This is a genomic window from Roseibium polysiphoniae, assembly GCF_014842925.1.
In the GTDB taxonomy this organism is placed as follows: Bacteria; Pseudomonadota; Alphaproteobacteria; order Rhizobiales; family Stappiaceae; genus Roseibium; species Roseibium polysiphoniae.
This window is the reverse complement of record NZ_JACYXJ010000002.1, coordinates 627,835-685,505: the sequence shown is the minus strand read 5'-3', so window position 1 is coordinate 685,505 and position 57,671 is coordinate 627,835. Positions and strand designations below refer to the sequence as shown.

The 57,671-nt window shown below is 57.9% G+C and carries 55 protein-coding genes and 1 tRNA gene (1 of these 56 running past the window's edge); 39 read left to right on the top strand and 17 right to left on the bottom strand.

Going from position 1 to position 57,671, the window contains the following annotated elements; translation table 11 throughout:
• Positions 1–63: 63 nt before the first annotated feature.
• Entirely contained in the window at positions 64–1,338 is a 1,275-nt protein-coding gene (gene eno, locus IG617_RS06855) for a phosphopyruvate hydratase (protein WP_192108450.1), read from the top strand.
• A gap of 92 nt (positions 1,339–1,430) precedes the next feature.
• On the opposite strand, the gene IG617_RS06850 is transcribed toward eno, so the two are convergent.
• The 4 genes from IG617_RS06850 to IG617_RS06835 form a co-directional block, all read right to left on the bottom strand.
• On the bottom strand, positions 1,431–2,102 hold the full coding sequence (locus tag IG617_RS06850) for a DsbA family oxidoreductase (protein WP_192108449.1): 672 nt from the start codon (positions 2,100–2,102) through the stop codon (positions 1,431–1,433).
• Between the two features lie 72 nt (positions 2,103–2,174).
• Positions 2,175–3,359 (bottom strand): PleD family two-component system response regulator, encoded by a 1,185-nt coding sequence (locus IG617_RS06845; RefSeq protein ID WP_209008297.1) that lies wholly within the window; start codon positions 3,357–3,359, stop codon positions 2,175–2,177.
• Between the two features lie 30 nt (positions 3,360–3,389).
• The gene (locus tag IG617_RS06840) at positions 3,390–5,018 is read right to left on the bottom strand and encodes an AMP-binding protein (RefSeq protein ID WP_192108448.1); all 1,629 of its coding nucleotides are present in this window, start codon (positions 5,016–5,018) and stop codon (positions 3,390–3,392) included.
• A gap of 18 nt (positions 5,019–5,036) precedes the next feature.
• Positions 5,037–6,911, bottom strand: coding sequence for an extracellular solute-binding protein (locus tag IG617_RS06835; protein WP_254170455.1), 1,875 nt, complete (start codon positions 6,909–6,911; stop codon positions 5,037–5,039).
• Positions 6,912–7,172: 261 nt separating this feature from the next.
• Here IG617_RS06835 and IG617_RS06830 point away from each other — a divergent pair, with 261 nt between their 5' ends.
• Complete coding sequence (locus tag IG617_RS06830; RefSeq protein ID WP_192108447.1) at positions 7,173–7,784, top strand: invasion associated locus B family protein; 612 nt, start codon at positions 7,173–7,175, stop codon at positions 7,782–7,784.
• Between the two features lie 139 nt (positions 7,785–7,923).
• On the opposite strand, the gene hspQ is transcribed toward IG617_RS06830, so the two are convergent.
• The 3 genes from hspQ to IG617_RS06815 all read right to left on the bottom strand — a co-directional run bounded on the left by hspQ (position 7,924) and on the right by IG617_RS06815 (position 10,397).
• On the bottom strand, positions 7,924–8,247 hold the full coding sequence (gene hspQ, locus IG617_RS06825) for a heat shock protein HspQ (protein WP_192108446.1): 324 nt from the start codon (positions 8,245–8,247) through the stop codon (positions 7,924–7,926).
• A gap of 104 nt (positions 8,248–8,351) precedes the next feature.
• Complete coding sequence (locus tag IG617_RS06820; RefSeq protein WP_192108445.1) at positions 8,352–9,392, bottom strand: aldolase/citrate lyase family protein; 1,041 nt, start codon at positions 9,390–9,392, stop codon at positions 8,352–8,354.
• A gap of 117 nt (positions 9,393–9,509) precedes the next feature.
• On the bottom strand, positions 9,510–10,397 hold the full coding sequence (locus IG617_RS06815; RefSeq protein WP_192108444.1) for a lysophospholipid acyltransferase family protein: 888 nt from the start codon (positions 10,395–10,397) through the stop codon (positions 9,510–9,512).
• 205 nt (positions 10,398–10,602) lie between these two features.
• On the opposite strand from IG617_RS06815, the gene IG617_RS06810 reads away from it, so the two are divergent.
• A complete protein-coding gene (locus tag IG617_RS06810) occupies positions 10,603–11,559 on the top strand; it encodes an AEC family transporter (protein ID WP_192108443.1) in 957 nt (318 codons plus the stop codon).
• Positions 11,560–11,586: 27 nt separating this feature from the next.
• Here the strand turns inward: IG617_RS06810 and IG617_RS06805 are convergent, their stop codons facing one another.
• A complete protein-coding gene (locus IG617_RS06805; RefSeq protein ID WP_192108442.1) occupies positions 11,587–12,804 on the bottom strand; it encodes a UbiH/UbiF family hydroxylase in 1,218 nt (405 codons plus the stop codon).
• Between the two features lie 243 nt (positions 12,805–13,047).
• Between IG617_RS06805 and IG617_RS06800 the strand changes: the two genes are divergently transcribed.
• The 17 genes from IG617_RS06800 to IG617_RS06720 all read left to right on the top strand — a co-directional run bounded on the left by IG617_RS06800 (position 13,048) and on the right by IG617_RS06720 (position 32,059).
• Positions 13,048–13,956: a DUF2182 domain-containing protein gene (locus IG617_RS06800; protein WP_209008296.1), complete on the top strand. Its 909-nt coding sequence runs from the start codon at positions 13,048–13,050 to the stop codon at positions 13,954–13,956.
• A gap of 199 nt (positions 13,957–14,155) precedes the next feature.
• Complete coding sequence (locus IG617_RS06795; protein WP_192108441.1) at positions 14,156–14,872, top strand: CDP-alcohol phosphatidyltransferase family protein; 717 nt, start codon at positions 14,156–14,158, stop codon at positions 14,870–14,872.
• Positions 14,873–15,073: 201 nt separating this feature from the next.
• Positions 15,074–16,051 (top strand): quinone oxidoreductase family protein, encoded by a 978-nt coding sequence (locus IG617_RS06790; RefSeq protein ID WP_192108440.1) that lies wholly within the window; start codon positions 15,074–15,076, stop codon positions 16,049–16,051.
• A 12-nt stretch (positions 16,052–16,063) separates the two neighbouring features.
• Entirely contained in the window at positions 16,064–17,050 is a 987-nt protein-coding gene (locus IG617_RS06785) for a LysR family transcriptional regulator (RefSeq protein WP_192108439.1), read from the top strand.
• A 95-nt stretch (positions 17,051–17,145) separates the two neighbouring features.
• On the top strand, positions 17,146–17,496 hold the full coding sequence (uraH, locus tag IG617_RS06780; RefSeq protein ID WP_192108438.1) for a hydroxyisourate hydrolase: 351 nt from the start codon (positions 17,146–17,148) through the stop codon (positions 17,494–17,496).
• 3 nt (positions 17,497–17,499) lie between these two features.
• Positions 17,500–18,972 (top strand): xanthine dehydrogenase small subunit, encoded by a 1,473-nt coding sequence (gene xdhA, locus IG617_RS06775; protein WP_192108437.1) that lies wholly within the window; start codon positions 17,500–17,502, stop codon positions 18,970–18,972.
• On the top strand, positions 18,969–21,323 hold the full coding sequence (gene xdhB, locus IG617_RS06770) for a xanthine dehydrogenase molybdopterin binding subunit (protein ID WP_192108436.1): 2,355 nt from the start codon (positions 18,969–18,971) through the stop codon (positions 21,321–21,323). The genes xdhA and xdhB overlap by 4 nt, the downstream gene beginning before the upstream one ends.
• Complete coding sequence (gene xdhC / locus IG617_RS06765; RefSeq protein ID WP_192108435.1) at positions 21,320–22,309, top strand: xanthine dehydrogenase accessory protein XdhC; 990 nt, start codon at positions 21,320–21,322, stop codon at positions 22,307–22,309. The genes xdhB and xdhC overlap by 4 nt, the downstream gene beginning before the upstream one ends.
• Before the next feature lie 20 nt (positions 22,310–22,329).
• Complete coding sequence (locus IG617_RS06760; protein WP_192108434.1) at positions 22,330–23,931, top strand: ABC transporter ATP-binding protein; 1,602 nt, start codon at positions 22,330–22,332, stop codon at positions 23,929–23,931.
• A complete protein-coding gene (locus IG617_RS06755) occupies positions 23,931–25,013 on the top strand; it encodes an ABC transporter permease (RefSeq protein WP_192108433.1) in 1,083 nt (360 codons plus the stop codon). Before IG617_RS06760 ends, IG617_RS06755 begins: the two co-directional genes overlap by 1 nt.
• Positions 25,014–25,015: 2 nt before the next feature.
• The gene (locus tag IG617_RS06750) at positions 25,016–25,930 is read left to right on the top strand and encodes an ABC transporter permease (protein WP_192108432.1); all 915 of its coding nucleotides are present in this window, start codon (positions 25,016–25,018) and stop codon (positions 25,928–25,930) included.
• A 102-nt stretch (positions 25,931–26,032) separates the two neighbouring features.
• On the top strand, positions 26,033–27,097 hold the full coding sequence (locus IG617_RS06745) for a BMP family ABC transporter substrate-binding protein (protein ID WP_192108431.1): 1,065 nt from the start codon (positions 26,033–26,035) through the stop codon (positions 27,095–27,097).
• Positions 27,098–27,178: 81 nt separating this feature from the next.
• Positions 27,179–28,360: a urate hydroxylase PuuD gene (locus tag IG617_RS06740; protein WP_192108430.1), complete on the top strand. Its 1,182-nt coding sequence runs from the start codon at positions 27,179–27,181 to the stop codon at positions 28,358–28,360.
• Positions 28,361–28,365: 5 nt separating this feature from the next.
• Positions 28,366–28,881, top strand: coding sequence for a 2-oxo-4-hydroxy-4-carboxy-5-ureidoimidazoline decarboxylase (uraD, locus tag IG617_RS06735; RefSeq protein WP_254170454.1), 516 nt, complete (start codon positions 28,366–28,368; stop codon positions 28,879–28,881).
• A 367-nt stretch (positions 28,882–29,248) separates the two neighbouring features.
• Complete coding sequence (locus IG617_RS06730; RefSeq protein WP_192108429.1) at positions 29,249–30,250, top strand: ABC transporter substrate-binding protein; 1,002 nt, start codon at positions 29,249–29,251, stop codon at positions 30,248–30,250.
• A gap of 50 nt (positions 30,251–30,300) precedes the next feature.
• Positions 30,301–31,302, top strand: a complete 1,002-nt coding sequence (locus IG617_RS06725; RefSeq protein WP_192108530.1) for a FecCD family ABC transporter permease — start codon at positions 30,301–30,303, stop codon at positions 31,300–31,302.
• Complete coding sequence (locus IG617_RS06720; protein ID WP_192108428.1) at positions 31,286–32,059, top strand: ATP-binding cassette domain-containing protein; 774 nt, start codon at positions 31,286–31,288, stop codon at positions 32,057–32,059. Before IG617_RS06725 ends, IG617_RS06720 begins: the two co-directional genes overlap by 17 nt.
• Before the next feature lie 123 nt (positions 32,060–32,182).
• On the opposite strand, the gene IG617_RS06715 is transcribed toward IG617_RS06720, so the two are convergent.
• Positions 32,183–32,539, bottom strand: a complete 357-nt coding sequence (locus IG617_RS06715; RefSeq protein ID WP_192108427.1) for a cupin domain-containing protein — start codon at positions 32,537–32,539, stop codon at positions 32,183–32,185.
• A gap of 138 nt (positions 32,540–32,677) precedes the next feature.
• Here IG617_RS06715 and IG617_RS21880 point away from each other — a divergent pair, with 138 nt between their 5' ends.
• The gene (locus tag IG617_RS21880) at positions 32,678–33,472 is read left to right on the top strand and encodes an AraC family ligand binding domain-containing protein (protein ID WP_192108426.1); all 795 of its coding nucleotides are present in this window, start codon (positions 32,678–32,680) and stop codon (positions 33,470–33,472) included.
• A 126-nt stretch (positions 33,473–33,598) separates the two neighbouring features.
• Here IG617_RS21880 and IG617_RS06705 read toward each other — a convergent pair.
• Positions 33,599–33,688, bottom strand: a tRNA-Ser gene (locus IG617_RS06705).
• Positions 33,689–34,387: 699 nt separating this feature from the next.
• Here IG617_RS06705 and IG617_RS21785 point away from each other — a divergent pair.
• The 8 genes from IG617_RS21785 to IG617_RS06665 all read left to right on the top strand — a co-directional run bounded on the left by IG617_RS21785 (position 34,388) and on the right by IG617_RS06665 (position 42,479).
• Positions 34,388–35,437, top strand: coding sequence for a septal ring lytic transglycosylase RlpA family protein (locus IG617_RS21785; protein ID WP_338109944.1), 1,050 nt, complete (start codon positions 34,388–34,390; stop codon positions 35,435–35,437).
• Between the two features lie 79 nt (positions 35,438–35,516).
• The gene (locus IG617_RS06695; RefSeq protein WP_209008295.1) at positions 35,517–36,728 is read left to right on the top strand and encodes a D-alanyl-D-alanine carboxypeptidase family protein; all 1,212 of its coding nucleotides are present in this window, start codon (positions 35,517–35,519) and stop codon (positions 36,726–36,728) included.
• Positions 36,729–36,783: 55 nt separating this feature from the next.
• Positions 36,784–37,497, top strand: a complete 714-nt coding sequence (gene tmk / locus IG617_RS06690; protein ID WP_192108424.1) for a dTMP kinase — start codon at positions 36,784–36,786, stop codon at positions 37,495–37,497.
• The gene (locus IG617_RS06685) at positions 37,481–38,557 is read left to right on the top strand and encodes a DNA polymerase III subunit delta' (protein ID WP_192108423.1); all 1,077 of its coding nucleotides are present in this window, start codon (positions 37,481–37,483) and stop codon (positions 38,555–38,557) included. Before tmk ends, IG617_RS06685 begins: the two co-directional genes overlap by 17 nt.
• A 99-nt stretch (positions 38,558–38,656) precedes the next feature.
• Positions 38,657–40,213 carry a methionine--tRNA ligase gene (metG, locus tag IG617_RS06680; protein ID WP_192108422.1) on the top strand — a complete coding sequence of 519 codons (1,557 nt, stop codon included), beginning with the start codon at positions 38,657–38,659 and terminating at the stop codon, positions 40,211–40,213.
• A 60-nt stretch (positions 40,214–40,273) separates the two neighbouring features.
• Positions 40,274–41,077, top strand: a complete 804-nt coding sequence (locus IG617_RS06675) for a TatD family hydrolase (protein WP_192108421.1) — start codon at positions 40,274–40,276, stop codon at positions 41,075–41,077.
• Positions 41,074–41,880 (top strand): MBL fold metallo-hydrolase, encoded by an 807-nt coding sequence (locus IG617_RS06670; RefSeq protein WP_192108420.1) that lies wholly within the window; start codon positions 41,074–41,076, stop codon positions 41,878–41,880. Before IG617_RS06675 ends, IG617_RS06670 begins: the two co-directional genes overlap by 4 nt.
• 32 nt (positions 41,881–41,912) lie before the next feature.
• Positions 41,913–42,479, top strand: a complete 567-nt coding sequence (locus tag IG617_RS06665; RefSeq protein ID WP_192108419.1) for a regulatory protein RecX — start codon at positions 41,913–41,915, stop codon at positions 42,477–42,479.
• A 106-nt stretch (positions 42,480–42,585) separates the two neighbouring features.
• Here the strand turns inward: IG617_RS06665 and arfB are convergent, their stop codons facing one another.
• From arfB to IG617_RS06650, 3 genes are read right to left on the bottom strand one after another with little or no spacing between them, the layout of a single operon-like run.
• A complete protein-coding gene (arfB, locus tag IG617_RS06660) occupies positions 42,586–43,053 on the bottom strand; it encodes an alternative ribosome rescue aminoacyl-tRNA hydrolase ArfB (RefSeq protein WP_192108418.1) in 468 nt (155 codons plus the stop codon).
• Complete coding sequence (locus IG617_RS06655; RefSeq protein WP_192108417.1) at positions 43,050–43,721, bottom strand: TetR family transcriptional regulator C-terminal domain-containing protein; 672 nt, start codon at positions 43,719–43,721, stop codon at positions 43,050–43,052. The genes arfB and IG617_RS06655 overlap by 4 nt, the downstream gene beginning before the upstream one ends.
• Entirely contained in the window at positions 43,718–44,383 is a 666-nt protein-coding gene (locus tag IG617_RS06650) for a TetR family transcriptional regulator C-terminal domain-containing protein (RefSeq protein ID WP_338109943.1), read from the bottom strand. Before IG617_RS06650 ends, IG617_RS06655 begins: the two co-directional genes overlap by 4 nt.
• Positions 44,384–44,801: 418 nt before the next feature.
• Between IG617_RS06650 and aptA the strand changes: the two genes are divergently transcribed.
• From aptA to mazG, 10 genes are all read left to right on the top strand, one after another.
• Positions 44,802–46,130 (top strand): omega-aminotransferase AptA, encoded by a 1,329-nt coding sequence (gene aptA / locus IG617_RS06645; protein WP_192108415.1) that lies wholly within the window; start codon positions 44,802–44,804, stop codon positions 46,128–46,130.
• 118 nt (positions 46,131–46,248) lie between these two features.
• Positions 46,249–46,536: a cupin domain-containing protein gene (locus tag IG617_RS06640; RefSeq protein ID WP_153769157.1), complete on the top strand. Its 288-nt coding sequence runs from the start codon at positions 46,249–46,251 to the stop codon at positions 46,534–46,536.
• Positions 46,537–46,547: 11 nt separating this feature from the next.
• Positions 46,548–47,804 (top strand): Zn-dependent hydrolase, encoded by a 1,257-nt coding sequence (locus IG617_RS06635; RefSeq protein ID WP_192108414.1) that lies wholly within the window; start codon positions 46,548–46,550, stop codon positions 47,802–47,804.
• 149 nt (positions 47,805–47,953) lie between these two features.
• Positions 47,954–48,241, top strand: a complete 288-nt coding sequence (locus IG617_RS06630) for a GIY-YIG nuclease family protein (protein ID WP_192108413.1) — start codon at positions 47,954–47,956, stop codon at positions 48,239–48,241.
• A 115-nt stretch (positions 48,242–48,356) separates the two neighbouring features.
• Positions 48,357–49,814, top strand: a complete 1,458-nt coding sequence (gene hydA, locus IG617_RS06625) for a dihydropyrimidinase (protein ID WP_192108412.1) — start codon at positions 48,357–48,359, stop codon at positions 49,812–49,814.
• 147 nt (positions 49,815–49,961) lie between these two features.
• Positions 49,962–50,747 (top strand): hypothetical protein, encoded by a 786-nt coding sequence (locus tag IG617_RS06620; RefSeq protein WP_192108411.1) that lies wholly within the window; start codon positions 49,962–49,964, stop codon positions 50,745–50,747.
• A complete protein-coding gene (locus tag IG617_RS06615; protein WP_192108410.1) occupies positions 50,747–51,520 on the top strand; it encodes an ABC transporter ATP-binding protein in 774 nt (257 codons plus the stop codon). The genes IG617_RS06620 and IG617_RS06615 overlap by 1 nt, the downstream gene beginning before the upstream one ends.
• Entirely contained in the window at positions 51,513–52,436 is a 924-nt protein-coding gene (locus IG617_RS06610) for an ABC transporter permease (RefSeq protein ID WP_192108409.1), read from the top strand. Before IG617_RS06615 ends, IG617_RS06610 begins: the two co-directional genes overlap by 8 nt.
• The gene (locus tag IG617_RS06605; RefSeq protein WP_192108408.1) at positions 52,433–53,578 is read left to right on the top strand and encodes an ABC transporter permease; all 1,146 of its coding nucleotides are present in this window, start codon (positions 52,433–52,435) and stop codon (positions 53,576–53,578) included. The genes IG617_RS06610 and IG617_RS06605 overlap by 4 nt, the downstream gene beginning before the upstream one ends.
• An 88-nt stretch (positions 53,579–53,666) precedes the next feature.
• Entirely contained in the window at positions 53,667–54,503 is an 837-nt protein-coding gene (gene mazG / locus IG617_RS06600) for a nucleoside triphosphate pyrophosphohydrolase (RefSeq protein ID WP_192108407.1), read from the top strand.
• 19 nt (positions 54,504–54,522) lie between these two features.
• Here the strand turns inward: mazG and hflX are convergent, their stop codons facing one another.
• The 4 genes from hflX to trkA all read right to left on the bottom strand — a co-directional run.
• A complete protein-coding gene (gene hflX, locus IG617_RS06595; RefSeq protein WP_192108528.1) occupies positions 54,523–55,812 on the bottom strand; it encodes a GTPase HflX in 1,290 nt (429 codons plus the stop codon).
• Positions 55,813–55,902: 90 nt separating this feature from the next.
• Positions 55,903–56,163, bottom strand: coding sequence for an RNA chaperone Hfq (gene hfq / locus IG617_RS06590; RefSeq protein WP_202981223.1), 261 nt, complete (start codon positions 56,161–56,163; stop codon positions 55,903–55,905).
• 200 nt (positions 56,164–56,363) lie between these two features.
• Positions 56,364–57,227, bottom strand: a complete 864-nt coding sequence (locus IG617_RS06585; RefSeq protein ID WP_192108406.1) for a D-amino-acid transaminase — start codon at positions 57,225–57,227, stop codon at positions 56,364–56,366.
• Between the two features lie 134 nt (positions 57,228–57,361).
• Positions 57,362–57,671, bottom strand: partial view of a Trk system potassium transporter TrkA gene (gene trkA / locus IG617_RS06580; protein ID WP_153769147.1) — the end only. The gene runs 1,067 nt beyond the window's last position; only the last 310 of its 1,377 coding nucleotides appear in the window; the start codon falls outside the window, past its right edge; it ends in the stop codon at positions 57,362–57,364.

The following is a 57,671-nucleotide window of genomic DNA, read 5'->3' as shown; positions in this document are numbered from 1 at the left end:
CCAATCTGGCGCGATTTCTTCGAACTAATCTTGCCGTACCGCGGCAACCATCTGGAGTGAAGCATGACCGCAATTATCGACATCATAGGGCGTGAAATCCTCGACAGCCGTGGCAACCCGACGGTTGAGGTAGACGTGTTCCTTGAAGATGGATCTTTTGGTCGCGCCGCAGTTCCCTCGGGCGCCTCCACGGGTGCTCATGAAGCGGTCGAACTGCGCGATGGCGGTTCTCGTTTCCTCGGCAAGGGTGTCCTGCAGGCGGTCGACGCCGTCAATGGCGACATTTTCGATACCGTCGGTGGCCTTGACGCCGAAGATCAGCTGAAGATCGATGAAGCAATGATTGCGCTCGACGGCACCGAGAACAAGGCGCGCCTCGGCGCCAACGCAATCTTGGGCGTGTCTCTCGCCGTCGCCCGCGCCGCGGCCCAGTCTTCCGGTCTTCCGCTTTATCGCTATGTAGGCGGCACCTCTGCACGTACACTGCCGGTTCCGATGATGAACATCATCAACGGTGGTGCACATGCGGACAATCCGATCGACTTCCAGGAGTTCATGATCATGCCGGTCGGCGCGTCCTCGCTGAAGGAAGCGGTCCGGATGGGCGCTGAGGTCTTTCACACGCTGAAAAAGGCGCTGAACGACGCGGGCCATAACACCAATGTTGGCGATGAAGGCGGATTTGCTCCGAATCTTGAATCGACAGACGCCGCAATCGGTTTTGTGATGAAGGCCATCGAAAAGGCCGGCTACAAGCCGGGCGAAGACATGTTCCTCGCCCTGGATGCTGCTTCAACCGAATTCTTCAAGGACGGAAAATACGTTCTTGAAGGAGAGGGGCGTTCGCTCGATCCCGAAGAAATGGCAAAGTACCTCGGCGACCTGGTCGCGCGCTATCCGATCATCTCGGTCGAAGATGGCCTCGCGGAAGATGATTGGGCCGGTTGGAAAGCTGCGACCGATCTGTTCGGCGACAAGTGTCAGCTGGTTGGCGATGACCTTTTCGTCACCAATTCCGACCGTCTGCGCCAGGGTATTGACCAGGGCGTCGCCAACTCCATCCTGATCAAGGTCAATCAGATCGGGACGCTGTCCGAGACACTTGATGCCGTCGAAACGGCCCACAAGGCCGCATACACCGCCGTCATGTCGCACCGTTCGGGGGAAACCGAGGACAGCACCATTGCCGATCTGGCGGTCGCGACCAACTGCGGACAGATCAAGACCGGCTCGCTTGCGCGTTCGGACAGACTTGCAAAATACAACCAGCTCATCCGCATCGAGGAAGAGCTCGGCCCGCAAGCATTCTACGCAGGGTCTTCGATCCTCAAGAGCTAAGCGAACGCGCCAATTGAGTTGCTGACAAAATGAAAAGCCCCGCGAAGCGCACTTCGCGGGGCTTCTTTTAAAAATGCAGATTGTCTGATGTCTTAGCCTTCCGCAGCTTCCGGTTCGTTCGTGCGCGTTTCTTCTGCGTGACGAATTGCGGCGGCAAGTGTTTCGGACTTTTCGGCACCCGCAATCGCGAACCGTCCGTCGATGATGAAACAGGGCACGCCGGTTACGCCAAGCTCTTGCGCACGGGCGATCTGTTGTATGGTTTTTTCCAGATCACTGTCGGTTTCGAGCAGCTGCTCAACCAGGTCTGACTGCATGCCGGCGTCGTCGGCCACCTGTACCAGAGTTTCCGACTTGGTCAGATCGCCGCCTTCCAGAAAGAAGACCTCGAAAAGCCGCTCAACGACTTCATCTTGCAGATCATCGGCCCGGGACCAAAGAATCAGCCGATGACAGTCCAGTGTATTGGGAGAGAGCTTGATGTCGTCGAACGCAAATTGAATGCCTTCTTCCAGCCCCGCCTGGCGGATTGTCTCGTAGAAGGACTTTGCTCTTTCGACGCCGAACTTGTCGGTGAGATAAGCTTGGCGGTCCTTGCCTTCTTTAGGCAAGGTCGCGTCCAGCTGATAGGGGTGCCAGCGGACTGCAACGTTCACATCCGGAATCTGGGCGAGAGCACTCTCGAGCCTGCGCTTGCCGATGTAGCACCATGGGCACATGACATCGGACACCACGTCTACAGAGATCGGAGTCTCACTTGTCATATTGCTTTCCTTTTAACGCCGCGTTGCTTCAACACTAGTTATTTTGCTGGCGACATTCCAGTCTTGCGACGATCACAGACGTGTATGACCGAGAATTGCGTTAATGCGAGCCTGTAAACGGGCCTTTCCCCGCTCGCTCTTGAGAACGGCAATCGGGCCAACATCATGGACGAAACAAACCAGGTCCTCTTCACGGCTCGTGGCGTCCGCGATCGAAAGAACCGTTCCGTAGAGATCGGGCGCGAGAAGCGTTGCGTCATCTGGTGTGCTGAAATTCTCGGGAAGAAGCTTCATTTCCCAGATTTCCAGGCCGCGCTTGGCGAGCGCCGCACCGGCCCTTTCGCTGTAGCGGGCATAAAAGACCTGCGGGACGCCACCGGTGTTCAGTTGTTCCCTCAGCCACTTGTGGCTTTCAGCCAAGACCTTGTCTGCAAGCCGGCGCCGTTTGCCAAACCGTATGGCCGTCGATAGCCGTATCGAGAGGTTCGTTTCTTGCAGTGGCAAGCGGAGCACATCGCTTGCGCCCGCGCGGAACAGCGTCGGGATGTCCGACGCTTGCTCCGCGACAGCAAGAACAGGAAGTGCCGCAAACCGCGCATCCATGCGAATGCGCCGCAGATTCTCGAGATTCTCGTCAAAGGTGTCATCGAGGATCACTGCGTCAAAGGCGCGCTGCGCCAGATAGTCCTCGCCCATTTGCTGGTCGAAGGCACCCACGATCTCGACGTTACGCTGACTTGCCTGCTGCACCTGCAGGAGGCGGCCACCCATACCAACAATCAGGAGCCCACTGGTGCCCTTGTGATGAGGTGCTGAGCCGTAACCGGGGACACGCCCGAAACTCATGCGTCTGATCCGCGCTTCTTCTGAGCGCATCAACGAACGCTGGAGGTCGCAAGCTGTCGCAAACAAGGTATCGTCCGGAATTTCGCGATCAACGATGGCGGTTGGACGCACAAGGCCTGACAAATCGTCGCCAGCCTTGCAAAGCAGAAGGATCGGAACGTCAGTGCGAAGTTCTTCAATGGCGACTGCCAGCCACGCGGTGAAATCGGCGCGCTTGTCAAGCCGATCAAGCGCCTCGGTATCCAGAAGAATTACCGAGGGAAGCATGTCTGGCAGCAAAGCTTCAGTGCGCCATGTCGTGATCAGGTCGATGTCGGACGTCAGTCCGGGAATAGGTCCCGCAGATCCTGGAAGACGACGCCCTGCGAACCAGGTCGGCCCATGCCAAAGCAGGGAAGTTTCAGTGTCCATTACGCCAAAATACCAAACTGTCGATTGAGATCACGCAACTTGCGCCGCCAACCGCTGGGTGCGCAGGGTCAAGCGCCTCCTGTCAACCTCGCCGTTCTGGTCTCTTGGCAACGACTGAAGAATGAGAACACGGAATGGGATCTGCGCAAGGTCGACACCAGCGGCGTCTAGGAATGCAAAGAACGCCTTGGCGTCAGGCACATTTCCAGGCGAAGGAACCAGAGCCGCATAAAGCCGCGCACCGATAATGTCGTCTTCGACAAGAAAGGCGGCAGCTTCCTGGAGCCCGGGGTAGGTCATATAGAGGGCGTCAATCGCATCAAGTTGTCCGGCGCCTGGCGCGTATGCGCCCGGAATGCCGAAGCCTGCCAGACCACCATCAACCGGTTCCACCAGGATGCCGGTCTCAAGATATCCCTCTTTTGTCCAGGAAAGGCATTTGTTGTCGGCAAGGTTCCGCCACTCAGCACCCGGAACCGCCGGTCCCTTGACCAACAGCTTTGGCGTTTCGCCGTCTGCCGAAGTGTCGATGGCAATGTCCAGAAGGGCTGGCCCGCTCTCACGCCCGTTCGACCCGGTCTGCTTTCCCAACGGAACAGCCTCAACGCTGGTTGCGTGACTGCGCTTTCGCGCAACGAGTGCAAACTCATCGGCGATGTGCAGATCCACCATCGGGTGCATGGGCTCGAAGGCCGACGGCGGCGGTGCCGCAATGTTCCAGGCCGCAGCGATTGTCGCGCTCTTGTTGGCGACACCCTTGTCGAGCATTTGCGCCAATGGCCCCGGAGTCAGCACATAGTCGGCGTCCACCTCATTCGCGTGTTTGGCAAGGCGCACCAAAGAGGTCGGGTGATGCAGATGCAAACTGCCGCCACAAAGGAGCCAGGGCACCAGTCCGCCACCGAGCCCGGTTAGTCCACTGAGGGAATAAGGCACGAGCAGCTTGGCACCATCGCCGAGCTCGGTTTCGGCCAAAGCGAGCTTGGCTGCCGAAATCCAGTGATTGTGGCAACGGGTGACCGGAACTGTTTCTCCGCCACTGCGGCTCCAGGAGACAGTCGCCGTGTGATCGGCGGCCTCGCTTCTGTCGCTCTCTGTGAATGTCAGACCATCGCCCATTTCGGCGAGCATAGGGCCCAGCTCAATCAGACCGTCAGGAACATCCTTGCCAAGCCCGAAGACAAAGCGAAGGGAGAACAGGTCTGCCGCGACATCGCGCGCGTCGGCTCCGACCATGCGGGTTTCAACGCGGTCCGCGGCGATAAAGCCTTTCGCTCCGATAGAATTCAGAGCTTCAAGAACATTCTTCTGGCGCCAGTGAAGCGGCAGCGGAGAGACAATCAGGTCCGCGCGCAGGGCTGCCAAAAACGCGATCACCGTATCGACGGTGTTGGGTGACTGTATGCCAATGACATGATCGGCCGTCAGACCAACCGCGCCGTAGAACGCAGCCAGCCGGTCAATTTCCTTGTCCGCCTCGGCATAGCTGAGACTTCGCGGTTCACCGCCGGTCCAGTCTGCACGGTCAGGCGCATCGGCAATCGCGAGCCTGTCCGGATGGGCCGACGCCGTAGACTTGAACAGGCTGTCGAGAGTCGCATCGGACCAACTGCCATCTTTGTGGTGGTCCGCGGCCTGGGTTTCGGAAATTGCTCTCATGGTTCTTCGCTTTTCCGATCAGTTTCTATCGGCTTCAGCTGACCACCAGGTGTCAACTTCATCGCCATAGAGGGAATGCTCCTGCGGAGGAACGACCGTGTCCCAGTGAGCCATCCAGATGTCGGGGACGTGATACAGTGGTACGGCATAGGCGCCCGAGATCAGCACCCTGTCGAACGCGCGCACGGCGGCAACAAAATCCTCTTTGCTCCGGGCCCCGACCATTGCGTCAATCAATGCGTCAATCACGGGCTCGCGAGCGCCGACGATGTTGAACGAGCCTTCGGCTTCAGCTGCGGCTTGAGACCAGCGGCCGTATTGTTCGCCGCCGGGAGAAAGGGAGGCGTACCAGGTGTTGAAGACCATATCGAAATCGCGCTTGATCCGACGATCTTCGAACTGGGATGGGTCAACAGTGCGAACCGTCACATCAATGCCGAGGAGCGTCAGCGTCCGCGTGTAAGCGAGCGCCAGCTTTTCCTCATCCTCGTTTTTGGTGAGAATTTCAAATGCAAGCGCCTCACCGCCGCCTGTATCGACCAGCTTGCCGTCTTTGAGGTCAAAACCTGCTTTCTTGAACTCTCCGAGCGCCGCACGCAGAACCTTGCGGTCGCGTCCGGACCCGTCGGCTTCCGCCGGACGCCACGTCCCTTCCATCACCTCCGGAATGACAGCGTCAGGATAGTCGGCAAGCAACGCACGTTCGCGCTCGTCGGCCGGACGTCCGAGTGAGGACAGTATGGAGTTGTCCCAATAGCCGCCGGTCCTCTTGTAAAGACCGTAGTAGATGTTCCGGTTGACCCACTCAAAATCAAACAACATCGCGAGCGCCCGGCGCACACGAACGTCCGAAAACACGGCACGGCGGGTGTTGAAGGCAATTCCCTGCATGTTGGCCGGTGTTCCAAGCGTAATCTCTTCCTGAATCACGCGCCCGTCTTTGGCTGCGGGGAAATCAAACCCTGTCTTCCAGCGGACAGGATCGCGGAACTGAAGGACATCAATGAGACCCTTCTTGAAGGCCTCCTGCAACGTCGTTTCGTCGCGAAAGTACTCAATGCGGATCTCGTCGAAATTGTCGAACCCGGCTTTGACCGGGAGGTCCTTGGCCCAATAATCAGGATTTTTCTTGTAAACGACGCGCTTTCCCGGATCGATTTCGGAAAAGACGTAAGGCCCTGTGCCGATTGGCGCTTTGAGCGTAGACTTGTCGAAGTTTTCAGCGTCCGTATTTGCCTTTGACAGGATTGGCGCCAGCGCGATCAGCAGCGGCAACTCTCTGTTGTCGCCATTTTCAAAGACCAGTCGAATGGTTCGCTCGGCTGGAAATTCCTTCGCGACAATATTGGCGTACCAGTTGCGATAGGGCGGGCGGCCCTTGTCACGGATGATGTCGAAGGAAAACGCCACATCCTCGACGGTCACGGGCGATCCGTCGGAGAACTTCGCATTTGGGTTCAACGTAAACTCCATCCATTCCCGGCTGTCCGGCATGCGCACGCTTTCTGCAAGGTGCGCATAGAGCGTGAAGGGCTCCGCGTAGGAGCGCATCAGCAGGCTTTCAAAGATATTGCTGCCGAATTGGCGTTCTTTCATGCCGCGTGCGCTGGTCCAGCCGCCCTGAACAATAAAGGAATTCAGGCTGTCGAAGGTTCCCTGGACGCCCAGTGTCAGGGTTCCGCCTTGTGGGGCATCCGGGTTGGCGTAGGGCAGGGAGACGAAATCCGGCGGCAGAGCTGGTTCGCCGTGCATGGAGATGGCGTGGACCGATGGAACGGTCTCATCGCTCGCGTCAGCGCCTACCTGAAAGCACAGGAAAGCAAGACTGAATACCAGGCCCACCGCCGCAGATCGGCAAAGTCGCTGCATGCACAAATCGGTGGCTTTAATCATCTTTAAGGCTCTGAGCAGATTTTGATTCTCAACCGAATGCTACCACATGGTAAATAGACTGCGATGTATGCGCTGCTAAATAGCCCCAGATATTCCTGTTTCTCTTGATTTTGCCGGGCGTTGCATATCGGTCACCCTCTTGCCGTATTCGTCTCGCAAGGGTTCCCCGAACGCTAAACAGCGCGCGAGGCACTTGAAGTTGCCGCGCGAATGCCGCAGAACGGCGTAAGATTTGCGGACGTACGATTGAGGATAGTTCGAATGAAAAATGTTTTCAAAAGAGGATTGATCGGCTGCGCCTTTGCCGCGCTGGCAATGACCTCTTCTGTAGGTACGGTCTCCGCGCAGACTGCCGAGGAAGAATCCCCCTGGGTCAAGGTGTGTAACGTTGATCCCAAAGTGAACAAGGAAATCTGCCTGATCACGCAGGAATTACGGACAAACACAGGCCAGTTCCTGAGTTCTGTGGCTATCCGTGAAATCGATGGTGAAGCGCGCAAGACGCTGCTTATCGCGGTTCCGACCGGCATGCTGATCCAGCCGGGCCTTCGTGTCCAGATCGACAGCGGCAAGCAGACCCAGGCCAAATACGGCATCTGTTTCCCGAACGCCTGTTATTCCGAGCTCGTAATCGACGCGTCCTTCGTGAACTCGATGAAGCAAGGCGGCAAGCTCGTTCTCACCACCTTGAACCAGCAGGCCAAGGCGATACCGCTTGAGCTGACGCTCATCGGCTTCACCAAGGTTTACGACGGCGAGCCAATGGACGTTGCTGACCTGCAGAAGAAGCAAGAAGAGCTCCAGTCCGAGCTGCAGCGCCGCGCCGATGAAGCACGCCAAAAGCTGATCGACGCTCAGAACGACGCTCAGTAAGCTTCAGCCAGTTTTCGAGATTGCAAACGCCGCTCCCATTCGGGGCGGCGTTTTTATTTGAAATGAGGCACTGAAGCAGACACACCGGCACTGCGGCGCACCGCTACGCTGTCAGGAAAGTTGTTGAGCCGGGGGGCTTTTAGTGGATCTCGACAGTCAGCGGCACATAGGAGCCGTCGGACAGTTCTTCAAAGATCTCATGGACCTGAGGGTGCCGGACCGGCTCGCCAGTAATATCCGGGATTAGGTTTTGCTCGCTGACATAGGCGACGTATTCCGTCTCCTCGTTTTCAGCAAGCAGGTGGTAGAACGGCTGATCTCGGTTTGGCCGAACGTCTTCGGGAATGGAATCCCACCATTCCTCGGTATTGCTGAAGGTCGGATCGACATCAAATATCACCCCTCGGAAGGGGTAGATGCGGTGCCGCACGACCTGACCAATTCTGAATTTCGCCGTACGCATTTTGTCAACCTGATCAGACGGATTTTGCCGGGATAGCGCTTGCGCGATTGTGTGGCAAGCGCTTTCCCTGCCGCTAATCCGACAAATCATAGTACACGAAGTCTCTAAAGACCGTAAACTTCAGCGAGCTCCGGGTCCTTGCTCGCAACCAGCTTCGCCAGATCCACGATCACCTTGGCCTGTTTCCAGGTCGCGTCATCCTGCATCTTTCCATCGATCATGACGGCTCCCGTCCCATCCGGCATTGCCTCGAGAATCTTGATGGCAAAGGCAACTTCAGCAGGATCGGGACTGAAAACGCGCTTTGCCAGCTCGATCTGCTTCGGATGGAGCGACCAGGCACCGAGGCAGCCCATCAGGAACGCGTTGCGAAACTGGCTTTCACAGGCCTCCTGGTCGGAAAAGTCGCCGAACGGGCCGTAGAAGGGCTTCAGTCCGTAGGACAGGCAGGCATCAACCATCTTGGCGACCGTATAATGCCAAAGGTCCTGCTGAAATGCTGTGCGCGCCGCGCCGTTGCTGTCATCGGACAGAACGGCATAGTCTGGATGCCCGCCACCCACACGCGTTGTCTTCATGCCCCGCGAGGCCGCAAGATCGGCCGGGCCAAGGCTCATGCCGTGCATCCGTGGGCTGGCCGCTGCGATCGCTTCAACGTTATTGACGCCTTCTGCCGTTTCCAGGATCGCATGGATCATGATCGGTTTGGAAATTCCGGACTTTGCCTCCAGCTGAGCCAACAGCTGGTCCAGGTAGTGGATGTCCCAGGGCCCCTCGACCTTTGGCAGCATGATGACATCAAGCTTGTCGCCAACCTCGGGTACAATTTCCATGAGGTCATCCAGAAACCAGGGGCTGTTCAAGCAGTTGACGCGGGTCCACAGACCTGTCTGGCCGAAATCATTGTCCTTGGCCATCTGTATGAAGCCGCGCCGCGCCTCGACCTTCGCATCCGCTGGAATGGCGTCCTCAAGATTGCCAAGGACCACATCGACCTTGCTGATGAGATCCGGAACCTTGGCGCGCATCTTTTCGACATGCGGCGGCACAAAGTGGATCATGCGTTCGAGGGCGACCGGCAAGTCACGGAACGGGGCAGGCGCACCAATGGCCAGCGGCTGGTAAAAGGCTTTGGGTGTCTTCACGGCTCTGTCACTCCCTCATCTGCCGGCACGTTTGGCAAATGTATAACCGCCTTATTGCGCTGCACATATTCTCCGAAAGGCGCAGCCACCGGGCGGGGTTGACGCGACCTGGAAACGTCAGGCCTTGGCCCACTTGCGGTGGATCCACATCCACTGCTCAGGGTGCTCGCGGATCCATTCCTCAAAGACACGGTGGATCTCTTCAGTAACCGCTTGAATATCTGCCTTGCGATCGTCAGTTACGGGAACCTCGATCGCCCGGCCTTCAATGGCGAAATGCACACCCTTGGTTCGGATAACACGGCCAAGGATGATCGGCACGCCGCCGGAACGTGCAAGCGTCGCCGGCACCGGGTTGGCATAGGCCGGCCGGCCAAAAAACGGCACCTTGATGCCGCGGGTCTCGCGCAGGTCACCCATGATCGCCAGAACACCGCCTTCCCGGACGATCCTGACGAGCTTGCGGGCGGTCTCGTGGCTTTTTGAAAACAGGCCCAATCGATAGAGGTCCTTGCGCATGTCGCGCAGGGCCGCATCCGCAAAAGGATTCTTCAGCGCCTGGTAGACGCCTGCCAGATCAAGGCCCGCCCGCACTGCGGGCTGAACACACATTTCCCAGTTTCCGGAATGGAAGGAAACAAAAACAGCCTGCTGTTTTCCGGCGAGAACGCGCTTCGTGGTTTCATCGGCGATGGCCACGAAACGGTCGTCCTGCGGCAAGAGCTCGGCAATATGGAAGGTTTCGGCAGCAACCCGCCCAAGGTTCTCCCACATGCCGCGCACGATCTGTTCGCGCTCTTCAGCAGTTGTTTGAGGCAATGCCGCTTCAAGATGTTGAAGGGCACGCTGATGTCTCGAATTCAGGGGGGCAAAGAAGCGCCAAAGACGCCCCATCACCGCCGAAGCGATGTCCACAGGGATCAGGCGGAACAAAATGATCGCAACGCGTAAAGCGGCTGTTTCCAACCGGTACCAGAGATTTTTCAAGCTTTTCGCGAAGGGCATCGGGGCGGCAGTACCATTTGTAACAAACCGAGACTTGCAGGAGCCGGCAAGACCGTCTCTAACGTTTAAGCCTGATATGGAGCGTTGAAGAACAAACCTATCAGGGGTGATTATCCAAGGTGTCCATCTGATGCAAGCCATCAGGGACCGTTCGGCTGACGGCGCCTGCCGTCATGGCCCACCATTGATTGCGGTTAGCTCGAGAATGCAAGACGTCATCACACTGGCCTTTCCCTTTTTCGGCTTGATTTTCCTCGGCTTTGTATCCGGGAAAATCGGCAAACTGCCGGAAAGCGGGCTTGCCTGGATGAATTTCTTCATCATCTACATCGCCTTGCCGGCTTTGTTCTTCAGGCTCCTGTCTGAAACACCGATCGAACAGCTGACCGATCTTACCTTCGTTTCGGCGACCACCTTCACGACCTATACGGTGTTCGCCATCGCCTTTTGCATCGGTGTCTTGGCGACTCGCGGCAGCGTGCCTGAATCCACCATTTTGGGGATCGCAGGAGCCTATTCCAACATCGGCTACATGGGACCTGGCCTGACGCTGGCCGTTCTTGGGCCTGCGGCAACCGTTCCAACAGCGCTGATTCTTTGCTTCGACAACACGCTTCTTTTCATTCTCGCCCCACTGATGATGGCCGTGGGCGGAACCGACAAGGAGCCGATGCGCAAGACACTCACCAAGATTTTCTGGCGGGTCTTCACCCATCCCTTCATCCTTGCAACCATTGCAGGCGTGGGCGCTGCAGCTATTGGTTTCAGGCCGCCTGAAGCGATTGATACGATGCTGAGTATTCTCAGCGGGGCAGCCGCGCCCTGCGCGCTCTTTGCCATGGGCGTCGGCGTCGCGTTGCGCCCCGCTGGCCGCATTCCGATTGAGCTGCCTGCGGTTCTTGTTGTGAAGCTGATCGTTCACCCGGTCCTTGTGTTCCTGCTGCTCTCCTGGATCGGTGGCTTCGATCCAATCTGGGTCGCAACGGCAATCCTCATGGCCTGTCTGCCGCCCGCGACGAATGTTTTTGTCATCGCGCAGCAGTACAGCACCTACGTTCAACGGGCCGCGAGTTTCGTTTTGATTGGAACATTGGCGTCGGTCGTGACCGTGACCGGATTCATTTGGGCGATCACCAACAATGTCATTCCCTTGGGTGGCTAAAACCCATAGCCGGGCAGGCACGGAAAGCTAGTGGACGCCGTCCCGAACTGGCGGGGCCTTACGTCTGGTGCCCGGAGCGATACCTTCGCGCATGAGCAGCCGCCGAAGCGGAGGAACCTTGTCGGCCAGATAAAGCCCCGCACTTCGAGCGATCTGCACCGGAAGAAAGTCGGTCAGAAGCGACCGGTTCAATGCATCAACCGCAAAGGTTCGCGTGGAAATATCGCTGCGCCGGTCGCTTTCATAGCGGGACAGCACCTGCGCCGAGCCAATGTCCGCTCCCGTGCCGCGTGCTGACGTCAAGAGTTTCCCCAAAGAGGCTACGTCCCGCAGGCCGAGATTGAGGCCCTGCGCTCCGATCGGCGGGAAGACATGCGCAGTTTCTCCGATCAGCGCGAGCCGTTTTCCTACGAGCGACTTGGCCGACAGACCTGACAGCGGAAAGCTCTGTGGCTCGCTGGCGATGCGGAATTTGCCAATGATCGAATGAGCGCGTTGCTCAAGTTCGAGCGCCAGGTCCGTTGTCGACATGGCCTTGAGGGTCTCGGACTGCTCCGGCGTAACGACGCATACAAGGGACGACGAGCGACCGGGCAGGGGAACGAGCGTGAAGGGACCGGTGGGCGTGTGAAACTCGGTGGAAGTGTCGTTGTGAGGCCTGTCGTGCTCCAGATTGAGGACCACGGCCACCTGCGGATAGCTCCAGCGGCGCAGGTCTATTCCGGCGGCCTCACGCGCCTGGGAGTTGCGGCCGTCAGCTGCAACAAGCAACCGAGCCTTGATAGGCATGCCATCCTGGCTGGAAACAGTGACATTCTCGTCGCCGAAGTCATAGGAAACCGCAAGATCTTCGACGAACGTCAGATTGGTTTGCTCCTGAGCCACCTCTGCGAGGACGCGGTTCAGGTCCTTGTTGCGCAGATTATATCCGAAGGCATCAAGGTCGAGCTCGGCACTGTCGAATGTGACCTCCGGCGCACGCACAAGCCTGCCTGTGGCATCGATCATCCGCATCTTCGAAAGTGGCGTTGCAAAGCCCCGAAGACTTTCCCAGACGCCAATCTGTTCAAAAAGCGTGGCCGAGTCTTGCAACAAGGCGGTCGTGCGCCCGTCCTCAAGGTTCACGGCGGGTGCGACCAACACTGTTTCGAAGCCGGCCGAGGCAAACAGGAGCGCCGCCGTCAAACCGGACGGACCAGCTCCGACAACAACGATGTCGTGGATCTTGTCTGAGGTCTCAGGCATTGTCGTGGCTCCATTGCTACCGCTCCGACGGAAGGATGGCGTTCCGAAGCTGAAAAGCAAGGCGGAACGGAATTACCAAGCGCGGTCCAATGCCGCATAGGCCATCCGACGTTGTTTGTGAAGGATGTCACTGGCCTGTTTGCGTCATATCAAGACGATTGCCGAGAGACCCGCTATCTTGTAACGCGATTTCATTCATTGAAAACGTTGCCGATGCTGGGACATGACTTTGGAGACATGCAAGTGACGTCCGTGGTTGAGCACCAGGAAACACAACTAAACGCGTTGGCGCGCGGATGGCCGTGGGTTCTCGCCTGTCTTGTCGGATTGACGCTTGCTGGGTGGCTCTACCTATCTCTCATGGTCGCCGACATGATCTCGGTGATGGACATGACCGAGGCCGGACCCGGAATGGGCGTGTTCAACGCCTTCAACATCTATCAGGGCCTGCCTGCCGAGGCGCGCGCTGCCATTGCCGCGCTATGCCTTCCCACCTCTGTCGCAACTTTTGGAATGCCAGCCGAAACGTGGGCGGCAGCTGATGGGGCCAAGATCTTTGTCATGTGGCTCATGATGGCCCTGGCAATGATGCTGCCAAGTGCCATTCCCATGTTGAACGCCTATGCGCGCCGCCGAGGCAAGCAGACAAGCAAAGCACGCAATGGGACCGAGACGCTTTTGGCTGCGACCGGCTATCTGACGGTCTGGGCTGGCTACGCCGTCGTTGCTACGGGGGCACAATGGCTGCTGACGCTGACGTCTGCTGTCACGCCGATGATGGCGCCTGCCTCAATGGCTTTCGCGGCGACAATCCTCATGGCTGCTGGCGCCTACCAGTTTACCCGGGCCAAGAAAGCCTGCCTGGTGCGCTGTTGGTACCCTCGTTTTGCTTTTGCCGAGCGAACCGGTGTCGTTGCGGCCTACAAGGAAGGGGCTGTTCAGGGACTGGCCTGCCTTGGCTGCTGCTGGGCCATCATGACGGTCATGTTCGCGGTAGGCCTGATGAACGTGATCTGGATTGTTGTCCTCGGTGTTCTCATGGCAGTTGAAAAAACACTCCCAAGCAATTGGCTTCGTGTGCTGATTGGCATATTTTTCCTGGGTTGGGGCTTGGCCCTGGTGGCGCTGATGCAAGCCGGTCTGGTGCATTGAATCCAAGTTTGAGGTGCACAGTTGCGCCGTCAATAGCGAAAAGCCTGTTCATTCCGTCATAAAATTGGAATAATGGGATACAAATCGATACATTTATCGTTTGATCGATAGGTGGCAACTTGGCCTGAGTTCAGGGCCTCGGCGGGCGATTTTCCCGCAAATCCAGTATTTTTTGTAACCCCGCGAGACACCGACCGCCGTGACCGAAATTACACCAGACAAGGAAGCTCCGGAGCCGGCGCTGTTTCTGATCCATATCCTCACGGCTTCCGGCGCACCGATCGCGCTCGTCGCGTTGCTGGCCGGCGCTCGTGGAAACTGGGCCGAGATGTTTGCCTGGCTGGGGCTGGCACTTGTGGTGGACGGGATTGATGGTCCACTTGCGAGGCACTTCAACATTGCCAAGCGATTGCCGCGCTGGTCCGGTGCATCGCTCGATTTCGTGATCGACTACGCCACCTACGTGTTCCTGCCGGCCTTCGCACTGTCCGCAAGCACGATGCTTTCCCAGCCCTGGAACTGGATCTGCGGCGGCCTCATTGTGTTCACTGGCGCGCTTTATTTCGCCGACAATGGCATGAAGACGCCCGACGGTTCCTTCAAGGGATTTCCAGCCGGTTGGAACATGGTCGTCTTCGGCCTGATGGCCCTGTCGCCCTCCCAGGGCTTCACCATCGGGTTTGTGCTCTTTTGCTGCGTCTTGACCTTTCTGCCGGTCAAATTCGTCCATCCAGTGCGCGTGCAGCGCTGGCGGGTACTGACGCTGATCGTCACCGCAATCTGGTTCGTTGCAGCGGGCAACGCGGTCGTCAATGGCATGCAGACGCCTGAGATCACGGGTTGGGTCCTGACCGGAGCGAGCCTTTATCTTTTCTCGGTCTCGGCCGTGCAGCAAGTGATTGACCGCTACTTCTAAGCGGTGCGCCGGCATCCCGCTATCGCAACTCGGTAAATCCTACAGGCTCGTGATTGACGTGGCACACGATCCGGGGATCGTGTGAACATGCGACTCAAGAGTTGGCTCAGCGCCTGCAACAGAATTCCCTCTGTTCACGCAGCGCAAAATTTTGAAATCACTTGATTGCCGGTCCTGGCAAGTTTTCTGGAGGAGTTAGAGATGGTTCAGGCGATACGTGTTCACGAGACCGGCGGTCCGGAAGTCCTGACGTGGGAGAAAGTCGAGATCGGCGAGCCCGGCCCTGGTGAGGTTTGTATCCGCCATACCGCCATCGGTCTCAACTTCATCGATACGTATTTTCGCAGCGGTCTTTATCCCGCGCCTGCTGGTTTGCCTTTCATCCCCGGCAACGAGGGCGCTGGCGTCGTTCTGACGGTTGGCGAGGGTGTTTCCCACGTGGCTCCCGGCGATCGCGTCGCTTATGTCGGGCCGCTTGGAGCCTACGCGCAGGAGCGCATCGTTCCAGGTGACCGTCTTGTCGCCATTCCCGATGGCATCGAAGACAAGACCGCAGCGGGCATGATGCTGAAAGGCATGACAGCCCAGTATCTTCTGCGCCAGACCTTCGATGTGACGCCCGAAACAACCTTGCTGTTTCACGCAGCTGCGGGCGGCGTCGGCCTGATCGCGGGCCAATGGGCAGCGCATTTGGGCGCAACCGTTATCGGAACGGCCGGTTCTGCCGAAAAGGTCGAGCTTGCCAAGGCGAATGGCTATCAGCACGTCATCAATTATCGCGACGAGGATTTCGTCGAACGGGTGAAGGAGATAACGGACGGCAAGGGCTGCGATGTTGTCTACGACAGCGTCGGCAAGGACACCTATCCGGGGTCACTTGATTGCCTGAAGGCAAGGGGGGTGTGGGTTTCCTTCGGTCAGTCCTCCGGCCCGATCACCGATTTCAATCTCGGATTGCTCGGCACCAAGGGATCGCTCTTCGCGACCCGTCCGACCTTGTTCTCCTACATCGCCTCACGCGCGGACCTGGAGGCGACCGCAGGTGATCTGTTCGACGTAGTTGGCAAGGGCATCGTGAAGATCGGCGTCAATCAGGAATACCGCCTGGCCGACGCCGCTCAGGCCCACAAGGATCTGGAAGGTCGCAAGACCACCGGCACGACCGTCCTCATCCCATAAGGACGAAAAGCAATGGCAGGGGCAAAGAGCAACGACAAGGCGCGCAATCTCTACGCCCCTGCCATGCGCTATTTTTCGGTGGTTGCCGAACTTGGTTCCATCCGCGCTGCGTCAAGAGAGCTGAATGTTGCCTCCTCGGCCATAAATCGCCAGATACTCTGGCTCGAGGAGGCGCTTGGTCTGCAGCTGTTTGAAAGGGTCGGACGCCGGCTGCGGCTTGCGCAGGCCGGCGAAATTCTGCTTGCTCACGTCAAACGCACTTACTCGGACTTCGATGCCACCCTGGCGGAACTCGACGCCCTTCAGGGGTTGAGACGCGGAACGGTCGCCATTGCCACGGTCGAAAGCGTTGCAGAGACCCTGCTTCCGGAGTTGGTGTCGTCCTTCCGGCGGAAATACCCGGGCATCCACGTCAGTGTCACCGTCACCAGCGCCCTCGAAGCGGCAAAGCTCGTGGAAGCGGCAGAAGCCGATGTAGGCTTCACCTTCGACCCGCCCGACACTTCTGCGCTGACGGTCTCCTATCATCAGGACTTGCCGATCGGGGCGTTGATGGCCCCCGACCACCCGCTGGCAACGGCTGAAGTTCTCAGCCTGTCCGAATGCCTGCGTTTTCCGCTGGCGCTTCCCGCCGTCGGCCTTTCCCTGCGCAGCCGGATAGACGCGTCCATGGCGCAGATTCCAGGATCTCTGCGAACCTATATCGAAGCCAATTCACTGCGGTTCATGCGCGCGCTGGCACGGGAAGAAAAGGTGATCGGATTTCAGACCGAGATCGGCTGTGAAGAGGATCTTGAAAGCGGCCGGCTGGTGTTTAAACCCTTGACGGATTTGCCGCTTCAGGCGGATCGATTAAGCATTGTTACAAGCGCCCGCAGGGCGCTTGCGCTGTCGCCTGGCATGTTTTTCAATCATGCCGTGATCGCGCTAAAAGACCGTTTGCCGAACAATGATGCCAAAATGGCATCAACAAGTGCTAAAATGAGCGCTATGGAATGAGCCAAATTTAGGGCACCTTTTTTATCTGCAGCTGAAAGAGACTGTGGTGGACACCGCTTTAGTGGAACTGGCGCTGCGGTTGGGAGAGATGAGTGATGGGGCGTTTGACGACGCATGTTCTGGACACAGCCCTCGGACGTCCAGCGGGCGGCCTGAAGATCGAACTGTGGGCCATGGATGGCGCACCTGAGATGGTGTCGACCCATACCACAAACGCCGATGGCCGCGTTGATGGCCCCATTCTCGAGGGACCGGCCTTCAAGTGCGGAACCTATGAGCTCCGCTTTCATGCCGGAGACTACCTCAAGTCCTGCGGAACAAACCTGCCCGAACCCTTGTTTTTGGACATCATCCCGATACGCTTTGGCATTGCCGAGCCCGATGGCCATTATCATGTGCCGCTGCTGCTTTCGCCCTTCGGGTTCTCGACATATCGCGGGAGCTGAGGAATGCGTGACACAATACGTTTCCTGAAGGATGGCGAGATCGTCGAGCTTTCCGAGGTGCGGCCTACGGAAACAGTGCTAGACTATCTGCGACTGAGAGCGAGACAGACCGGAACCAAGGAAGGCTGCGGCGAAGGCGACTGCGGTGCTTGCACGGTGGCTGTGGGACGGCTGGTTGCCGGCAAATTGACCTATCAACCGGTCAACAGCTGCATTCAGCTTCTCGCCATGATTGATGGCGCCGAACTCGTCACCGTCGAAGACCTGAATTCTGACGGCCGACTTCACCCTGTTCAAAAGGCGATGGCGGAGCTGAATGGCTCGCAGTGCGGTTTCTGCACGCCCGGCTTTGTCATGAGCCTTTTCACGCTCTATCACGCCGAAGGTCAGGCGCGCAGCCGCAAGGCCGTGACGGAATGGATCGCAGGGAATCTTTGCCGATGCACGGGCTATCGCCCGATCGTTGACGCTGCTCTTGAGAGCTGCTTCGAGAGTGCGGATGACGCTTTTGCCTGGCGCGCCAATGAAACCCGCGAAAAACTGCGCGAGCTCGCCGACAGCCGGGATATCTACATTGGCCATGGCGACGGCTTTGTGGCGTCTCCTGCAACGCTTGACGGACTGGCTGCGCTTTACGCGCAGAACCCGGACGCGACGATCGTCGCGGGCGCCACCGATGTCGGGCTGTGGATCACGAAGCATCTCAAGGATCTACCGAAGGTCATCTGGCTTGGGCGCATCGAAGGACTGGACCGGGTTGAGGAAACGCCGTCAGGGGTTCTGATGGGCGCAACAGCGACCTACCAGACAGCCGAGGCGGCGATGACGCGGATTTCACCGGATCTTGGCGAGCTCTGGAAGCGGATCGGATCCAAACAAGTGCGTGCGTCCGGCACGGTCGGAGGCAACATCGCAAACGGTTCTCCGATCGGAGATACGCCGCCGGCGCTGATCGTGCTCGGAACGACGCTGGAGCTGCAGTCAAAGGACGATTCGCGCACCTTGCCACTCGAAGACTATTTTCTCGACTATGGCAAGCAGGACCGGAAAACAGGTGAATTTGTGACCGGGCTCTTTGTTCCCCGGCCGGCACCTAACCAGATCTTCCGCTGTTACAAGATTTCAAAGCGCTTCGATCAGGACATTTCATCGGTGATGGGCGCCTTTCTCTTCACTGTCATGGACCAGAAGATCACTGAGGCGAGGATCGCCTTCGGCGGAATGGCGGCAACGCCAACGCGCGCTCCCGGCGCCGAAACATCTCTCATTGGAGCGTCCCTTGAGGATCCCGCCACATGGGCTGCGGCCATGAAGGCCCTGATGAGCGACTACACACCCATGAGCGACATGAGGGCAGGGGCGGAGTACCGGATGGAGACCGCGAGAGCGCTCCTCGCAAAGGCTCTCATGGAGGCAAGCGGCACGGCAGCTGCCCAACTGCGCCTGCGCGTCCCGGCCATGGAGGCCGCCGAATGACGGACCAAAGCGCGCTCCCGGAAACGCCTGCGAACATGCGTCATGTGCACAAGCCGCTGAATCATGACAGTGCCGTCAAGCACGTGCGGGGAACGGCGACCTATATCGATGACATGCCGGAACCCATCGGCACGTTGCACGTGGTGCCGGGCTGGGCGCGCCAGGTCGTGCGCGGCAAGCTCACCTCGATCGATCTGGACGCCGTCCGCAAGGCACCGGGCGTGGTCAAGGTTCTGACTGCCGACGATATTCCCGGCGTCAATGACTGCTCGGCAGCCATGGGCGATGATCCGGTTCTGGCAACCGATGAAATCCTCTTTTACGGACAGGTGGTCTTCGCGGTTATCGCGTCCTCACGCGAGGCCGGGCGCAAGGCAGCACTTCTGGCCAGGATCGAAGCGCAACCAACCACCCCGATCATCACCGCGGAGGACGCTGTCGCGGCTGATATCACGGTGCTGCCGGACTACCAGTTTCGGCGCGGCTCTCCAGAAACGGGCATGACGGCAGCCGAAAACGTTCTTTCCGGCGTCTTTCAGATCGGTGGCCAGGAGCATTTCTATCTGGAAGGCCAGGTCGCCATGGCCAGTCCCCAGGAAGATGGCGGGGTGATGGTCTACACCTCGACCCAGCATCCGACGGAAGTCCAGCATACGGTTGCCAAGGTCCTCGGTATTCCTGATGCGCTCGTTGTGGCGGAAGTGCGCCGCATGGGAGGCGGTTTCGGTGGCAAGGAATCCCAGGCCAATCAATGGGCGAGCCTCGCAGCCCTGGCCGCGGCCGCGACGGGAGAGACCTGCAAGCTCCGTCTCGACCGCGACGACGACATGATCATGACCGGCAAGCGCCATGACTTTCGGGTGGAATGGCAGATCGGGCACGACAGCCAGGGGCGCATTCGCGCCGTCGATCTCAACTTCCTCGCGCGTTGCGGCTATTCGGCGGATCTGTCTCTGGGCGTCAATGATCGCACCATGTTCCACGCTGACAGCAGCTACTTCTATCCGGACGCGGTCATACGCAGCCGGCGTCTGAAAACAGACACCTGCTCCAACACGGCCTTTCGCGGGTTCGGCGGGCCACAGGGCATGCTGACCGCCGAACGGATGATTGATGCAATCGCCATCACCGTTGGCAAGGATCCGCTGGAAATCCGCCAGTTGAATTTCTATGACGCCGAGCACAATCTGACACCTTACGGGATGCCGGTCGAAGAGCATGAGGTCATGCATGATCTCTTCGGACAGCTGGTCGAGAGTTCAGACTATTGGGCGAGGCGCGACGAGGTTCGCGACTTCAACAGTCACAATGCAGTCTTGAAGAAAGGCCTGGCCCTGACGCCGGTCAAATTCGGCATCTCCTTCACACTGAAGCACCTCAATCAGGCGGGCGCCTTGGTCCATCTCTACACCGATGGTTCGGTTCATCTGAACCATGGGGGCACGGAAATGGGGCAGGGGCTTTACCAGAAAGTGGCGCAGGTTGTGGCCGATGAATTCGGCATCACAATCGACAAGGTCCGCATCACCGCAACGAACACGTCCAAGGTCCCCAATACCGGCCCGACGGCCGCCTCATCGGGAACCGATCTCAACGCCATGGCGGCCAGGAATGCGGCCAGGGTCATCAAGGATCGGCTGATTGATTTCCTCTGCAAGACGCATCAGTGCGGGGCTGAGGCCATTGCCTTTCAGGACAACAAGGTCTTTGTCGGAGAACAGCAATTTTCATTGGCCCAGGTCGCGAAACAAGCGCATCTGGCGCGGATCCATCTCTCCGATGCCGGCTTTTATGCCACGCCGAACATCACCTGGGATCGCGACAGCGCTGGCGGCCGGCCATTCTTCTATTTTGCCTATGGCGCCGCCTGCGCCGAAGTGACGATAGATACGATGACCGGCGAGATGACCGTTGATCGCGTCGATCTGCTGCATGATGTCGGGCACTCGCTGAACCCTGCGATCGACATCGGCCAGATCGAAGGCGGCTTCGTCCAGGGCATGGGTTGGCTGACCACCGAAGAGCTTGTCTGGGATGAGCAGGGGCGCCTGCGCACCCACGCGCCATCGACCTACAAGATCCCGGCAGCCTCCGACATTCCAGAGGATTTCAACGTCGCGCTTTACCAATCCAGGGGCAATCCGCAGGACACGATCTATCGCTCCAAAGCGGTTGGAGAACCGCCTGTGATGCTGGCAAATGCGGTGTTCTGCGCGATCACCGATGCGGTGGCCAGTCTCAATCCGGGTGTCGTGCCGGACCTTGACGCGCCTGCAACGCCAGAGGCGATCATGAAGGCGGTACGCAGTATCCGCCGGGCGCAGGCAGGGTCAAGAGGTGCTGCTGAATGAGCGTCTGGTCCCACATCGCTGACATTCTGCAGGCCGGGCAAGACTGCGCGCTGGTGACGATCGCGAGCGCTGCCGGATCGACGCCACGCGAGGCGGGTGCACGCATGGTGGTTCGTCAGGACGGCAGCTTTCACGGCACCATCGGCGGCGGCACCCTGGAATTTCAGGCTATCAAATGGGCGACTGCGGCACTCGAAGAGGGGAAGGCAGGCCTGTCGATCAGAACGTTCTCTCTCGGTCCGGACCTGGGGCAGTGTTGTGGTGGACGCGTGGATGTCGCGGTGGAAGTTCAATCGGCGGCGCAAGTCCTGAGTGCTCAACATCTTGCAAGTCTCGAGGCCGAAGGCGCGGCTTTCGCGACACAGGCGACCATCTCGGACGATTGTCCTGTTACGCGTCAGGTTCTGCCAACAGTGCCCGACGAGCCGTTTCACCTAGAGGCGAACACCTTGTTGACCGAGATATTTGGTCAGGATCGCAGAACGCTTTACCTGTTTGGCGCAGGCCATGTCGCCCGCGCGCTTGTCCTCGCACTGGCGAACCTGCCTTTCCGCATCATCTGGACCGACAGCCGTGCTGATGCCTTCCCAGCTGCGGTGCCGTCAAACGTCACCAAGGTTTGCAACGCGTCGCCGGAAACCATTCTTCAAGATGCTGAGCACGATGCATTCGTTCTGGTCATGACGCATTCGCATGCTCTGGATGAGGCCATTGTCTCTGCCGCCTTGGCGAAAGGACAGTTTTCCTATGTGGGCGTCATTGGCAGCGCAACGAAGCGGGCAAGGTTCGAAAAGCGGTTGCGCGCGCGCGGCATTTCGCCGGTGGCCGTCTCCGGGTTGGTCTGCCCCATAGGCACCAGCATGATAGCATCGAAGTCGCCTGCTGCGATTGCCGCTGGCGTTGCCGTGGAGCTTGTCGTTGCAGATGAGGCTGCGCGGGCCGCTGTTTCAACAGGACTTGCACAAGTCTCGGTTTCTGGACGATAAGTCGGCGAATGGTTGGGGGAATGAAGCCATTGGCGGAAAATGAAAAAAAGAGCGGCGACACTGCTCAAACGGATCGGCGGGCAAGCGGCGATGTGCTTCTCGATGGCAAGAGCCTGACCAAGCGCTTCGGTGAAATTCTTGCCAATGACCGGGTTGATCTGCGTATCAACAAGGGCGAAATCCATGCACTGCTTGGCGAAAATGGGGCAGGCAAGTCGACGCTTGTGAAGATGTTCTATGGCGCACTTGAGCCCGATGCTGGCGAGATTATTTGGCAGGGAAAGCCTGTGCAGATCGACAACCCAGCCGCTGCACGCGCGCTCGGCATCGGCATGGTTTTCCAGCATTTCTCTCTTTTTGAAGCTTTGACGGTTGTCGAAAATATCGCGCTCGCCCTGCCTGAGCCGGGCAATATGAAAGCGCTCGCCAAGCGCATCGAAAGCATCTCGAGCGAATACGGCCTGCCGCTCAATCCGCAGGACATTGTCGCCGACCTTCCAGTCGGCATTCGTCAGCGCATCGAAATCGTTCGGTGCCTGCTTCAGGAACCGGCACTGATCATCATGGATGAGCCGACGTCGGTGCTTACCCCGCAAGAAGCCGATCGTCTGTTCAAGACGCTTGAGCGTCTGGCCAGTGAAGGTTGCGCTGTCCTCTATATTTCGCATCGCCTGGAGGAGGTGAAGAGGATCTGTCACCACGCGACGATCCTGCGCCATGGAAAGGTTGTCGGCGAGTGCGATCCTTCAAAGGAAACGCCCTCGAGCCTCGCCAACATGATGGTCGGCTCAGAAGTGATCGGTGTGTCCCACAGCGGAAAGGCGCCGGAACTCGGCCCCGCTCGCTTGAGAGTGGCCGACTTGAGCGCGCCGGCTCGAAACCCCTTTGCCACCACCTTGAATGACCTCAACCTCGCTGTTCATGCAGGTGAGGTTGTTGCCATCGCCGGTGTCGCCGGAAACGGGCAGGGCGAGCTTTTTGATGCATTGTCCGGTGAGGTGCGGGTTACGCCTGAGATGATCTACATCGACGGTCAGGCGTGCGGCGCGAAAAGCATCAACTGGCGCCGCCAGCAAAATGCGGCTTTTGTACCCGAAGAACGCCTCGGTCATGGCGCTGTTCCTGGCATGACTTTGACGAATAATATCGTCCTGACCCGCCACGGCACCAATGACGGGCTGGTTTCGGCCGGTTTCGTGTCTGAGGGGCAATCCGGCGAGCTCGAGCAAAAGGTCAAGACGCACTTCGACGTTCGGATGTCCCATGACAATCCGGAGGCACGTTCGCTGTCCGGCGGCAATCTTCAAAAGTTCGTCGTCGGGCGAGAACTGGATCGAAAGCCTGGTGTCCTGGTGGTCAACCAGCCGACCTGGGGGGTCGATGCGGGTGCTGCGGCGCTGATCCGGCAATCACTGATCGATTTGGCGCGATCCGGATCCGCTGTTCTGGTGATCAGCCAGGATCTCGACGAGATTTTCGAAATCGCCGACCGCATCGCGGTGATTTCCAGAGGCTTCCTGTCTGAGGCAGAAGCTGCCTCCGGGATGACGCGCGAGCGGGTCGGTCTGTTGATGGCCGGCAGCGCCGAGCGGTCTCAAGGCAATGACAGGAAGGCAGTGTAATGCGGATCGAACTGGTCAAACGCACGGAACACAGCCGCCTGATGGCAGTTTTGTCGCCCGTCATCGCTGTCTTTCTGACGCTGATCGCCGCTGCGATCCTGTTCCAGCTGTCAGGTAAAGATCCCCTTTTGGGTCTCTTCACGTTTTTCATTGAGCCTTTGACGGACACATGGTCTCTGCAAGAGTTGATTGTGAAGGCAACTCCGCTTGTCCTGATCGCTTGCGGCCTGGCGGTGTGCTATCTCTCCAACAACTGGAACATTGGCGCTGAAGGGCAGTTTGTTTTCGGGGCGCTTTGCGGGTCGTTCATCCCGATTGTCTTTCCGGATTTCGAGACGGTTCTGACCTTGCCGCTGATGCTTCTTCTGGGAGCGCTTGGGGGCGCTGCTTGGGGCCTGATCCCAGCAATTTTGAAAACCCGTTTCAACACCAACGAGATCCTGACCAGCCTGATGCTGGTCTATGTGGCCAGCCTCATCCTGGACTATCTGGTCCGTGGCCCCTGGCGCGATCCGGACGGCTATAACTTCCCTGAATCGCGCCTGTTCACTGACGCGGCAACGCTTCCAGTCATAGGCGATGGCCGCATGAGCATTGCCGCGCCAATTGCCGTGGTCGTGGTTATCGTGCTGACCATAGTGCTAGCGAAGACTCTCAAAGGCTTCGAAATCCGGGTCATGGGCGAAAGCCCGCGGGCGGGCAGCTTTGCAGGCTTCTCCAAAAAGCGTCTGACACTCTTTGCCTTTGCGCTCGCGGGAGGGCTGGCAGGACTGGCCGGAACCATGGAGGTGTCCGGCTCGCTCGGACAGCTGCTGCCGACGATCTCGCCAGGCTACGGCTTCACGGCCATCATTGTTGCCTTCCTAGGCCGTTTGAACCCGGCAGCCATCCTGATCGCGGGCCTCGTTTTGGCGCTGTCCTACATTGGCGGCGAAGGTGTGCAAGCCTCAATGGGTGTGTCCGACAAGATCGCCGCCGTGATTCAGGGGCTTCTGCTGTTCTTCGTGCTCGCCTGCGACACCTTCATCTTGTACCGACCGCGGATCGTGCCGGGTCGCTCTGCAACCGGCTCGGAGATCTGATCATGTTTGAAGCCGTTCTCCTGACCGTGATCACCGCTGCAACACCTCTTCTAATTGCCGCCATTGGCGAGTTGGTGGTCGAACGCTCGGGCGTCCTCAATCTGGGCGTCGAGGGGATGATGATCATGGGGGCCGTGGTGGGCTTTGCCGTCGCCAACCAGACCGGTTCCGGCACTCTGGGAGTGCTTGCTGCCATCGTCGCGGGCATGGGCATGGCGCTGATATTCGGCTTTCTCGTGCTCAGCCTCGTCACCAATCAGGTGGCGACCGGCCTGGCGCTGACGATCCTGGGTCTTGGCGTGTCCGGCATGATCGGGGAGGCCTACATTGGCGTTCCGGGGCTGCGACTGCCTGAACTCTACATTCCCGTTCTTTCGGAGCTGCCCCTCATCGGACCGGTGTTCTTTCAGCAGGATGCGGTCGTCTATCTTGGCTTTGCCCTTGTCGCGCTCGTAGCCTTTGTGCTCTTCCGGACCCGGACCGGGCTCATCCTGCGCGCGGTCGGCGACAATCACGGGTCAGCGCATGCGCTCGGCTATTCCGTCATCAAGGTACGGTATTTGGCGGTGCTCTTCGGCGGCGGCTGCGCCGGGCTTGCCGGCGCCTATATGTCCCTGGCATACACGCCCCAGTGGGTGGAGAACATGACCGCGGGACGCGGCTGGATCGCGCTGGCGCTTGTGGTCTTCGCTTCCTGGCTGCCGTTCCGCGTTATTGCCGGGGCCTACCTGTTTGGCGCGGTCACCGTGCTGACCTTCCATGCCCAGGCACAGGGCATTGGTGTGCCATCTCAATTGCTGTCCAGCTTGCCGTATATTGCCACCATTGCAGTCCTCGTGCTCATCTCGGCAAATCGCAGGCTGACGCTTGTCAATACGCCGGCCTGCCTCGGCAAGCCGTTCGTTCCGGACCGATAGGCACGCTGCCAGTCGGTCCAAAAGGCCGGGATCGTTGCGATGCGGTTCCGGTAAGATCCATGAGCATCGCATGAAACCAATAATCCTGAGGGGATTTGGATTATGAAAAACATCATGAAAGCGACAGTCGCAGCTGTTGCCTTTGCAGCGGCCTCCTCCGCGGCATCTGCAGCAGACCTCAAAGCCTGTTTCGTCTACATCGGCCCTGTCGGCGATTTCGGCTGGACCTATCAGCACGACCAGGGCCGTTTGGACGTTGTCGAAAAGTTCGGCGACCGGGTCGAAACCGCATATCTGGAGAATGTTCCGGAAGGTCCGGATTCCGAGCGTGCCATCGAGCGCTTCGCCCGTGATGGCTGCAACATCATCTTCACGACCTCCTTCGGCTACATGAACCCGACGCTCAAGGTCGCCAAGAAGTACCCGGATGTCATGTTCGAGCATGCGACTGGTTACAAGACCGCCGATAACGTTGCCACCTACAACTCGAAGTTCCATGAAGGCCGCTACATCATCGGCCAGGTCGCCGGCAAGATGTCCAAGACCGGCACTGCGGGCTACATCGGGTCCTTCCCGATTCCGGAAGTTGTGTCCGGCATCAATGCCTTCCTCCTTGGTGCGCAGTCGATCAACCCGGACTTCAAGGTGAAGGTGGTTTGGGTCAACACATGGTTCGACCCGGGCAAGGAAGCCGACGCAGCCAAGGCGCTGATTGACCAGGGTGCTGACATCATCACCCAGCACACCGACTCCACCGCGCCTTTGCAGGTCGCACAGGAACGCGGCGTTCATGGGTTCGGTCAGGCTTCTGACCAGATCGCCTTTGCAAAAGACGCCCAGTACACCGCGATCATCGATGACTGGGGCCCCTATTACATCGAACGCGTTCAGGCGGCCCTCGACGGCACCTGGGAAAGCGCGCAGACCTGGCACGGGCTGAAGGAAGGCCACGTTGCCATGGCGCCTTACACCAACCTGCCGGACGACGTCATTGCAATGGCAAAGGAAACCGAAGCCAAGATCGTTGGCGGCTGGGAACCTTTCACCGGCCCGCTGACCAAGCAGGATGGCACGGAAGCCGCTGCTGATGGTGTGCGTCTTGATGACGGCGCTATTCTCGGCATGAACTGGTACGTGAAGGGCGTTGACGACAAGCTGCCTCAGTAAGGCGCCTTACGTCGACCTCAAAAACCGCACCCGGGCCTGTCCCGGGTGCGACCTGATCTTTTTAAAAATGGACGCGCTACGATGACCCTTGCCTTTGCAATGGACTGGCTCAACTTGCTTTTTCGTTGGGCCCACCTGATCGTCGGGATCGGTTGGATCGGCACGTCCTTCTATTTCATCGCGCTTGACCTTTCCCTGCGTAAACGGACCGACATGAAAGAAGGCGTTGCGGGAACCGCCTGGGAGGTTCATGGCGGGGGCTTTTATCATGTCGAGAAATATCTGGTCGCCCCTAAGGAGCTGCCGGAAGACCTGATCTGGTACAAGTGGGAGGCTTATCTCACCTGGGTGACGGGCTTCGCCCTGCTAGTGGTTCAGTACTATTTCAACGCGACGTCCTACCTGATTGACCCGAACGTACTCACCATGACACCAGGAGAGGCGATCCTGATCTCGGTGGTGTCTCTGGTCGCGGGCTGGCTGATCTATGATCGGCTGTGCAAGTCGCCGATCGGACGCAATGTTCCGCTCCTTGCCACCTGCCTTTTCGTTTTGATCCTGGCCGCATCCTACCTCTTCACCCACGTGTTTTCCGGCCGTGGTGCCCTGATCCACGTGGGCGCCTTTGTCGGAACCATCATGGCGGTGAATGTTTTCGGCATCATCATCCCGAATCAGAAAAAGATCACGGCAAGTCTGCTCGCCGGCGAAGCGCCAAATCCAGCGCTCGGCGCCATGGGAAAGCAGCGCTCGGTTCACAACAACTATCTGACGATCCCGGTCCTCTTGATGATGGTGTCCAACCATTATCCAATGCTGACCGGCCATCCCCAGTCCTGGCTCCTTGTCGCGTTGATACTCGTGATCGGTGGCATGGTGCGCCATTTCCTCAATCGACATGACGCTGGCGATCCGTTTGCCAAGTTCTGGTGGTCGCTACCCGTAGCAGCGGTCGGGCTTGTCATCGCAATCATCATGACCGCCCCGAAGGACTACAGTGGCGGCGCTGCAGTTGCCGATGCTGAAGTCATTGCCATCGCACGGACCCATTGCGCCAGCTGCCACGCGGCTGTTCCCACCCATGAAGCATTCGACGAAGCGCCCAAGGAAATCCATCTGGAAAGCCTCGGGGATCTTCAGCGTTACGCGGATCAGATCATGGCCCAGGCGGTGCAATCAGATGCAATGCCGCTGGGGAATGAAACCGGCATGACGGATACGGAACGTGCTACGCTCGGAACCTGGATCAGCCAGTTGAAGTGAGGCGCATGATGATATCCATCGGTACCATCAATGAAATGAGCCAGACAGAATTCGTCGAAGCCTTTGGCGATGTGGCCGAGCACAGTCCCTGGGTCGCGGAAGGCGCTTTCTCGCAAGGCGCATTTGCAACCCGCGAGGACCTGATCGTCGCGTTTGAGACGACGATGCTGGATGCGCCGAAGAAACGTCAGCTCGACCTTGTGCGCGCCCATCCGGACCTTGCCGGCAAGGCCGCCATTGCAGGCGATATGGCGGAAGATTCCAAACGTGAGCAGAGCGGGGCAGGGCTGGACACCTTGTCACCTGACGAATTTGCCCGTTTCACCGACCTGAACGATCGGTATCAGCAACGTTTCGGCTTCCCCTTCATCTTTGCCGTCAAGGGGGCGGACAAACACATGATCCTGCATGCCTTTGAGCAGAGGGTCGACAACGCTCCGGAACAGGAATTCACTGCGGCGCTCGCACAAATTGCCCGCATTTTCCGGTTCAGGCTTGAGGACCGTGTCGCCGAGAGCTGATGTCGGCGCTCGCTCGAATTTACAAAGCCGCTAAGTGCCTGAGCCAGGCAGATCGAAATCCCCAGAAACCGCATTTCAAAGCCGGCAAGCGCAGACTGGCGATCAAGAGCCGGTGAAGTTCTTTCCTGTCTACGGCTCGGTCCGCAAACCGGCTTGGGTCAGTGTGCCCGATACCCATTTCACGTTTTGATTGAAGTCTTTGGCCTGTTTGCATTGCCGATCCCGGCTTCGATAAAAAAATGCGAAACGCCAAAGTTTTCTGGCTGTACAAATATGTAACGTTATAACATACTGATTGATTGAAGGCTGGTCCATTCGCTTGACCGCTCGCCGCAAACGCAACTTCAAGCCAAGTGGAACACAAACAATGAAGTGCTTTTCCGTCGCTCTGGCGCTCGCCGCAATCACCAGCGCCGCCGCCGCGCAGAGCTTTCCACTTACCCTGGAAAATTGCGGCCACGAGGTGACATTCGAAAGCGCCCCGGAAAGTGTGGTCACCATCGGACAAGCCACCACCGAGGCGATGTATCTGCTTGGGCTTGCCAACAAGGTAAGCGGAACGGCCGTCTGGTTCACGGACGTATTGCCAGAGTTTGCCGATGCCAATGCCGAGATTGAACGTCTCGCAGACAATACGCCGAGCTTCGAGGCCGTTCTGAACAAGCGCCCCGGCCTCGTTGCGTCTCAATATGAGTGGTATGTCGGCTCAAAGGGCTCCGTGGGAACGCGTGAACAGTTCCATGATCTCAGCGTCCCGACCTACATCTGGCCAGCTGATTGCGTTGGGAAAGACAACACCGTGGGTGTCGACGGGACTCGCGAAGAGCTGATTTCGACCGAGGTCATCTACAGGGGGCTGACGGAGCTTTCGCAGATTTTCGGTGTGCCTGAGGCCGGCAAGGAGGCCGTTGCGAAGCTCAAGGCAAGAGAAGAGGCGGCCATTGAGCGCGCGAGCGCCCTGAAGCTTGAAGACGTGTCCGCGATGTTCTGGTTTTCGAGCTCGAAAATGGACGCAGATCCCTACGTTGCGGGCGCAAAAGGCGCGCCTGGCTACATCATGGCGAAGTTGGGGGTAGAGAACGTAGTCACCTCAAGCGAGGAATGGCCGACCGTAGGCTGGGAAACGCTGGCGAAGGCAAATCCGACCTACATCGTCCTGGCTGATCTGCAGCGACGGAAATTCCCGGCGGACTCGATTGAAGCCAAGATAGAGTTTCTCCAAACAGATCCCGTTGCCAGCCAGATGGACGCTGTGAAAAACGGCAGGGTCCTTATTCTCGAGGCCCATGCCATGGACGCGACGGTTCGTACGGTTTCCGGTTTGGAACTGCTTGCTGAAGTCATGGAAAAGCAGGCCGCATCCCAGTGAACAGATTGACCTTCGGCGGGCTCGCGCCCGCCGTTTCGCTTTTTGGAGCCATGGTAATTTTGCTCGCGGCGGTTGGCTCGGCTCTTGTGATCGGCGAAACCGTTATCCCATTGCCGACAATCTGGAATGTGCTGAAATTGGAGTTCGGCTATTCCGCGCCTGAGGTCAATCCGATTGACCATGGCATTCTTTGGAGCTACCGGCTCCCGCGTGCCATCCTGGCGATGGCCTGTGGCGCATCACTGGCGCTAAGCGGGGTCGTTCTGCAAGCGCTTTTGCGCAACCCCTTGAGCGATCCCTATATTCTGGGTTTGTCGGCCGGCGCCTCAACGGGTGCAGTCAGTGTCGCGATCCTTGGTTTTGGGGCAGGCGTCCTCTCCTTGTCTGGTGGAGCCTTTATCGGCGCCTTGATGGCTTTTGGGTTTGTCGCCTTTCTTGCCCGCATGGCGAAAGGTGAGGGAGCAGGCGCGACATCAAGCCTTGCACTCTTGCTGGCTGGCGTGGCGGGCGCCCAGCTGTTTCATGCATTGACGGCTCTTATCATCGCAAAGTCTGCCGACGCCAATCAGGCGCGGGCAATCATTTTTTGGATGATGGGCAACCTGTCCGGCAGCAGATGGCAAGACGTCTATCTCGCTGTACCGGTCACAATGCTCGGTCTGGGCGTTATCTTCGGCCACTTTCGTGCCCTTGACGCAATGACTTTTGGCCGGGAGGCCGCACAATCCATGGGTATTAGAACCAGTGCCGTGATGACGATTCTCATTGGTACGACAGCACTGTTGACGGCAATCATGGTCTCACTTTCCGGTGCCATAGGATTTGTTGGCCTTGTTGTCCCTCATGCTGCGCGGTTTCTGGTTGGCGTGCGCCATGTCGTTTTGATCCCTGCGGCGGCGCTGGCAGGCGGCGTCTTTCTCATTATGGCCGACATCGTTTCCCGCGTGCTTATTCCCGGTCAAACGTTGCCAATAGGGGTGGTGACCGCCCTCGTCGGCGCGCCGGCCTTTGCCGTCATTCTGGTTCGGAGTTCCCGTGCGCATTCTGGTTGAAGACATCTCCCTGTCCATTCAGGGAAAGCCGATCCTTCAGGACGTCTCGCTGGATATTGCGTCCGGCCAGTCTTTGGCGCTCATCGGACCAAACGGCTCGGGAAAATCCACCTTGCTGCGCGTGATGGCCGGACATATTTGCGCCGATCAAGGACAGGTGACGATCGGCAAAGACCGGTTGTGTGATCTATCTCCCAGGAATCTGGCACAGCGGTTGGGTTTTGTCTCTCAGGAGGCCGGCACGACGGATGCAATTGCCGTCGAAGATGCGGTCAAGCTTGGACGTACCCCTTGGCTTTCGCTTTTGTCGCCCTTTCGAGGGGAGGACAGCCGGATTGTTGAGACCGCCATGTCCGAAATGGCGATCAGCGCCTATGGCAAGAAGCAATTCAACACGCTCTCCGGTGGCGAAAAGCAAAGAGTGCATATCGCACGCGTACTCGCCCAAACGCCACAAATCTTCCTGCTGGATGAGCCAACCAATCATCTGGACATCCGACACCAGATAGCGATCATCGACTGGGTGATCCGCCAGAAATCGACAGTGGCTATGGCGGTTCACGATCTCAATCACGCCTTTGCCTGCGACCGCGTTGCGGTATTGCATGGAGGGAAACTGGTCGCTTTCGGCGAACCCAGTGAGGTGCTGGTGCCTGACGTGATCGAGACGGTCTTTCAGGTCGCTGTACATCCGAATTTTGCCGCACAGCTCAATCGCCCGGTTCTGGCGTTCTCAAAGTCGGCGGCGGCGCAATAGGCAGCACTAAGGGGCCTGAGGCTGCTCAGTATTTAAATGCTGCGCGGGCCATAGATGAATCTGATTGGCGCAACGAGCATCCATCCACCAACACCGAGCATCGTCGCCCAGGCACTGCAATTTCTAAATACGGGTCTTTGGGGCTGCTTCGCGATCTGAATCGCCCGAATTAGGTTCCCCTTTGGGTTCTATCAGAAGCACTTTCACCTCACTCTCAGCCCTTGGTCGATGAACAACGCCCTTTGGAACGATTAACAACTCGCCTGCCTTAACGGTCCGTGATGTTTCCCCTTCGATGTCCATCTGCATCTCACCTTCCAACACATAGAAAAAATCATCTGTGGTTTCGTGTTTATGAAATGGGTACTCGCCGACAAACTTGACCACCATGACCTCATTGTCGTTGTAGTCCGCGATCACATGAGGGTCCCAATGAGTTGAAAAATGCGTCAGCTTTTCGTCAAGACTGATGGATTTCATAGTTGATTTCCTTCTTGTTGTTACGAATGTGCTTTCGAAGTCCTCAGGAGATTTCCGATCGAAAACGAACGACGATACGGCAGCCTAAGATCACACAACCTCACACCGGGTCTTGAACGATCGTGCGCAAATGATTGGGTGGCGACAGCCCCTTGGCAGGCCGGCATTCATAGGATTGAGGCCTATTTCTCTGGTGAGGCTTATGCCCCACATCGCCACGACACCTACGCCATCGGGTACACAATCAAAGGCGTGCAGAGCTTCGATTATCGTGGCGGGCGTTCCGATAGCGTTGCGGGAAAGGTGATTGTTCTACACCCTGACGAGATTCATACAGGCGAAGCCGGAACGGAAGATGGGTTCCACTACCGGATGCTGTATATTGAACCATCGTTGATCCGCGGCGCCTTAGGGGCAACGGCAAGCGCACTTCCATTTTTGCGGGATGCGGTTCTGACGGACCCGTGTTTGATGCGTGCGATCCATGCTGCGTTCAATGATATGGACAGATCGCTCGAAGCGGTTGCGATGGACGAGCTGGCCGTATTGATAGCGGACGGGTTGCTTGCAAACGACAAGTCTGCGCAGCGAACAAAAGGGTCGTTGATTGACCAGAAAGCGACAAACCTTGCGCGGGAATATCTCGACGAAAATCTTGATCGAATAGTCGATTCCGAACAGCTTGAGCAGGTTACGGGACTGGATCGGTATTCGCTGGCTCGTCGATTTAGAAAGGCGTTCGGAACCAGCCCATACAGGCATTTGACGATGCGTCGATTGGATCGGGTTCGGGCTGACATTGCAACTGGTGCAACTTTAGTCGACGCCGCCATGAAGCAAGGGTTTAGCGACCAATCGCATATGACACGGCGATTTAAGGCGAGCTACGGAGTTTCTCCAGGTCATTGGCAACGCCTTCTGCATTCTTCTTAAGAAGAAATCCGTCGAAACCGGTATACACCCATGGTGCTAGAAGCAAGCTCGCGTCGATGTTCAAAAAAGCGAGTTGGTTGCTCGGTTAAAGCCATCTGTTCTGGCAACGCAAATTTTAATGGAAAATGGCGGAGGGGGTGGGATTCGAACCCACGGAACGCTTGCACGCTCGGCGGTTTTCAAGACCGCTGCAATCGACCACTCTGCCACCCCTCCGGCAGCTCACCCCGTTTCCAGCTTTCAGACAGACTTGTCAAGTGGCCTTGAGAACCAGCTTCAAACTGTCTTTGGAAAACGGGTTTTGAGGTGATGTGCACCGCGTATAAGAGCGACCGCCGATCCGATGTCGTGGGCAGGGTGTGGATCGGCGGTCGAAATCTGGATTGGAAATCCAGCTGCTGCAGGAAGCGTGTGGGCAACCGCCCCGGCAACTGAGTGAAGACTAGGAGGCGAGAGGCGCTCCGACTGTGATCGATGTCACATCTGGGACGATAGGCTGTGGGAGAGGAGAGACAACTCGCGCACTAACCTGACGCAACGAACGCCTTCCGGTGGACGAATCTCTTGATTGAGATGCTTAAACTCGACGCGTTCTTCAGGATGGGTTAAGAAAGATCCGCTTTAAGTGATCTTCATGCGCCTCGGCGGGGGCTGGGCGCAAGGGTGGCACAAGGTTGGTCTGCATGGACCGCCTGGGTCATCCAGTTGAGTTTACGAGTAAACAATCGCGTGTGCACGGGGCCGCCGGCGCGTAGTGAGTAGGACGGCAGGATGCAGGGGATGGGCGATCTGCGCAGCGCTTTGGCTGCGGACGACCGATCAAGTTGCGCGTGGGGCAGGGACCATGTCTCGCCCGGCGCGAGTGCTGAGCTGCGCACCGTACCTAGACGATTGTCTCCGGAAAATGGATTTAAAGTGTTTCGCAACGTCCTTCTTGTCGTCGCTGCTGCCGGCTTTCTGGCTGCCTGTGGATCAACCCCGTCACCAGAACCCAAGGCAAAGTTCAGCCCCAAGAAATATGGCGTGAAGGGAAGCCCGAAGGTCGTGGCCGCTGGCAAGCCCGTGCCAAAGGGCGGCGGTCGCTACGTGGTTGGCAAGAAGTACAAGATCGCCGGCAAATGGTACTATCCGAAGCACGAACCGAACTACAAGAAGACGGGTTTGGCATCCTGGTATGGTCCGACCTTCCACGGCAGGAAGACTGCGAATGGCGAAATCTTCGATCGTAACGGACTGACCGCTGCCCACACGACCATGCCGCTTCCCTCCTATGCCCGTGTGACCAACGTTTCCAATGGCAAGTCCATGATCGTTCGCGTCAACGACCGCGGACCGTTCCACGGCAACCGGGTGATTGACCTGTCCGAACGCGTCGCGACCATGCTCGGAACCAAGGATCAGGGCGTCGGTAAGGTAAAAGTCGAATACATGGGCAAGGCCAGGATCGATGGCCAGGACGAGAGCTATCTTCTGGCCTCCTTCAGCGGACCAGGCTCAGTTGCTCCGGGCGGCACGGTCCCCGGCACGCTCTTCGCCAGCGCAGAGCCTGTGGCTCCGGTGTTCGGGCCAGCGCCCGCGCCGGCTCCGCGTCCTTATGGAACAACAACGGTCCTCGCGTCCGCGGGCAGCCCTGCGACACCGAACTATCGTGTCGCTTTCGATCCGGCGATCGCGTTTGAAACCAGCACCTCCACAATCCAGGTGGCATCGGCCAATACCTTTACCGGAGCGCCAAACGATCCGGCGCCGGCCGCCTATGCTGAGCCTGTGACAGCGCCAGCCGAAGGCGTCCTTGGCGTTCTGCGCGTGCCTGCTCCAGGCACGCCGCGGACACTGGTTTCCGGCAGCGCCATTTCTTCCTTCGCAGCCAAATCGCGCATTGACGCTGCTTATGGCGTGTTGAGCACCCAGTCCTCCCAAGGCATGGCCCTGAAACTTCTCGCAAAAGCCCAAGCCGACGGCTGACAAATAGCTCTTGCCTTGAACCCTGGTTCGGGCGACCTTTTTGGCAGGTTTTGAATCAGCCGCCAGGGAAACGGGAGCGATGACTGTAATGATGCCGCAAGCTTTGCGCCGCGTTTCATTCAGGATGCCTTTAATCCGTATTTTCGCCGCCGCTCTCTTTAGCTGCACGGCCCTGGCTACAACCACGTTTGCATTTGCAGAAACGCTCGCGACCCGCGCGCCGATTGCCTTTCTCTCCGCCCCTGAAAACGGAACAGTTCTTTTTGCCAAGGATGCGGACAAGGCTTTTGGTCCCGGCTCGCTGGTCAAGGTGATGACAGCCGCAACGGTCTTCGAGGCGCTCGCCACCGAGGATGTGCGAGAAGAAAGCCTTTGCAAGGTGTCCGAACATGCTTGGCGAACAGGCGGTGCGCCCTCACGCGGGGCGACGATGTTTGCCGCGATCAAGTCCGAGATCGCCGTGGAAGACCTGCTCGCCGGTCTGCTGGTCCACAATGCAAATGATGCCGCCATCATCCTTGCCGAATGCCTTGATGGATCAGAGGAAGCCTTCGCACAACGCATGAATGCCTACGCCGAGACGATCGGCATGACATCAAGCCATTTCATCAACCCCACCGGCTTTGCGCCAGACGAAGGGCAACCGGACGCCAAGACAACGGCGCGCGATCTGGCCGGACTGGCAACGGTCATTTTGGACAAACACGCAGACCATTACGGCCTGTTTGCCCAGCCGGAATTCACCTGGAACAAGATCTATCAGCGCAACAAGAACCCGCTTCTTGGCGAAATCCGGCAGCTCGACGGACTTGGCGCTGGACAATCTTCGGATGGCCATGCGGGCCTCGCTTCGGTTGAGCGCAACGGCCGTCGTGTAATCGCAGTCGTTGCCGGTCTATCCAGTGACAAAAACCGGCTAACCGCCATGCGTGAGGTCGTTGAAGGTGCCTGGGACTACTTCCAGGTTCAGACCCTCTTCCAGCGCGGCGATGAAATAGCTCAGGCGCGTGTTTTCGGCGGGCGCGAGTCTTACGTGCCGCTCCAGGCAGCATCAGATGTTGATGTGCTCCTGCCTCTCGGCGGAACGCTGGACTATAGGCTCAGGGTTGTTTATTCGGGTCCCTTGGCGGCTCCCGTTAAGGCTGGAGACATCGTCGGTGAGCTGCGTGTTGTGGGCAAGGACGGGATCGTACACCGGACAAAGCTGGCGACGGCCTCGGCTGTCGAGCCGGGAGACACCACGGAGCGGGCACTGGACGGCCTGAGTGAACTACTCTTCGGCTGGTTCTAAGCGCGATGTCAGCGCCTGTGAAGATGACTGCAAGCATGGGTCAGGGAGACCAGATTTGAAAGGCCGTTTCATCACCTTTGAAGGCGGGGAAGGGGCTGGCAAATCCACCCAGATCCAACGGCTGAAGGAGCGCCTCTCCAAGCTTGGCCTGAGCATCGTCGTGACCAGGGAACCGGGTGGCTCGCCTGGTGCAGAGAAGATCAGAACCATGCTCCTGTCCGGCGATGCAAAGGATCTCGGACCGCGCGGCGAAGCAATGCTCTTTGCCGCCGCTCGTGCAGACCACGTCGACAGCACCATTGAGCCTGCTCTTGTGCGTGGTGAGTGGGTGCTGTGCGATCGGTTTGCAGACTCCACGCGGGTTTATCAGGGTGAAGCCGGGGTGGATCCTGCCTATCTTGATCTGCTCGAAACGGCCGCGGTTGCGGGCATGCGCCCTGATCTCACCATTTTGATCGACATTCCCGCCGATGTTGGGCTTGCCCGGGTCAAAACCCGCTCGGAAACGGTCTCGACCGGTGGTCCGGATCGGTTTGAGATCGATGATGTGGGTGTTCATGAACGCCGCCGTGCACTCTTTCTGGACCTGGCGCGCCGGGAGCCCGCGCGCTTTGCGGTGATTGACGGCCGCCAGGACACGGAGGCGGTTGAAAAGGCGATCTGGGCCGCGGTCCAGAATCACTTTGCCGAGTTGGGCACGAATGATCGCGGCTCGGACGAAACGGTAGGCGAAAACGTGGGGGCGCAAGCGCATGGCCAGAGCGCCTGAAATCAAGGACACGCCGGAAGTTGATGCGCTGCCAGGTCTTCCGCTGCCACGTGAGCGCGGGCTCCTTGTCGGTCACCAGGAAACCGAACGCCAATTGCTCGACGCCTACAGGTCCGAGCGCTTGCATCACGCGTGGATCCTCGGCGGGCCCAAGGGCATCGGCAAGGCAACGCTGGCCTTCCGGTTCGCCCGCTTTGCCATTGCCAATCCAGACCGCTTTGGGACCGCCGTTGCGGCCGCGCAGGATCTTTCCCTGCCGGAGGATCACCCGGTCTTTCGACAAGTTGCGTCCGGGGCCAACCCCAACATTTTGCATTTGCGCCGTCCTTGGGACGAAAAAAGCAAACGGTTCAAGACTGAGCTCCCGGTGGATGAGATCCGCAAGACCGTTTCCTTTTTCGGCACCACCGCATCAAGTTCGGCGTGGCGGGTCTGCATCGTGGATGCGGCTGATGACATGAACATCAGTTCTGCCAACGCGCTCCTCAAAATTCTTGAGGAGCCGCCCGCTCAATGCCTCTTCCTAGTCCTGTCCCACGCGCCTGGCAGATTGCTGCCGACCATCCGCTCTCGGTGCCGGCGGATAGACATGCAGCCGCTGGGCAAAGACGAGATTGTCAATGGGCTAAGAGGTCTCAGTCCGGATGACTTGCCCGACGCCAACGGGCTGTCTGCTCTCGTCGGCTTTGCGGATGGAAGTCTGAGATCGGCACTAACGCTATTGTCCGGCGATGGTCTTGCCATCAACAAGGGCTTCATTTCTCTTGCAGAAAAAGCGCCCGAGGTTGATGTAATCGCACTTCATGGTCTCGGTGATCTTGTTGCTGCACGAGGCCAACGTGACAATTGGGAAAGTTTCCTCCATATCGCGCGGCAATGGCTTCACGGGCGCATGAAGGCAGATGCGACGAGCGCGCCCGGGCGGCTTGTCAGCTGGGCCGACTTGTGGGAAAAGATGAACCGCGCGGCGGCCGATACCGATGCGCTCAATCTCGACAGAAAACAGGTAGTCCTTGACGTGTTCCGGAACCTTTCAAAGGTCATGCGAATGCCCGCCTGATCCATCGCCGACACCGGCGGCTTCGGTTCAAGCCATATCCGCAATTGGAGTTCATCTCCCTTCCTTTCAGACACTTCGGGCAAATCAATCAAGAGCGTCATGACCGACCGACAAAGCTATTACATCACGACCGCCATTTCCTATCCGAACGGTGCGCCGCACATCGGCCACGCCTATGAAGCGATTGCCACAGACGCCATGGCGCGCTTCCAACGGCTCGATGGCAAGGATGTGTACTTCCTGACCGGCACGGACGTGCATGGACAGAAGATGCTGCAAACGGCACAGAAGGAAGGCATCACGGCGGCTGAACTCGCGGACCGCAACTCTGACCGGTTTGAAGCGATGGTCGAGGCCCTTGGCTGCACCAACACCGACTTCATCCGCACCAGCCAGGAGCGCCATCACAAGGCGAGCCAGGAAATCTGGCGCCGTATGGCCGCCAACGGCGACATCTACAAGGACAGCTACTCCGGTTGGTATTCCGTCCGCGATGAGGCCTACTATCAGGAAAGTGAAACGGAAGTCCGGGACGACGGTGTCCGCTATGGACCTCAGGGCACGCCCGTCGAATGGGTGGAAGAGGAAAGCTACTTCTTCAAGCTGTCTGAATATGAAGACAGGCTCCTGGCGCTCTATGACGATCAACCCGACTTCATCGGTCCAAATGAGCGCCGCAATGAGGTGGTCAGCTTCGTCAAGGGCGGTCTCAAGGACCTGTCCATTTCGCGAACCACTTTTGATTGGGGCGTGCCGGTTCCAGGCGACGAAAAGCATGTCATGTACGTCTGGGTTGACGCCCTGACGAATTATATCACCGGTCTCGGCTTTCCCGACGAAACCGATCCGCTTTGGAAATATTGGCCTGCTGATGCCCATATCATCGGCAAGGACATCATCCGCTTCCATGCCGTCTATTGGCCAGCGTTTTTGATGTCCGCTGGCCTGGAATTGCCCAAGCGCGTCTTTGCCCATGGCTTCTTGTTCAACAAGGGCGAGAAGATGTCCAAGTCCATCGGCAATGTGATCGACCCGTTCAACCTGATTGAGGCCTATGGTCTTGACCAGACTCGTTATTTCTTCCTGCGCGAAGTGCCTTTCGGCAAGGACGGCAACTACAGCCACGAGGCGATCGTCAACCGGATCAACGCGGATCTCGCCAATGATCTCGGCAATCTGGCGCAACGCTCCCTGTCGATGATTGCCAAGAACTGTGATCACAAATTGCCGGCTCCAGGCGCCTTCACCGAAGAGGACAAGGCGATCCTTGGTCAGGCTGACGCCATGCTCGAGATTTGCCGCAGCGCTTTCGCTAAGCAGGAAATCCATGCCGGCCTTGCTTGCGTCTGGGACTGTGTCGCTGAAGCCAACCGCTATTTTGCCGCTCAAGAACCCTGGGCGCTGAAGAAGACCGATCCCGAGCGCATGGGAACAGTCCTTTATGTGACGGCCGAGGTCGTGCGTCAGGTTTCCATCCTGGCACAACCCGTCACGCCGACAGCTGCCGCGAAGCTTCTCGACAATCTCTCCCTGAGCGAGGACGAGCGCGACTTTGCCAAGCTCGGAGCAGAGCATCGACTGGCGCCTGGCCGTGAAATTCCCAAGCCTGAAGGCGCTTTCCCGCGCTATGTCGAGCCAGAACCCTCTGGCGCGTGAGACGTTGTCACCCTATTTGACTCGCTGTCACTTTTGCCCTGACGAGAAACAACGGACCCCATGCTTGTAGACAGCCATTGCCATCTGGATTTCCCAGATTTTGACGGTGAACGCGACGACTTGATCGCGCGCGCGCGCGAAGCCGGTGTCGACTTGATGGTGACGATCTGCACAAGGGTCCGCAAATTCGATCAGATCAAAGCTGTCGCCGAGCAATACGACAATGTCTTTTGCTCGGTCGGTACGCATCCTCACCAGGCGGGCGAAGAACGCGGCATTCCCGCGTGCGAGATCATCGACCTGGCGCAGCACCCCAAGGTCGTGGCGATCGGAGAAGCCGGTCTCGACTACTTCTACGACAAGGCCCCAAGAGACGCCCAGGCGGAAGGTCTTCGCATTCACATCGAGGTCGCGCGCCAAACCGGCCTGCCGCTCGTGATCCATTCGCGCGATGCGGATGACGACATGGCTGCAATCCTGGAAGAGGAAATGGGGAAGGGGGTTTTCCCCGCACTTCTCCACTGCTTTTCCTCAGGCCGCGACCTTGCGCTGAGGGCCGTTGATCTGGGGCTCTACGTCTCTTTTTCAGGCATCCTGACCTTCAAAAGATCCGAGGACATCAGGGCGATTGCCCGGGACCTTCCAGCTGATCGTCTGTTGGTGGAGACCGACGCACCATATCTTGCGCCGCAGCCACGTCGAGGCAAGCGCAACGAGCCTGCCTACACGGCCATGACCGCGGCGGTCCTTGCCGAAACGCGCGGTATTTCACTGGAAGAAATCGCGGCTCAGACAACGGACAATTTCTTCCGCTTGTTCACCAAAGTGCCCAAGTCGTTTCACACGGGCGAAGGACTGGCATGAGCGATACGCTGACGGTCACAATTCTGGGATGCGGATCGTCTGGCGGCGTACCTCGTATCGGCAATGACTGGGGCGCTTGCGATCCTCTGAACCCGAAGAACAGCCGTCTGCGCTGCTCGTTGCTGGTCGAACGCATATCAACAGCGGGTAAGACGTCAGTCTTGATTGATACGGGCCCGGATCTGCGTCAACAGATGCTCGAGCACAATGTTCAAAATGTCGATGCAGTGCTTTACACCCACGCCCATGCCGATCATCTGCATGGAATTGACGACCTTCGAATGTTCGCCATCCGCTATCGCCGCAAGGTTCCCGTTTACATGGATGAGACGACCCATATCCGTGCACAAAGCGCATTCGGATACTGCTTCACCACGCCCGCAGGCTCGTCCTATCCGCCTATCCTGGAACGCCTTTCGCTTGCCGATCAGGAAACGGTGGCCATCGTCGGCGAGGGCGGACCTATCGAGTTTCTGCCGATTGAGGTCCAGCATGGTGATATCAAATCCCTGGGCTTTCGGTTTGAGAACATTGCTTATCTGCCGGATGTATCAGACATTCCGCTAAGTGCGCGCGGCGGCTTTGAAGACCTTGATGTGTGGATTCTCGACTGCCTTCGCAGCGACCCGCACCCAAGCCATTTCAACCTGGCCGATGCTCTTGCCTGGGCCGATGATCTGAAACCCCGGCAAACGATCCTGACCGATCTCCACAACGATCTGGACTATGAGAAACTGCGGTCAAAGCTGCCAACGTCCGTCATTCCTGCATATGATGGTATGGTCCTGACGCGCACGCTTTGAAGCGTTTAAAAGGCGAAACGCAGGGTCAGGCTATGGCAGAGCGGGAAGACAAAAATGGCGGCAGAGCGACCGGCAAGCGCTACAAGATCCCGACCGAAGAGCGGCTGACACGATCCGCTATCCATTATCTAGATCGTTACAGCTCCTCCGCAGCGAACCTGCAGCGTGTCCTTGAACGCAAGGTGATGCGCGCCGCTCATTTTCACGAACGCGATCCCGCCGAGTTCAATGAGATGATCGAAGCCGTTGTTGCAAAGTGCCAGCGCACTGGAATGGTCAATGATGTCACCTTTGCCGAGACCAAGGTGGCCAGCCAAAGACGGCGTGGCCGATCGCAACGTCAGATCGAAGCCAGGCTGAGATCCAAGGGCGTATCCGGCGAAATCGTGACCCAGGCACTTGAACAAAGCGATACGAGTGATCTCGAAGCCGCCGTCATATTCGCCCGGCGGCGCAGGCTCGGCCCGTGGCGTACGCAAGGCGCACGCGCTGACTATCGTGACAAGGACATGGCCGCGCTCTGCCGCGCTGGCTTCAACTTCGACATGGCCCGCCAGATTGTCGACGGCTCGTCAGAAGACCTGGAGCCGGAAACCTAGGATTCTAGCACATATAATAATATTCCATAATATACATTATGCGCATTGCGTTGGTGGCATGGGAGTGTCTGGTTGGGATATGCCCTGCCGCTTGCTTTCGGCGGTTTCAATCCATGCCGGGCGCGCGGCCTCTGAGTTTCTTGATCGAGCCCCGCTTCTTCTTGCTCTCAAGCCGGCGTTTTTTGGACCCAAGTGTCGGCTTGGTCGGACGTCGGACCTTTGGGCGTTCACACGCCTTTCTGAGAAGCTCGAGCAAGCGCTCCAGTGCATCTTCGCGGTTGCGCTCACGGGTTCGGAAACGGTCGGCCTGAAGGACAATCTCGCCACCGAGCGTCAGCCGGCTGCCAGCCAGCCGCGAGGCACGCGCCTTGATGTCGGAGGGCAGCGTCTCGTTGCCCTGAAGAGCGAAACGAAGCTGGACGGCCGTGGAAACCTTGTTGACGTTCTGTCCGCCAGGACCGGAGGCGCGAATAAAATCCTCATGGAGATCAGACGCGAGGATATGAACCTTGCCCAAAACCGTGATTTTCCCTGAGACTGTCGTCTCTTGGGCCTCATCGCCAAGTGGGCTCATAGCGCGTCTCCTTGGCCAGTGCCGTCTTTGAGCTCGAGGCCGCAACCGCGCAGGATCAGCCGTGTAACCGTCGTCTCGGCTTCCTGGCGAAAGTCCGGGTCATCGAGCGTCTTGCCGGTCAGGATCTGAATCTGCGTTTGAAAATCGGCATAGTGCTGCGTCATCGCCCAGATCGTGAAAATCAGCTGCACCGGGTCGATTGCTTCAAGCTTACCTGCCCGGATCCAGTGCCGGATGACCTCGGATTTCTCGTCAACAAGAGACTTGAGATCCTCCTCCATAACCCGTTGGATGCGTGGAGCGCCCTGCAGTACTTCGTTGGCAAATAATCGTGACGCCTCAGGAAGTTCTGCCGACATCTTGATTTTCTGATGGATGTAGGCAGCGAGCTCTGTTGCCGGGTCTTTTTCCGGGTCCAGTCCGCGCAGCGGTGCAAGCCAGACGTCAAGAATGTGCGCCAGAACCGCTTCGTAAATCGCCGCCTTGGAGGAAAAGTAATACAGGAGGTTCGATTTCGACATGCCGGTCGCGACGGCGATCTTTTCGATCGTGGTCCCCGAATAGCCAAAGCGGGAAAACTCGGCCAGCCCACCCTCGATGATTCGCGATCGATTGCGCTCCTGGATCCGGCTGAGCCCCTTGGGCGCATGTCCAATGCGGCCGGTCATGCCCCTTCCCCAATCGCATCGTTCACGACCAGTCTCGCCGGCCGGATGCCGACGCCCGCCAGAATGATCGAAACCACGGTCTGCTTGGCCTTGGCAAACTGCTGATCACTCAGGGGTTTGCCGTCGTTGAGTGTATCAATCTGGTGATTGAAGTCCGCGTAATGCTGGGTCGTGGCCCAGATCATGTAAAGCAATCCACGTGGGTCAATCGGCGCCATCTTGCCCTGCGCGATCCAGCGTTCGATCACAGCAATCCGGGTGTCGGTCCACTCCCCCAGCGTCGTCTCGAGATAGTCCTGAATTACAGGGGCCTTATGGAGGATTTCATTGGCCCAGACCTTGGATCCCATGGGATGGGAGCGCGAGATATCCATCTTGGCATTGATATAGCGTGTCAGGGCTTCCTCCGGATCATCGCAATCATCGAACGTGTTGGCCGCCTCAAGCCAGATCCGGAAGATATTCTCCACCACCTGCCGATACAGAGCCAGTTTCGTCGGAAAATAGTAATGAAGATTGGCTTTCGGCAGTCCGGCATGATCTGCAATCATCCCGGTGGTTGCCCCTTTGAAACCGTATTCGGCGAAAACGCTTTCCGCCGCTTCTAGTATCAGCCGCTCGTTCTCGGCGCGGGTTGCGCTTTTTGTTGTCGTCTTGGACACTGGCATCCACTGGTTAGAAATTCATCATGCCGATTGAATTATCATCTTGACCGTTTGGTCAAGTCTTCATAACGTTCACTTGACCAAACGGTCAGGTTTTCAAAACCGTTCCTCATGGGTAGCAACCATGGCGGCCAACGGCAAGAAAGCCGGAGCCGAGAGATAAACATAATGGGCCGAGTGGCCCCGGTAGCCTGCAAACGGGCACCGATCCAGAGAAACAAGACCGACCCTTCAAAAAGAGCTGACGCAGCTTGCAGGAAGGGTCAAAGTGGGAACAGCCCGGACGGTGGTCCTGGCGCCTCAAGCCGGGCGCGCTTTTCAACGCCCTGCCCGGCATCCCCAAGGCGCCGCCCCTCCGAGCCAGGAATAACCAGCACAGTCGGCGTTCCCGGAAAAGGCGCCGCAAGGAGGACGTATGTCGACGTCGGCATCTAACGCGACCAACAATCTCGAAGCCTTCTGGATGCCCTATACGGCGAACAGACAGTTCAAGCAGAACCCGCGCATGTTCGTCGGCGCAAAGGACATGCATTACACCACCAGCGATGGCCGTCAGGTTCTAGACGGTACGGCAGGTCTTTGGTGCTGTAACGCAGGACATGGCCGCCCGAAGATCGTGGAAGCCGTCCAGAAGCAAATCGCTGAAATGGACTATGCGCCGGCGTTCCAGATGGGCCACCCAAAAGCCTTTGAGCTGGCTGCCCGTCTGGCAGCCATGATGCCCTCCCCACTGGACCATGTTTTCTTCACAAACTCTGGTTCGGAAAGCGTTGATACGGCGCTCAAGATCGCGCTTGGCTACCAGCGCTCGATTGGTCAGGGAACGCGTACGCGTTTCATTGGCCGTGAACGCGGCTATCACGGAACCGGCTTTGGCGGCATTTCGGTGGGCGGCATCGTTGCCAACCGCAAGCAGTTCGGCAACATGCTGAACGGTATCGACCACCTGCCTCATACCCATGACCTGAGCCGGAACGCATTTTCCCGGGGTGAACCGACGAACGGCGTCGAATATGCCGAAGAGCTGATCCGCCTGGTTCAGCTCCACGATGCATCCACCATTGCGGCGGTGATCGTCGAGCCGGTTGCCGGATCAACCGGCGTTCTGATTCCGCCGCTCGGCTATCTCAAGCGCCTGCGGGAAATCTGTGACCAGCACGGCATCTTGCTTATCTTCGACGAAGTTATCACCGGGTTTGGCCGCTTGGGCACGCCTTTCGCCGTCGACTATTTCGACGTGGTGCCCGATCTCGTGACCACCGCGAAGGGCATCACCAGCGGTGTGATTCCAATGGGCGCCGTCTTCTGCGCCAAGAAGATCTATGACGCCTTCATGGATGGTCCGGACCACCTGATCGAACTCTTCCATGGCTACACCTATTCGGGCCATCCGGTTGCCTGCGCCGCGGCACTTGCGACACTGGATACCTATGAGGAAGAAGGTCTCCTGACCCGCGCCGCGAGCCTCGCGCAATATTGGGAAGACGGCCTGCACTCCCTCAAGGATTGTCCGCATGTCATCGACATCCGCAATCTCGGCCTGATCGGGGCGATTGAGCTTGAGCCGATTGCAGGAGAACCGACCAAGCGCGCCTTCTCCGCTTTCCTGAAGGCCTATGACGACAACCTTCTGATCCGCACCACCGGTGACATCATCGCCCTGTCGCCGCCGCTGATCATTTCCGAAGCCCAGATCGACGAGCTGTTCGGCACGCTGCGGTCAGTGTTGAATGCCATCGACTAGTGAAGGGACGTGAGGAAGACAAGTCTGGCCAGCTAAATTGTTCGGCCTGTCTCCTTGTCTGCAGGAAAAAGGCCGGTTGGAATGGCATCTTCCGACGCGTGAATGAGGAACAACGATCATGACCCGACCTGCAGCCACCGCCGAAATGCTGATCGATGATGCCCGCGTCCGGGTGACCCGGTTTGACTTTGAACCGGGCGCAGAGACGGGCTGGCATCGTCACGGCATGGACTATGTCATCACGACGCTGACCGAGTGCCAAATGGTGCTTGAGTTGCCCGATGGTGAAACGAATGAGGTGCTGATCCCGGCCGGAACGGTCTATCGGCGCGACGAAGGCGTCGAACACAATGTCATCAATGGCGGAACGGCAGTGATGTCGTTTGTCGAAACAGAGTTGAAGTAGGAGATAACAACATGGCAGCTGCGGGTGAGAACCTTCGGATCAACGGCGACCGGCTCTGGGACAGCCTGATGGACATGGCCAAGATCGGCCCGGGTGTCGCTGGTGGCAACAACCGCCAGACGCTGACCGACGCAGATGCGGAAGGCCGCAAGCTGTTTCAAAAGTGGTGTGAAGATGCTGGCATGACCATGGCCGTCGACACCATGGGCAACATGTTCATGACCCGTCCCGGCACAGATCCCGATGCCCTGCCCGTCTATATGGGATCGCATCTGGATACACAGCCGACAGGCGGAAAATACGATGGCGTGCTTGGCGTCCTCGGCGGCCTGGAGGTCGTGCGCACCATGAACGACCTCGGTATCAAGACCAAGCATCCCATAGTTGTCACCAACTGGAGCAACGAGGAAGGCACACGCTTCGCGCCCGCCATGTTGGCCTCCGGGGTCTTTGCCGGCATCCATACTCAGGATTGGGCCTACGGCAAGGAAGATGCGGAAGGCAAGACTTTCGGCGATGAACTGAAGCGCATTGGCTGGGTTGGCGACGAGGAAGTAGGCGCGCGCGCCGACAAGATCCACGCCATGTTTGAACTGCACATCGAGCAGGGGCCGATCCTCGAAGCTGAAGGCAAGGACATCGGTGTCGTGACCCACGGCCAGGGTCTCTGGTGGCTCCAGGTCACGGTCACCGGGCGCGACAGCCACACGGGCTCGACGCCCATGCCCATGCGCCGGAACGCCGGCCTCGGCATGGCCCGCATGACCGAGCTTGTTCACGAGATCGCCATGAAACACCAGCCCGCGGCCGTTGGCGCAATTGGTCACTGCGATGTCTATCCGAATTCACGCAATGTCATTCCGGGCAAGGTCGTGTTCACAGTCGACTTCCGCTCGCCCGACCAGGCGACCCTTGATGGCATGAAGGCCGAATTCGAGGCAAAGGCACCGAAGATTGCCGAAGAGCTGGGTCTCAGCGTTGAGATCGAGGAAGCCGGCCACTTCGACCCGGTCACATTCGACCCGGGCTGCGTGACGGCCATTCGGTCCGCTGCAGAACGCCTCGGCTATTCCCATCAAGACATCGTCTCTGGCGCCGGCCACGACGCCTGCTGGATCAACAAGGTCGCCCCGACGGCCATGATCATGTGCCCCTGTGTCGACGGCCTGTCCCACAACGAAGCTGAAGAAATCTCAAAGGAATGGGCCACCGCGGGCGCGGACGTGCTGTTCCATGCTGTCGTCGAAACGGCGGAAATTGTTGAGTGATCTGAACGACAGGCTGCTGGCTCACCGATCCCGGGTCTCCGCCCGGGATGACTAACGAGAGCTTTGGGTGCAGTCTCTCCTTCGTCATCCCGGACGACCAATGGGAGATCCGGGATCGGTGAGTCAAGGCAGTAGAAGGAAGCACAGAATTGCCCGCCTGGGTCTACATAATGGCCTCAAAGCCATATGAAACACTCTACACGGGCGTAACCACTGACTTGGCAAGACGGATATATGAGCACCGGGATGGACTGATTAAAGGGTTTAGCGAGACATACGGCTGCAAGACTCTCGTCTGGTATCAAGAATTCACGGACATCGCAGATGCCATCGTAAAAGAAAAACAAATCAAACGATGGCGGCGGCAATGGAAGTTCGAACTGATTGAGAAACCGAACCCGGATTGGAGGGATCTTTATCCTGATTTGAACCGATAGGCATCAGGCGCACCGGTCCCGGCTCAAGGCCGGGACCGGTGCGCCTGATGCCCGCGGACAAACAAGGTCCAACGGCCGGCATGAAACACAAAGTTGAAAACTAAGGGGAACAGAAATGGCATCGAAGGTGATCAAGGGCGGTACGGTTGTAACCGCTGATCTGACCTATGTAGCGGATGTGAAGGTGGATGGAGGCAAGATCGTCGAGATCGGGCCGAACCTGTCAGGCGACGAAACGCTGGATGCAACCGGCTGCTACATAATGCCGGGCGGCATTGATCCGCACACCCACATGGAAATGCCGTTCATGGGCACGTTCTCAGCCGACGACTTCGACAGTGGCACACGGGCGGCTCTGGCTGGAGGCACGACCATGTTGGTCGACTTCTGCTTGCCGGCGCCAAACCAGTCGCTGCTGGAAGCCATTCAGGCCTGGGACAACAAGTCCACCATGGCCCATTGTGACTATTCCTTCCACATGGCGATCACCTGGTGGGGTGAGCAGGTCTTCAACGAGATGGAGACCGTGGTCAAGGAAAAGGGCATCAACACCTTCAAGCATTTCATGGCCTACAAGGGCGCCCTGATGGTGCAGGACGACGAGATGTACGCGTCCTTCAAGCGCTGCGCGGCTCTTGGCGCCATGCCGCTGGTGCATGCTGAAAACGGTGACGTTGTCGCCGACCTCTCCGCCCAGCTGCTGGCAGAAGGCAACAACGGCCCGGAAGCCCATGCCTACTCGCGCCCGCCACAGGTTGAAGGAGAAGCCACCAACCGCGCCATCATGATCGCCGACATGGCCGGTGTCCCGCTCTACGTGGTGCACACCTCCTGTGAGGAGAGCCACGAAGCCATCCGTCGTGCCCGCCAGGCTGGCAAACGCGTCTATGGCGAGCCGCTGATCCAGCACCTGACCCTGGATGAAAGCGAATATTTCGACAAGGATTGGGATCATGCCGCGCGACGTGTCATGTCACCTCCCTTCCGCAACAAACAGCATCAGGACAGCCTCTGGGCTGGCTTGGCGAGCGGTTCCTTGCAGGTGGTGGCAACTGACCACTGCGCCTTCACCACAGACCAGAAGCGTTATGGCGTCGGCGACTTCACCAAGATCCCGAACGGCACCGGGGGGCTGGAAGACCGTCTGCCGATGCTGTGGACCTATGGTGTGTCGACCGGTCGCCTGACGATGAACGAATTCGTCGCCGTCACTTCGACAAACATCGCCAAGATCCTGAATGTCTATCCAAAGAAGGGTGCCGTGCTCGTCGGTGCAGACGCCGATCTGGTGGTCTGGGATCCGGAAAAGTCCAAGACCATCTCTGCCAGCACCCAGCAGTCGGCCATCGACTACAACGTGTTCGAAGGCAAGACCGTCAAGGGCCTGCCGCGCTACACCCTGACCCGCGGCAAGGTCGCTGTGGAAGATGGTACGATGAAGTCCGAACAGGGCCACGGCAAATTCGTCAAGCGCGAACCCTACCCGGCTGTCAGCAAGGCGCTTAGCACCTGGAAGGAACTCACCAACCCTCGCAAGGTCGAACGCACCGGCATTCCGGCCAGCGGGGTGTGACTCTTCGCTGAACTTAATCCGATTTAGGAATTAACCGCATAAGGCACCCCTTACACTAGAGAAAGGGGTGCCTTCTACTACATTTCATGCTTTTTCTTTCTAGGCTTAGTGAGAAGACCAAGAAACTCTATTTCCTGCGGAGGTCATATGGAAAAAGGAGACGAGCGAGAAGGAGAACATATGGCTTCACCTACCGCAACGCTTCACGATTTAATTGAAAAGGTTTTGAAGGTTTCAAAATCAAAAATCGTGAAAGGCAAACCAGTCCAAGAATGCGTTATGAAAGAGGCGTTGCCGATAATAGCCAAAGAGATTGGGTTTCAGAACGATATAGCCTTGATTTCGCACTTCTTAGAACTAATAAATCGTTCTCAAAATGAAGTAAAAAAAATCCCTTTGACGCGAGAACGCACTCGCGAAAGGTGGATCAATACATTGAACGGGATGAGCGCTCCACTCAGTGTTACCCAAGCCGATCAGCCAGCTAGATCGGTTCTTGGACGTACGTTTAATGAAGCTAACTTGACCATTATCGACTCAATTTCAGACGTCTCTTCTAGTAATAATTTTACCGAATACACATCGGATGATCTGCGAGCATCATTGAATGATGCAACTGAGGTCTTAGAAGTACTTGTTAGCACCGGAAAGATTGACGATCGTTTTTCTAAAGTTATCCATCTCCATTTTGATCATTTGAAAGAAATAATCTCGAAAAGAAATCAGTACGATCCGGATGAATTTTGGGATGTTTATAGAATTATCTTTCAGAAGTTTTGGGAGTTGCACGCAGTCCTCGACGACGAAGTCGACAAAGAAAAATACAGAGAAAGTATGAAAAGAATGGCGAAGAATATTGGCAATTGGTCTTCTTACGCTGCAAATGCAGCGACATTAGGTTCTTTTGCTATGACGCTTTTAGGTGGAAATTAATGGTCATCGATATCGACAATCTATCGCTGACGTTCCAGACCAATGATGGACCGGTACACGCCCTGTCCGACATTGATCTCCAGATCGATGAAGGCGATTTCGTGTCCTTTATCGGCCCAAGCGGCTGTGGCAAGACCACCCTGTTGCGCGTGATTGCCGATCTGGAACAACCGACTGCCGGCACCATCACCGTCAATGGACTGACGCCGCATGAAGCCCGGCTGAAGCGAGCCTATGGCTACGTCTTTCAGGCCGCCGCCCTTTATCCCTGGCGCACCATTGCGGGAAACATTGCCCTCCCCCTCGAAATCATGGGGCTTTCCAAGGCCGAACAACGAGCGCGCATTGCCAAAAACATGGAGCTGGTCAATCTCGCCGGCTTTGAGAAGAAATTCCCCTGGCAGCTCTCCGGCGGCATGCAGCAGCGCGCTTCAATCGCGCGCGCCCTATCTGTTGAGCCTGATCTGCTCTTGATGGATGAGCCTTTCGGAGCACTCGATGAAATCGTGCGCGATCATCTCAATGATCAGCTCCATCAGCTTTGGGCTAAAACCAACAAGACAGTGGTTTTCGTCACCCACTCGATTCCTGAAGCTGTCTACCTTTCCACCAAAATCGTGGTGCTGTGCCCGCGTCCGGGCCGGATTTATGACGTGATTGAAAGCGATCTGCCGCGCGAGCGCACGCTTGATATGCGCGAGAGTCCCGAGTTCCTGAAAATCGCTCACCGTGTTCGTGAAGGTCTGAAGGCAGGGCACAGCTACGATGACTGACACCGCCCTCCCCGCAACCCGCAGCACCAATCCGTTTGCGGGTCTCATGGCCGGAACCACGGGACCTGTCCTGGTGATCCTGCTGGCCATCGTCGGCATCTGGTACATCGCGGCGGTGGCGCTGAACACGCCGTTCCAAGAAGGTATTTACGAGCGGGCCAAACAGACGGATGTACCGTTCACACAGCTTGTGAGTGATACTCTGGCGCAGGAGCGGCCTGTTCTGCCGGCACCGCACCAGGTGGTGGAGGAAATCTACAAGACGACGGTGCTCAAGAAGGTCACCTCCAAGCGATCGCTCGTCTATCACACCTGGATCACGCTCTCCACAACCCTGCTGGGCTTCCTGATCGGAACAACGCTCGGCATCGTTCTGGCGATCGGCATCGTTCATTCGCGGGTGCTCGACAAGTCGCTCATGCCCTGGGTGATTTCCTCACAGACCATCCCGATCCTTGCCATTGCACCGATGATCATCGTGGTGCTGAATGCTGTAGGAATTTCCGGTCTCCTGCCGAAGGCGATGATCTCGACCTATCTGTCTTTCTTCCCGGTCACCGTCGGCATGGTGAAGGGGTTGCGCTCTCCCGAGATCATTCATCTGGACCTGATGCACACCTACAGTGCGTCAAGGCTGCAGACGTTCTGGAAACTGCGCTTTCCCTACGCCGTTCCTTATCTTTTTACATCCATGAAAATCGGCATCGCTGCCTCGCTCGTTGGCGCAATTGTCGGAGAGCTGCCCACCGGCGCCGTTGCGGGCCTGGGCGCACGGTTGCTTGCCGGGTCCTACTATGGCCAGACCGTTCAAATCTGGTCCGCCCTGCTGATGGCGGCCTTCCTGGCCGGCTCTCTGGTCGCCCTGATAGGGGTCATAGAGACACTCGCCCTGAAACGCATGGGGATGGCACGATGAGCATGATCGCCTCAACCAAACGCAGGTTTGACATTCCTGCTCTTCTTGCCTGGTTCATCATCGCAATGGCCGCGATCGCGCTGTTCAGCCCGGTCTTCAGCCCTGATTTCGCAATCACCGAAGTTCCAAGACTTGCGATATGTCTGGTGCTTCTCGCGATCCTCGGCGTTCGATACGAGCTTGGCTTCATGCGCAACCAGGTTGGCGATCTGATCCTGGGGCTCGTGGCGGCTGCCGCCGCATGGCTCTTGATCGACACCGCAGGCAGGCATGTCGGCGATGCCGCGCTTGGGTTCTGGACCTTGACCGCAGCAACCTGGGCCTCCGCCTGGCTCTTTATCGAGCGGCTGGCGAACTGGAAGGGCATGTCCCCGCTTGCGAGCCGCTTCATCGACCTGGCCATTCCAGCGCTTTTCGGAGCCACGATCCTTGTCCTGTGGCAGTTGATCGTAACCGGTGCGGGCGTTCCCAAAGTCCTGCTGCCGGCCCCGTCCGAGATCTGGCTTCGCCTCACCACCTCTGTCCCGATCCTTTGGGCAGACTTCCAGCAGACCTTCATGAAGGCCGTTCTGATCGGCTACGTCATGGGCTGCGGTGCAGGTTTCATCATCGCCATCCTGGTCGATCGTGTGCCGTTCCTGCGGCGAGGTCTGCTTCCGGTTGGAAATCTCGTCTCGGCCCTGCCAATCATCGGCGTTGCCCCGATCATGGTCATGTGGTTCGGCTTTGACTGGCCCTCCAAGGCGGCGGTCGTCATCATCATGACGTTCTTTCCGATGCTGGTGAACACTGTTTCCGGCTTGGCCGCCAGCGACGCCATGCAACGCGACCTCATGCGCACCTATGCCGCAAACTACTGGCAGACCCTGTTCAAGCTGCGTCTGCCGATGGCGATGCCCTTCATTTTCAACGCGCTCAAGATCAATTCCACACTGGCTCTCATCGGCGCCATCGTGGCCGAGTTCTTTGGCACCCCGATTGTGGGAATGGGATTCAGGATATCGACCGAAGTCGGCCGGATGAATGTGGATATGGTCTGGGCGGAAATCGCAGTCGCCGCGCTCGCGGGATCGCTGTTTTACGGCCTCATCGCCCTCGCCGAACGGGCCGTCACATTCTGGCATCCATCCATCCGGGGATAAGATCAAAAAGGCCGGGGCAAACGCGCCGGTCTTCGCATTTCAAGTGCCAGACTGGTCCACCCTGCCAACAAAGGTTCAGAACGATCCGATGACCCCTTCCCGCGAAATAAACCGCCTTATCGAAATCATGGCGGCGCTGCGCACCCCGGTTACCGGCTGCCCGTGGGATCTGGAGCAGGATTTCGGCACCATCGCACCCTATACGCTCGAAGAAGCCTATGAGGTCGCCGAGGCCATTCGCCTGAACGACATGGAAAACCTGCGAGAGGAGCTCGGTGATCTGTTGCTTCAGGTGGTCTATCACGCGCGCATGGCCGAGGAGGATCAGCAGTTCGACTTCGCCGACGTCGTGGAAGGCATCACCAAAAAGATGATCCGCCGCCACCCGCATGTCTTTGGCGACGACAAAGCCCGGTCAGCCGGCATGGCGAAGGGCATGTGGGAGAAGATCAAGGCCGAGGAGAAAGCCGAACACAAAGCCCGGCGCGAGGCACTTGGGCTCGAGGAAACGAAGAAAGCCTATCTGGACGACGTGCCGGCCGTATTTCCGGCACTTGTCGAAGCCGACAAGCTGCAGCGGCGCGCCTCAAAGGTTGGCTTTGACTGGGGCGCTGCCGGCCCCGTGCTTGATAAGATCAGGGAAGAGATTGGCGAGCTGGACGATGAGATTTCAGCCGGTGATGTCGACAAGTCGAAGATCGAGGGCGAGTTGGGCGACGTGCTCTTTGCAGTCGCCAATCTTGCGCGTCATCTCGAGATAGACCCAGAATCGGCTCTCAAGCGCACCAACGACAAGTTTCGCAAGCGTTTTGCGGCGATCGAGACCCATGCCGAGCAAACGGCAACAACGCTCGACGCCATGACGCTCGACGAGATGGAAGCCGCCTGGCAGGCCGCAAAAAGGCCCTCGTCTTCAGACGCCTAACCAGGCTATGTGCCGTCCACTATTCGCTGACGAGATAGCTTGCAAAGAGGCTCCGGAAGGGCCCGCGCTGCTTGTCGGAAACCCGGACATCGGCCTCGATGTATTCCTCTCCATCCTGCCGTTCCAGAACCTCGGCAACCTGATAAAGCTGGGCTGTCAAGGCACCGTCGGTGACCGGCAAACGTACGGTGAAGATGTCATCATGCTGGGCGATGAAGGCATCTATCCGTGCATAGAGCTGATCGAGCCCCTCGCCAGTCAGGGCTGACAGGGCTATGGGGCCTTCAGCACCTTGATCATCCAGAAGCTTTTCCCGATACAATGGATCAAGACAATCGATCTTGTTCCACACTTCTACGATCGGAGCACCGGTTTGCTGGCTGACACCCAGATCATCCAGGGTCTTCTTGACATCTTCAGCTTGCGCGTCGGTGTCTGTATGGGAAATATCCCGCACATGCAGGATCAGATCAGCTTCAAGCACCTCTTCCAGCGTCGCCCGGAACGCGGCGACCAGATGGGTCGGCAGGTCCGAGATAAAGCCCACCGTGTCGGACAGGATGACTTCCCGGCCATGCGGCAGCTTGATCTTCCGCAGTGTCGGATCGAGTGTCGCGAACAAGAGGTCCTTGGCAAAGACGTCCGATTCTGTCATCCGGTTGAAAAGGGTCGACTTTCCCGCATTCGTATACCCGACGAGAGCAACAACCGGCTGAGGGATCTTCTTGCGCTTTTTGCGATGCAAATCGCGCGTCCGACGCACACCCTCGAGCTGCTTTTGCAGAGCAAGAATGCGATCCTGAATCTGACGTCTGTCGGCCTCGATCTGGGTTTCACCTGGGCCACCCATGAACCCGGCACCACCACGCTGACGCTCAAGGTGAGTCCAGGACCGAACAAGCCGGCTTTTCTGCCAGGTCAAATGCGCAAGGTCGACCTGCAGCTTGCCTTCCTTGGTTCGCGCGCGGTCACCAAAGATCTCGAGGATCAGGCCCGTCCGGTCAATCACCTTGGTGCCAAGCCGTCGCTCCAGGTTGCGCTGTTGAACAGGTGTCAGCGGATGATCAACGACCACAAGATCAAGCTCTTCCGCGGCAACCGCGCCAGAAAGCTCGTCAACCTTGCCTTCACCAAACAGCGTTGCAGGCTTGGGAGCGTTGATCTTCACAACATTGGAGGAAACGATATTCAGATTGATGGCGGCGCTTAGGCCAACGGCTTCCTCAAGGCGTGCTTCAGGGCTTCGATTGGATCGAAGGTCACCATCGCCAGCATCTCTGCGGTGCTGCAAAACAGGTTCAAGGATCATCGCCCGGAAGGGCTGGGGGCGCCGGTCAATACCGTGATCGTCGCCGCTCTTGGATGGAGTACTGCCGTCCTCGCGAGACTTGCGTTCCAATCAGCTGCCTGCCTTTTCGCCCGTCTCTTCGCCTGGTTCAAACAATTGAACAGGTCCATTGGGCATGATCGTCGAGATGGCATGTTTGTAGACAAGCTGGGAATGTCCATCGCGGCGCAAAAGAACGCAGAAATTGTCAAACCAGGTCACAACGCCCTGAAGCTTGACCCCATTGATGAGGAAGATTGTCAGGGGCGTCTTTTGTTTCCGGACATGGTTCAGGAAAGTGTCTTGAAGGTTCTGTGCGCGATCAGCCATCAGTTTTTTTATCCTGTTTCCGCCGGATGCGGCCGGGCATCCGGTGTTTTTCAATTGCTGCCGTTGAGTGGGGCCCTAAACACAAACGCTGCCGCCCCGAAACGGCCTGTCAATCCTTTACGACAACCGGTGCAATTGAAGCCCTGCCCGCACCAGACTCTCGTCTATTTTCCAAACTCCACACAGCTAAACATAGCTGTTTCTTACACTGCCAGAAAATCAGTAGCAGTATGGAACAGTTCACGCAATCGCGTTGCAACCGAACCTGGATGCCCGTTGCCCAAAATCGTATCGTCGATTTTTACAACCGGCATGACAAGAGTAGACGCTGCAGTCACGAAAGCCTCACGCGCTTCCTTGGCTTCTTCCACAGAAAACGGGCGTTCCTCGAAGGAAATGCCCTCGCGCTCAACAAGCTCAAGCACAACAGCACGCGTAATACCTCGAAGAATTCCACTTTCTGCAGGGCGCGTTACAAGTGTTCCATCCTTCGTGACGATCCATGCATTTGTCGAGCCGCCCTCAGTTACGTTGTTTTCGCAATCGAAATACCAGGCTTCCTTGCTGCCCTGTTCTTTCGCAGCCTGTTTTGCCAGGACGTTCGGAAGCAGTGCGACTGTCTTGATATCGACCCGGGGCCAGCGATTTTCCGGGTACGTAATGACCGAAATGCCTTTTTCGGCAGCGGCGTCGCCCGCCCGAGGACTTGTGGCACGAGCGGTCACGACGACCGACGGCACAACATCTTCGCCCGGGAAGAAATGATCGCGGCGGGAGACACCACGGGTCACCTGAATGTATACAATGCCGTCATGAACACGGTTTCTACGCACGACTTCGCGGAGCACAAATTCCAGCGCTGATCGGGCCATCGGCCAGCCAATGCTGAGCTCTTTCAGGGAACGATCAAGACGATCGATATGCCCCGGCATGTCCACGATCGTATTGCGCCAGACTTCACAGACTTCGTATACGCCATCGGCAAACTGATAGCCGCGATCCTCAACATGGACGGCTGCGTCCTTATGGGGAACGTACTGACCGTTAACGTATGCGATCCTGCTCATGACTCTTCCTTGTGAACGCGAAAAACTCCCGTCGCATGCGGAACGGGAGGAACTGAATGACAGCAACAAGATAGCCAATGCATGAACCGTCTTGCGAGCCAACGCAAGGCCAAGTTCTGGGCAAATCTGCCCTCTTAGAAAAATTCGAGGCTGACCCGGAACATCTGCTCGACCTGGCGGACCCTCGAGGCCACCGCAAAGATCACGATCCGGTCTTGTGAAATGATCTGAAGGTCACCATTGGGGGTCAAAACCTTTCCATCACGAAAGACTGCGCCGACCCGAATGCCGGAAGGCAGATCGATTTCCCGCAACGGCCTGCCAACCAAAGGCGATGTGTCCAGCGCTTCAGCTTCAACCACTTCAGCAGCACCGTTCTGAAGCGAATGAACACCTCTGATCCGGCCACGACGTACATGTTGCAGGATCTTGGAAATCGTCACG

Bases quoted from the DNA above. Each gene is read 5' to 3' on its own strand.
- IG617_RS06585 (WP_192108406.1), bottom strand. From the start codon at position 57,227: ATGAGCAGGATCGCATACGTTAACGGTCAGTACGTTCCCCATAAGGAC.
- IG617_RS06725 (WP_192108530.1), top strand. From the start codon at position 30,301: ATGGTAATTTTGCTCGCGGCGGTTGGCTCGGCTCTTGTGATCGGCGAA.
- IG617_RS06675 (WP_192108421.1), top strand. From the start codon at position 40,274: ATGCTTGTAGACAGCCATTGCCATCTGGATTTCCCAGATTTTGACGGT.
- xdhC (WP_192108435.1), top strand. From the start codon at position 21,320: ATGAGCGTCTGGTCCCACATCGCTGACATTCTGCAGGCCGGGCAAGAC.
- IG617_RS06610 (WP_192108409.1), top strand. From the start codon at position 51,513: ATGACTGACACCGCCCTCCCCGCAACCCGCAGCACCAATCCGTTTGCG.
- hspQ (WP_192108446.1), bottom strand. From the start codon at position 8,247: ATGCGTACGGCGAAATTCAGAATTGGTCAGGTCGTGCGGCACCGCATC.
- IG617_RS06685 (WP_192108423.1), top strand. From the start codon at position 37,481: ATGGCCAGAGCGCCTGAAATCAAGGACACGCCGGAAGTTGATGCGCTG.
- hydA (WP_192108412.1), top strand. From the start codon at position 48,357: ATGGCATCGAAGGTGATCAAGGGCGGTACGGTTGTAACCGCTGATCTG.
- IG617_RS06620 (WP_192108411.1), top strand. From the start codon at position 49,962: ATGGAAAAAGGAGACGAGCGAGAAGGAGAACATATGGCTTCACCTACC.
- IG617_RS06730 (WP_192108429.1), top strand. From the start codon at position 29,249: ATGAAGTGCTTTTCCGTCGCTCTGGCGCTCGCCGCAATCACCAGCGCC.
- IG617_RS06850 (WP_192108449.1), bottom strand. From the start codon at position 2,102: ATGACAAGTGAGACTCCGATCTCTGTAGACGTGGTGTCCGATGTCATG.
- eno (WP_192108450.1), top strand. From the start codon at position 64: ATGACCGCAATTATCGACATCATAGGGCGTGAAATCCTCGACAGCCGT.
- IG617_RS06615 (WP_192108410.1), top strand. From the start codon at position 50,747: ATGGTCATCGATATCGACAATCTATCGCTGACGTTCCAGACCAATGAT.
- uraD (WP_254170454.1), top strand. From the start codon at position 28,366: ATGATGATATCCATCGGTACCATCAATGAAATGAGCCAGACAGAATTC.
- hflX (WP_192108528.1), bottom strand. From the start codon at position 55,812: ATGATCCTTGAACCTGTTTTGCAGCACCGCAGAGATGCTGGCGATGGT.
- IG617_RS06845 (WP_209008297.1), bottom strand. From the start codon at position 3,359: ATGGACACTGAAACTTCCCTGCTTTGGCATGGGCCGACCTGGTTCGCA.
- metG (WP_192108422.1), top strand. From the start codon at position 38,657: ATGACCGACCGACAAAGCTATTACATCACGACCGCCATTTCCTATCCG.
- xdhA (WP_192108437.1), top strand. From the start codon at position 17,500: ATGCGTGACACAATACGTTTCCTGAAGGATGGCGAGATCGTCGAGCTT.
- IG617_RS06605 (WP_192108408.1), top strand. From the start codon at position 52,433: ATGAGCATGATCGCCTCAACCAAACGCAGGTTTGACATTCCTGCTCTT.
- IG617_RS06635 (WP_192108414.1), top strand. From the start codon at position 46,548: ATGGCAGCTGCGGGTGAGAACCTTCGGATCAACGGCGACCGGCTCTGG.
- IG617_RS06755 (WP_192108433.1), top strand. From the start codon at position 23,931: ATGCGGATCGAACTGGTCAAACGCACGGAACACAGCCGCCTGATGGCA.
- IG617_RS06805 (WP_192108442.1), bottom strand. From the start codon at position 12,804: ATGCCTGAGACCTCAGACAAGATCCACGACATCGTTGTTGTCGGAGCT.
- IG617_RS06740 (WP_192108430.1), top strand. From the start codon at position 27,179: ATGACCCTTGCCTTTGCAATGGACTGGCTCAACTTGCTTTTTCGTTGG.
- IG617_RS06840 (WP_192108448.1), bottom strand. From the start codon at position 5,018: ATGAGAGCAATTTCCGAAACCCAGGCCGCGGACCACCACAAAGATGGC.
- uraH (WP_192108438.1), top strand. From the start codon at position 17,146: ATGGGGCGTTTGACGACGCATGTTCTGGACACAGCCCTCGGACGTCCA.
- IG617_RS06695 (WP_209008295.1), top strand. From the start codon at position 35,517: ATGACTGTAATGATGCCGCAAGCTTTGCGCCGCGTTTCATTCAGGATG.
- IG617_RS06760 (WP_192108434.1), top strand. From the start codon at position 22,330: ATGAAGCCATTGGCGGAAAATGAAAAAAAGAGCGGCGACACTGCTCAA.
- IG617_RS06750 (WP_192108432.1), top strand. From the start codon at position 25,016: ATGTTTGAAGCCGTTCTCCTGACCGTGATCACCGCTGCAACACCTCTT.
- mazG (WP_192108407.1), top strand. From the start codon at position 53,667: ATGACCCCTTCCCGCGAAATAAACCGCCTTATCGAAATCATGGCGGCG.
- arfB (WP_192108418.1), bottom strand. From the start codon at position 43,053: ATGAGCCCACTTGGCGATGAGGCCCAAGAGACGACAGTCTCAGGGAAA.
- IG617_RS06665 (WP_192108419.1), top strand. From the start codon at position 41,913: ATGGCAGAGCGGGAAGACAAAAATGGCGGCAGAGCGACCGGCAAGCGC.
- IG617_RS06830 (WP_192108447.1), top strand. From the start codon at position 7,173: ATGAAAAATGTTTTCAAAAGAGGATTGATCGGCTGCGCCTTTGCCGCG.
- IG617_RS06810 (WP_192108443.1), top strand. From the start codon at position 10,603: ATGCAAGACGTCATCACACTGGCCTTTCCCTTTTTCGGCTTGATTTTC.
- IG617_RS06745 (WP_192108431.1), top strand. From the start codon at position 26,033: ATGAAAAACATCATGAAAGCGACAGTCGCAGCTGTTGCCTTTGCAGCG.
- IG617_RS06640 (WP_153769157.1), top strand. From the start codon at position 46,249: ATGACCCGACCTGCAGCCACCGCCGAAATGCTGATCGATGATGCCCGC.
- xdhB (WP_192108436.1), top strand. From the start codon at position 18,969: ATGACGGACCAAAGCGCGCTCCCGGAAACGCCTGCGAACATGCGTCAT.
- IG617_RS06815 (WP_192108444.1), bottom strand. From the start codon at position 10,397: ATGCCCTTCGCGAAAAGCTTGAAAAATCTCTGGTACCGGTTGGAAACA.
- IG617_RS06715 (WP_192108427.1), bottom strand. From the start codon at position 32,539: ATGAAATCCATCAGTCTTGACGAAAAGCTGACGCATTTTTCAACTCAT.
- IG617_RS06655 (WP_192108417.1), bottom strand. From the start codon at position 43,721: ATGACCGGCCGCATTGGACATGCGCCCAAGGGGCTCAGCCGGATCCAG.
- aptA (WP_192108415.1), top strand. From the start codon at position 44,802: ATGTCGACGTCGGCATCTAACGCGACCAACAATCTCGAAGCCTTCTGG.
- IG617_RS06785 (WP_192108439.1), top strand. From the start codon at position 16,064: ATGGCAGGGGCAAAGAGCAACGACAAGGCGCGCAATCTCTACGCCCCT.
- IG617_RS06790 (WP_192108440.1), top strand. From the start codon at position 15,074: ATGGTTCAGGCGATACGTGTTCACGAGACCGGCGGTCCGGAAGTCCTG.
- IG617_RS06670 (WP_192108420.1), top strand. From the start codon at position 41,074: ATGAGCGATACGCTGACGGTCACAATTCTGGGATGCGGATCGTCTGGC.
- IG617_RS06835 (WP_254170455.1), bottom strand. From the start codon at position 6,911: ATGATTAAAGCCACCGATTTGTGCATGCAGCGACTTTGCCGATCTGCG.